The following is a 56,158-nucleotide window of genomic DNA, read 5'->3' on the forward strand; positions in this document are numbered from 1 at the left end:
CGGTGTCGACCGACACCAGCATCATGAACGGCATGCTGGAGACGGTGATCGAGCGCCTGCCCGCCGATCTCGACATCCGTATCCTGCCTGTGCAGGCGGTCGGCAAATCCAACGAACATGTGCATGCGCCGGGAACGCTTACTCTGCCGCCGGCAACGCTGATCGACGCCTGGACCGAGCTTGGTCTTTCCATCGCGCGCGCTGGGTTGAAGAAGCTCGTCGTCGTCAACTCGCATGGCGGCAATGAGGAGATCATGGGCATCGTCACGCGCGAACTGCGCGTGCGCGAAAAAATGCTTGCCGTGAAGACGAGCTGGCAGCGCTTCGGCCGCCCCGCCGGCATGTATACGGAACTCGAAGATCGCCATGGCATCCATGGCGGCGATGTCGAAACCTCGCTGATGCTGCATTTCCGCCCGGACCTGGTCGCCATGGACAAGGCTGAGAACTTCGTTTCCAACGTCGCCAAGGCAGAGAAGGCGTTTTCACTGCTGCGCCAGACCGGCACCCATGCCTATGCCTGGATCGCGCGAGACTTGAACCCCCACGGCGTGGTGGGCGATGCTTCGATTGCCACCGCCGAAAAGGGCCGGCTCACGGCCGAGCACCAGGCTGATGGGTTCATCACGCTGCTGAAGGATGTCCGTAAAGCGAAGTTAAGCGATTGGGTGCTGTGAGGCAGAGCGCTGCCTTCTCGTCCTGGCGAGAGTGGAAGGCGCCACTCACTCGATCTCAAGCTCGAACGGCACGCCCTCGTAAGCATCGGCACCGCGGCCGATCGAGGCGATGGCTGTGATCATGCGGCCATTGCGGCCGAGGATGTGATCGGCCACCGCAACAAGCCGTGGATTGGGTGTGGCTGACGGCGAAAGCCAGCGCAATGTCTTCGCCAATTCCATCTCGTCGCGCTTGGGAGCGAGAGCAGCCGCGATGATGTAGGCCGAGGCCGTCGAACGGCTTATCCCGGCGTAACAGTTGACCACCAGTGGACGCGACCGATCCCAACTCTGGGCGAAGCCAAGCAACGCACGCACATGCTCTTCGCCGGGCAAGGTCATGCCCTCCTGCGCCTCGGCGATGTCATGCATGACCAGATGCAAGTGGTTTTCCGGCCGGATTACCGCCGGGCGCATCATATCCGTGCCCGCCGCCAGCAGAGACAACAGACGTTCTGCGCCTGCACGGTTGACAGTGGCTTCGACCTTGGAGAGCGGACAGACGATGATCATGCGCGGATCCTGTTTTGGGAACCATCATCCTTCGCGGCCCAGCCTGCAAGAGCGGCGTCCAGCCGTTGCCACTCCTCTTCCGAACCCGGCAAACCGGAACGCAGCGTGCCCGGACGTTCCGCGAAATGGCGCAGCAGGATACCCTCCCGCCCCAGCGCATTGAACAGGCCTGACGCGTTGCCGAAGTCCAGATAGCGGAACAATGAAGTACCGCCAGCCACCGGCACGCCTCGACCTGCAAACAATGCATCGAGCCGGGCGGCGTCCTTCGTCAATTGCTGCCGCATCGCCTCTTGCCACGCGATGTCGCCAAGCGCGCGGATGCCGTACTCCAGTGTCGGCCCCGCCACGGCCCAGGGGCCAAGCTGGCTGTTGAGCTGTGCGGCCGTCGCGCGCTCCGTCAGCGTGAAGCCGAGCCGCACGCCGGCAAGCCCGAAGAACTTGCCGAAGGAACGCAGGACCACCAACCCGCCATGCCCGGCGTCGGCAGCGAGACTCGCCTCGCGCGGGCCGACATCCATGAAGGCTTCGTCGACCACGAGCAGACCACCCTTTGCCTTCATGCGATCTGCAAGGTTAAGCAGCCGCTCGCGCGAAACGACGCGCCCGTCCGGATTGTTGGGATTGACCACGATGGCGAGGTCCGCCTCGGCCAGCGCGTCGAAATCCGTCGTTTCGGAAACGACGTGGCCGGCAATGGCGGCTGCCCGGGCGTGTTCGGCATAGGTTGGCGACAGCACCAGCGCGCGGCCTGCCCTCACCAGCGAGGCGACCCGCGGCAGCAGGATCTGGGTGCCCGGCGCCGCGACCACGTTCCCGGCCGACTGCGCGCCATAGGCAGCCGCAGCAACCGCCAGCAATTCGGAAAGCCGTGCTGCTTCCGGCAGCCGGGTGAAGGCGGTGGCGGGCGGATCGAAAAGTGGATAGGAGTGCGGATTGATCCCGGTCGAGAGATCGACGAACGGTTCCGGTGCGTCAGGAAACAGTGCCCGCGCCCGGCCAAGACTTCCGCCGTGATCAACTGCCGCAATTGCCTCGCCTGGAAGCCGCATGTCCGCCCTGACCGCCTTTCTATCGCTGCTGATCGAAGCTCGGCTCGGCTATCCGGACCGGCTGTTTCGCGCCATCGGCCATCCGGTGACGTGGATCGGCGCCCTGATATCCTGTCTCGATCGCGGGCTCAACCGCGCCGCCGACAGCGACGCGGCGCGTCGCATGGCCGGCCTGTTTGCGCTGCTGGTCATCGTTGTCGTGCCCGCAACGATCGCTCGGCTCGCCGAATCGGCCCTGCTTGCCCTGCCGCTCGGCATTGTTGCCGTCGCACTGCTCGGAAGCTCGCTTCTGTCGCAGAAGAGCCTCGCCAGCCATGTCGAAGCAGTGGCTGACGCCCTCGACAGCGGCGGTCTCGTTGCCGGGCGTAAGGCGGTCTCGATGATCGTCGGCCGCGACCCGGAAAAACTCGATGAAGCCGCTGTCGGGCGTGCCGCCATCGAGAGCCTGGCCGAGAATTTCTCGGACGGCATCGTCGCCCCCGCCTTCTGGCTTGGCGTCGGCGGATTGGCCGGTGGTGCCGCCTACAAGGCCGCCAACACCGCCGATTCCATGATCGGCCACCGCACCGAGCGCCACGAGGCTTTCGGCTGGGCAGCGGCGCGCTTCGACGACCTCATCAATCTGCCCGCCTCGCGCCTGACCGGCCTGCTGATCGTCGCCGCCGCGTTTTTCGTCAAGGGCGCTGATCCGGCCGAGTCCTGGCGCGCCATGCGGCGCGACGCCCGTTTTCATCGCTCGCCCAATGCCGGCTGGCCGGAGGCCGCGATGGCCGGCGCTCTGGGCCTAGCGCTTGCCGGCCCACGTTCCTACGGCGGTGTCCTGGTGGAAGGCCGCTACATGGGAGAAGGCGGCCGCGCCGGCGTCACCAGCGCCGATATCCGCCAGGCGCTGAGGCTTTACTGGACCGCTGACATGCTGCTCATCGTACTGCTCGGCGCGATCGCGCTAATGATCTGGTAGCCTTTAGAGCGCCGCGCGTCCGTTCGGACGCGCAAAGGACGCTCTAACACTTTTAAGCTGCACATCGTGCTTTCCGAAAACCGATTCCGATTTTCGGGCCGATGCGCTAAAATTCTATTCCCTGCTGCGCTTTCACGCCGGCGGAAAAATGATGCTTGGTCGCTCCCATCTCGGTGACGAGATCGGCAACTTCGGTGAGCGCCGGCTTGGCATTGCGACCGGTAACGACGACATGCAGGTCCTCGCGACGCCCCTTCAGGGCATCCACGACGCGATCGATATCCAGATAATCATAGCGCAGCGCGATGTTGAGTTCGTCCAGCACCAGCAGGCTGATTGAAGGGTCTGCCATCAGCTCTTCCACCTTGACCCAGGCAGCTTCGGCAGCGGCGATGTCTCGCTTCAGGTCCTGTGTTTCCCAGGTGAAGCCTTCGCCCATTGAATACCACACCAGTTGATCGCCGAAGGCCTTGAAAGCGTCCTTCTCGCCGGTATGCCACTTGCCCTTTATGAACTGCACGACACCGACACGCCGGCCGTAGCCCAGCATGCGCAGCGCCAGTCCGAAGGCCGCCGTGGTCTTACCCTTGCCAGGCCCGGTATTGACGATGAGCAGCCCTTTCTCGATCGTCTTTTGCGCCACCTCGGCATCCTGCACCGCCTTGCGCTTGGCCATCTTGGCACGATGGCGCTCGGCTTCGCTCTCATTGATTCCGGTCATGTCATTTCACCTTGAGCGGCAGGCCGGCAACGGTCAGCACCACACTGTCGGCGACCGCTGCGACCTGCTGGTTGAGACGCCCGGCGGCGTCACGGAAGCGGCGTGCCAGCGCATTATCCGGCACGATGCCAAGGCCGACCTCATTGGACACCACGAACCACGGGCCGCGTGGTTTCGACAGTGCGGCCTTCAGCTTCGCGCATTCGGCCTCCACGTCATGCTCGGCCAGCATGTGATTGGTGAGCCAGAGCGTGAGGCAATCGACCAGCACCGGACGCCCTTTGCGCAAGCGCTCCAGCGCCCCGACGAGGTCGAGTGGCGCATCCACCGTTTCCCAACCTTCGCCACGCCGAGCACGATGATGCGCGATGCGTTCGCGCATCTCATCGTCATAAGCTTGGGCGGTCGCGATATAGGTCCACGGCGCCGGCAGCGCCGTAACCAGCTTTTCGGCATGCGCGCTCTTGCCCGAGCGCGCGCCGCCGATAACCAAGGTCAGGCGATCAGGCAAAGCTGTCGCGAAGGCTCGCCGACTGCCCGGTGAAACGACCGCGCACGACGCCGACGACAACGCCCAGCACAACCCAGAACACCAGGTTGGTCAGCGTGACCGCCACGACGAACTGGTGATGCAGTCCTTCCGGGATCGGCGTGTCATAGCTCTCCGGCTGCGGCGCGCCCACGACATGCGGCGCGACAATCAGCACGATGGCGAGCACCGTCAGCGGCAACGAGCGTCGGAAGGCGATCAACGCCAGACCGATGGCCGTGGCAGCGACGGTGGAAATCCACCAGACCTGCCGGGGCAGCAGTTCGGCAGCCGGCATCGCCGGCAGCTCCGGGGGCAGGCCGAGACCCGGTGCCAGCGTAAAGACTGCAAAGCCGGCAAGCCCCCAGAACACACCCTGGCGCCAATTGCCGATGCCGCCGGCGAATTCCGAGAACGCAACAAGGATCAACGCGAAACCGATGCCGGTGACGACGTTGGAGAGCACGTTGAAGGAGAAGCGTTCGACGCCGTCAGCAGGCGCCCAGCCTTCCTCTTCCTCGGCCGGAGCGGCGGCTGCTGCTGGAGCCGGCGCCGCCGAGCTCATCGCATTGCTGCCGGCATCGGCTGCGGGTGCCGCAGGCGCGGCCGCATGTTCGTGGCCGCCCGCGGCCTGCTCATAGACTTCCGCTTTCAGGATCAGCGGAACGGTTGCGTAGGCCTGCAGGCAAGCGAGAACGATGCCGGCCAATAGACCCGCGATCGCCGCGACGAACACGACGTTGCGAAAAACAGACATGGCGGGTTCCCCCTGGTTAGTGGCAGGGGAACGCCATCGAGTGGCGCGCGTCGTGGGCAGCGTTGTGCACCGCTTCGATATGCGAGAAGCCAGTGAAGCCGATGACGAAAATGCCGAGCAGGCCGGCAAGTGCCAATTGCAGGAAACGCGACTGCGAGGAGGCCGAGGCGCCGATAGAAACGGAAGCGGTATTCATGGTCTGTCCTTTCGCCCTCCACCCGAGGGCATTACCGTCATTGCTGTCGCCGGCAGGTCTCCTGGCTTGCGGATCAGCGCCCTTCCCCACCTTCCCGAGGCAAACCTCAGTGGCATTGGAGAGGACTACCGCTCACAGTTGCGGGGGCAGCCACGGCTTCGGATGGATTTCCCCTTCCCCACCGTATTCCCTCTTGGTCCCGAAGGGACCGACGACAGGCGGACTATAGAAAGAATCGCAGCGTCCGGCAAACCAAATTCCGCCATCTACGGATGCGGAAGCGTCATTGCGGCAGGCGGTCGTTACATCGACTTTGGCAGATATCGCCAGGTGACAAGCGCACAGACGGCAGCAAGGCAGCCCAGTGTGGCGAAAACGGATCCCAACCCGAAGAACGTCAGCACCACGGAATAGACCAGCGGCGGCGTCAGTTCCGAGAAGTCGAGATAGGTGCGATAGACCGCAGCCATCTGCGACCGCTCATAGGCACGCACCGATCGCATGAAGGCGGTGGAGCCGATGGCGTCGAGCGCGATGGTGAACAGGGCACCGACCAGCAGCAGCCCGGCGGTGGCGAGCGGAATGAGTTCGCCAATAGCGCCAGCAAGCCAGAGCGATATTGCCATCCCGATGAAGGCAAGCGTCATCACGTTACGCGCGCCATAACGCTTGCCTGCCCTGCCCCAGTAAATCGCTGCGAACAGAAGAGCGTTGCCGGCCGAGACCAGCAAGCCGCCGGCGAGTTCGCCCTGGCCGGTAATGACCATGAACAGCGGGCCGTAGACGAAGAAGGTGGTCCAGTAGCAGGACCGGCCGAAGGCGATGAGCCAGGCGAGCCTCAACCTTGGCTGGCTGACGAAGCGCCCGATATTGGCGAACGGATTGATGGGTCGGCTTTTGCCGGGCACGATCATCGGATTGTCGCCCAGCCGGTAATACCAGAACAGGGCGAGCAGACAGAGCGCGAAGATGGCAACCGCTCCGTGCGCGGCATAGATGCCGTAGCGCGTATAGAGGAAGATGCCGAGCGTGGGACCGCTCGTCCAGGCGATCATCGACCACGCCATGCGCAAGGATTCGGCCTGCATCAGGTCGGTCTTGCGGATATGGTCCATGATGTAGAGGTTGAGCGTGATCGACAGCGCGCTCGCCCCCATCACCCGGCAGAGCATGCCGATGATCTGGCCTGGCAGCGAATGGGTGACGAAGAACAGCGAGCCGATGGCAAGCAGCAGCGCGCCAGCGGTGTAAACCCATCTACGCGCGAAGCGATGGATCAACATTGGCATGAACAGCGTGACCGACAGGCCCAGCAGCGACACTATCGTATAGAGGATCGAGACCGTCTGCTCGTTCTTCAGGATCTCATAGGCCTGGATCGGGATGACCGAGGCGACCGTGGCGCGCGCGCAGGATTCGATGGCATAAAGCGAGGCAAAGGTGCGCGCATCCGCCGGCGGTACAGCCGGTAGCCAGATCGGATGGCGGACATGCGTGGACATGAATTCCCAGACTAGCGACTCGCAACGGAAATCTGCGTCGCTGACGGCCGAATCGGTAGCAGGAAACCGACGCACTCATGCCGGAATGCGAAGCCGGCCAACGGGTTTTGAGGGCTGGTACAACGGCGCCAGCGATTTTCTTCTTTTTTGAAAGAAGATGCAGTGCATCTCCCGCCCACTCTCGCTTCGCCCGCATCCATGCTAGGCATGGCACGGTTGCAATTTCGAATCCTGCCGCATGAGCCTTGAACAGCAGATTTCCTCCTCCCGACGCATTGCGCTGATCGACGTCTTGCGTGGCATCGCGCTTCTGGCGATGGCCAGCTACCACTTCACCTGGGACCTCGGATTCTTCGGTTACACGAGCCTGGGACTGACCGCGCACGGCCCCTGGAAGCTCTATGCACGCTGTATCGCCTCGAGCTTCCTCTTCCTGGTCGGTGTCTCGCTTGTGCTCGCGCATGGCGAGCGCATCCGCTGGCGGGGCTTCTGGATCCGCTTCGCCATGGTGGCGGTGGCGGCGGCTGCGATCTCTGTGGCGACCTATTTCGCCACACCCGAAAGCTTCATCTTCTTCGGCATCCTGCATCAGATCGCGCTGGCCAGCGTGCTCGGGCTTCTGTTCCTGCGCCTGCCTGCGCTGCTGACGCTGGTCGTCGCCGCGCTGGTGGTCGCGGCTCCTTTCTATCTGCGCTCGCCCTTTTTCGATCATCCTGCACTTTTATGGGTCGGCCTCTCCTCGGCCGACCCGCGCTCGAACGACTACGTCCCGCTGTTTCCCTGGTTCGGTGCGGTAATGATCGGCATCGGCGTGGCCAAACTGGCCAAGGCGGCCGGCTTGTTCGAACGACTGGCGACCATTTCACTCAGCCAGACATTTCAGCGTCCCCTCACCTTCATCGGCCGCCACAGCCTGGCCTTCTACCTGATCCACCAGCCCGTGTTGATCGGTTGCGTATGGCTGTTTGCGCAAGCGTGGCCCGCCCCGGCACAAGATCAGAAGCTCGGCTTCACCAATACCTGCCAGGCATCGTGCCAGGACAGCCGCGACGCCGCCTTCTGCGTGCGCTATTGTGGATGCATGCTCACCGCGGTCGAAAAGGACGGGCTGCTGACCGGCATCATGAGGGGCGACCAGTCGGCTTCGGCCAGGACCCGCCTCAGCGATCTCATCAGCACCTGCACGGTTCAGACCGAGGACGCCATGAGCCCGGGGGAACCACAATGACCGACACCGCTCGCCTTCCGTTTCCACTGCCGCCGATCATCTTCCTGATCGCGTTGATTGCAGGGGTTGTCCTCGGCATCCTCTATCCTTTGCCCTGGTTCGGCGACGTCCTGGGCGACATCCTGTTCGGCTTCGGCTGGCTGGCTGCGTTGGGCGCGGTGGCGTTGTGGTTCGCGGCCATCCGCATGATGTTCAGGGCCAGGACGCCACTGAACCCAGTGGCCACGCCGACGCATCTTTTGACCGGCGGTCCATTCGGCATCAGCCGCAACCCGATCTATCTGTCGCTGGCAACGCTGGTTGTCGGTATCGGGCTGATCACCGGCAACATCTGGCTCATCCTGCTTGCCTTCGTCGCGGGGCTGTTAACCAGCAAGCTGGTGATCCAGCGAGAGGAAAAGACGCTCGCTGGCAAATTCGGCAAGAAATATCACGACTACGCCAAGCGCGTACGCCGCTGGATCTGAGGCAATTCCCGGCCACGCACCGTCAGATAATTGCTGACGTGCGTTTGTTAGCCGGCCCGCTCGATGCGGATCACTTGCGCCTTGTCGGTCAGGTGACCGTCCTTGGTGATGGCCTCCACCGCCTTGCGCACCGCCGCTTCCGTCGTTTCGTGCGTGACGAGAATGACGGTCTTCTTGTCGACGACCTCCGGCCCGACAGCGTGCTGAACGATCGATTCCAGCGAAATATCGTTGTCGGCCATACGCTTGGCCACGGAAGCGAATACGCCGACACGGTCGTGCACGGTGAGGCGAATGAAGTAGCCGCCGGCATGGCTGCGCATCTGCGCTTTCTTGTAAGGTTTCAGTTCCCTGGCCGGACGACCGAACACCGGTCCGTGCTGGAAGCCGGGCTGGCTCTTGGCGATGTCGGCGATATCGCCGACCACCGCCGAGGCCGTGGCATTGCCGCCGGCGCCAGGGCCGGACAGCAACAATTCGCCCAGGATGTCGGTCTCGATAGCCACCGCGTTGGTAACGCCGTGCACCTGTGCGATCACGGAGGCGGTCGGCACCATGGTCGGGTGCACGCGCTGTTCGATACCGCTTTCGGTGCGTTGGGCAACGCCGAGCAGCTTGATGCGATAGCCGAGTTCGGCGGCGGCACGAATGTCGGCCTGGGTGATGTTGGAAATGCCTTCCAGATAGATGTCGTCGGCAGCGATCTTATGCCCGAAAGCCAGGCTGGTGAGGATGGCGAGCTTGTGGGCGGTGTCGTTGCCTTCGATGTCGAAGGTCGGATCAGCCTCGGCATAGCCGAGACGCTGCGCATCCTTCAGGCACGCTTCGAAGGATAGGCCCTCGGCCTCCATGCGGGTCAGGATATAATTGCAGGTGCCGTTCAGGATGCCAAAGACGCGGTTGACCGAATTGCCGGCCATCGCCTCGCGCATCGTCTTGATGACCGGAATACCGCCGGCCACCGCCGCCTCATAGTTGAGCAGCACGCCTTTCTTCTCGGCGATCTCGGCCAGCGCCACGCCATGCTTGGCAAGCAGTGCCTTGTTGGCCGTCACCACATGTCGGCCGGCTTCGAGCGCAGCTTTCACGCTTTCGCGCGCGGGGCCTTCGTCGCCGCCTATCAGCTCGATGAAGACATCGATTTCGTTCGAACGGGCGAGATCGATCGGATTGTCGAACCACGAGACATTGGAAAGATCGACACCGCGATCCTTGCCACGGCTGCGCGCAGAGACGGCGGTCACGGTGATGGTGCGGCCACACTGGCGGGTTAGTTCGGCCGCCTTTTCCGTGAGCACACGCACCACCGAAGCCCCGACGGTGCCGAGGCCGGCAATTCCAACACGCAAGGATTCAGCCATGATGGACGGCCCCTCTTTCTCGGTCTTTCAGGATTGTCTGCGGCAGTTCAGCGATGTGCTGCCAGTGGCACCACATTGTTGGGCTGCTTGGCGGTGGTCGCCAGGAATTTCTTGATGTTGCGGGCCGCCTGCCGGATGCGGTGCTCGTTCTCGACCAGAGCCAGGCGCACGTAATCGTCGCCGTGCTCACCGAAGCCGATACCAGGCGCTACAGCCACATCGGCGTGCTCGATCAGCAGCTTGGAGAATTCGAGCGAACCGAGATGCTTGAACGGCTCGGGGATCGGTGCCCAGGCGAACATCGTGGCGGCGGGCGCCGGGATGTCCCAGCCCGCGCGGCCGAAGGCATCGACCATCACGTCGCGGCGCTTGTGGTAGATATCGCGCACTTCCTCGATGTCGGAACCATCACCGTTGAGCGCCGCGGTGGCCGCGACCTGGATCGGCGTGAAGGCGCCGTAGTCGAGATAGGACTTGACGCGCGTCAGCGCCGCGATCAGCCGCTCGTTGCCGACGGCGAAACCCATGCGCCAGCCGGGCATGGAGAAGGTCTTCGACATCGAAGTGAACTCGACGGTGACGTCGATCGCGCCCGGCACCTGCAGCACCGAAGGGGGCGGGTTGCCGTCGAAATAGATCTCCGAATAGGCGAGATCCGACAGGATGATGATGTCGTTCTTCTTCGCGAAGGCCACCACGTCCTTGTAGAAGTCGAGTGTGGCGACATAGGCCGTCGGGTTGGACGGATAGTTGAGGATCAGTGCCAGCGGCTTCGGGATGGAATGGCGCACACCGCGCTCCAGCGCCGGAATGAAGCCGTCATTCGGCTCGGCCTGCAGCGAGCGGATGACACCGCCCGACATGATGAAGCCGAAGGCGTGGATCGGATAGGTCGGATCCGGGCACAAGACCACATCGCCCGGCGCGGTGATGGCCTGCGCCATATTGGCGAAGCCTTCCTTGGAGCCCAGGGTCGCCACGACCTGGGTGTCGGGATTGAGCTTCACACCGAAACGGCGGGCGTAATAATTGGCTTGGGCGCGGCGCAGGCCAGGAATGCCGCGCGAAGACGAGTAGCGATGCGTGCGCGGATCGCGTACCACTTCACACAGCTTGTCGACGATGGCCTTCGGGGTCGGAAGATCGGGATTGCCCATGCCCAGGTCGATGATGTCGGCGCCGCGTGACCGGGCACTGGCCTTCAGGCGATTGACCTGTTCGAAGACGTAGGGTGGAAGACGGCGGACTTTGTGAAACTCTTCCATGTTCGTTCCGATCGAGGGGCGCTTGGCGGCGCGCTATAACGTTATTTGCAATTCGGGTCGAGGGCGGGGTCGCACTTGGCCCCAATCTGCTTCAGGGCGTCCTTGGCGTGGCTGGCCTTGAGCTTGTCGAGCTCGGCGGCATCGGCCGCGGCAGCCGGATCACCCGGATGCGCCTGCACGTTGGACTTGGCGGCCGACAATTGCGCCAGCTTGGCGTTCTTCTCGTCTTCGGTGAACTGCGTTGCCGCATTCTGCGGCTTGATGTTCAGATTGGGGAATGTGCCGGTATCCTTCGGCCCGGTCACCGAGCCACCTGACTGTACGGCCGTTGAAGGTCCACTGCTCGAACTGGCGCAGCCAGTCATGGCAAGACCGCCGGCAAGAACGAGCGCCAGCGACAACCGCCCTGTGACGGCAATCAGAAGCTGACCAACACGATCCGTCATACTATTTCCCGCAATGGCCATTAAAGCTCACTTTCCCATCATGGGAGAGCAAAAGCATATTGGCTCCTATTCGACCTTGCATGATACTATGTCAAGAAATGGCTAGGGAGGAACCGCGCGAACCATGGCCGACAGACCTGATGCAGGCAAGACGGACGCCCATGAACATCCATCCGTCGAGCAGTATCTGGTAAAGGACCCAGAGCGTTTCGCGCTCAATCTGGCGCGCGTCATCGAACAGGCCGGCAAGGCCGCTTCCGCCTGGGCCGAACCGCGTGAACGCGGCGAGGTGCGCGACAGCGTTGCCGAGCCCATGGCCGACATGGTCAAGACCTTCTCCAAGCTCACCGAATATTGGCTGGCCGACCCCCAACGCGCCCTGGAGGCGCAGACCAGGCTGTTCGCGGGCTATATGAATGTCTGGGCCAGCGCCATCCATCGCATCGGCGGCGTCGAGGACGAGGCCACAGGTGTCAAACCGGAACGCGGCGACAAACGCTTCCAGGACCCGGAATGGGGCAAGAATGCCTTCTTCGATTTTCTGAAACAGGCCTATCTGGTCACCTCACGATGGGCGGCCGACCTTGTCGAACATGCCGAGGGCCTGGACGAGCACACGCGACACAAGGCCGGCTTCTATGTGAAGCAGGTGTCGAACGCGATCTCGCCATCCAACTTCATCCTCACCAACCCTGAACTGTTCCGCGAAACCGTATCCTCGCACGGCGAGAACCTGGTGCGCGGCATGAAGATGTTCGCCGAGGATATCGCCGCCGGCAAGGGCGACCTGAAGCTGCGCCAAGCCGACTATTCGAAATTCGAGATCGGCCGCAACATAGCCGTTACCCCTGGCAAGGTGGTCGGCCGCTCCGACGTCGCGGAGATCATCCAGTACAGCCCGGCAACCGAGACCGTACTGAAGCGCCCTTTGCTGATCTGCCCACCATGGATCAACAAGTTCTACATCCTCGATCTCAACCCGGAGAAGTCCTTCATTCGCTGGGCAGTGGAACAAGGCCATACCGTCTTCGTCATTTCCTGGATCAATCCTGACGAACGCCACGGCACCAAAAACTGGGAAGCCTATATCCGCGAGGGGCTGCAATACGGCCTCGACGTCATCGAACAGGCAACCGGGGAACGCGGCGTCAACGCAATCGGCTATTGCGTCGGCGGCACGCTGCTGGCCGCAGCACTCGCTCTCCTGGCGCAGGAAGGCGATGACCGCGTCAAATCAGTCACCTTCTTCACCACCCAGGTCGACTTCACCTATGCCGGGGACCTCAAGGTCTTCGTCGACGAGGAACAGATCGCCGCACTCGAAATCGCGATGCGTGGTAAAGGCTTCCTCGACGGCACCAAGATGGCGACCGCCTTCAACATGCTTCGCTCGGGCGATCTGATCTGGCCCTATGTCGTCAACAATTACATGCGCGGTAAGGAGCCTCTTCCCTTCGACCTGCTCTACTGGAACGCCGACTCCACCCGCATGGCGGCTGCCAACCATTCGTTCTACCTGCGCAATTGTTACCTGGAGAACAACCTTTCGCGTGGCCAGATGGAGCTTGCCGGGCGCACGGTTTCGCTCTCCGACATCACAATTCCTGTCTACAACCTGGCTTCCAAGGAAGATCACATCGCACCGGCGCGCTCGGTCTTCCTCGGCTGCCAGTATTTCGGCGGCGAGGTCGACTATGTGATGGCGGGTTCCGGCCATATCGCCGGCGTCGTCAATCCACCTGCACTTGGCAAATACCAGCACTGGACCGGCGGCAAACCGGTTGGACGATTCGAAGACTGGATCGCCGCCGCCACCGAGAACCCAGGCTCGTGGTGGCCACACTGGCAACGCTGGATCGAGGCGAAGGACGACAAGCGCGTGCCGGCCCGGATTCCGGGCAAGACCATGGAAACGCTGGGCGACGCTCCCGGCGACTATGTAAAAGTCAGAGTGTAACAATCTGTAATATGCGGTGAGTTGACCTCTTCGCCAAAGCGGGCGAAATGGTCACGTCAATCATCAATTTGACGCAAATCACGCAAGCTCGGACGATTTCATAAGAAAGCTTGCGAATTTGTCACAGGTCTCGTTTCCGATTGCGGAAACTCGATCATTCGGCGGCGTCCTGGCGCCTGAGATGACGGTTCGGATCGGCTAGCGAGGGGGAATTTGGATTTGAGGGCAAGCAGCTCGCGCTTCGCGAAAGGAGAACGCCGCGCCGTCGTGGCGGCGTTGTGTGCGTTGCTGCTGGCTTCCTGCACCTCGACGGGTGCGCCAGACCTCGGCGTCGCCAATCCGAACTATGCAGCCTCCGACGCCGGAACAAATCCAGCCGCGACAACACCGGGAACTCCGAACACCACGGATCCGGCCCAAGCCGCCGCGGCGACCCCGCAGACGCTGATGACCGCAGAGGGCGACACCGCCCTGCCCGAACAGATTGCCTATCTTCCGTCCGCCAAACCAGGTACCGCTACTTTTCCGCTGACCGCTCCGATCGATGCACAGGCTCTTGTCGGCAACACGCCGCAACAGCTGGTCGCGCCTGAACAAACCGCCCAGCAAACGGCCGCTGCGGCCCAACAGGTCGCGGCTGGCACTACCGCCGTCCTGCCGCAACAAGGCGTTGCAACCAGCCAGCGAGCTGCCGAGCCAGCCGCGGTGGCACCGCAGACAGCCAGCGCTGCAACCCCGGAAATGAACCATCCGGTTTATGTGACGGCTGGCGAAATGCCGGCGGCGCCTGCCAAGCCGGAAAAGAAGGGCTTCTTGGCCTCGTTGTTCGGCTCGTCACCAGCCAAGGCAGCGCCGGTCGCGGAGAAACCAAAACCGATCGTGCCCGCGGAACAAGCCGGAACCAAACAAGCGATCATCCCCGAAGACAAGCCCGCCAAGCCGATCATCACGCTGGCTTCCGCCGAGGTCGGCCAAAAGCAGGCGACGCTGGCTTCCGCGGACAGTTCATCTGCATTCAACAGTCTGCCCGGCGTGCGCAAGACCGCGCTGTTCGAGATCACCCGCCGTTCCGGCACCTACGATGACAGCGATGTCGACCTCAATGAGGACGACGAGGGTGGCTCCTATCAGGTGGCTTCAGCCGCCGGCCTGGCGCGCCTCGCGCCCAACGGCCTGCTGAAACAGACCGAAAGCGTGGATGTTGCTTGCCTGAAACCGTCGCTGGTGCGTGTCCTGAAGCAGATCGAAGGGCATTACCGCAAGAAGATGATCGTAACCTCCGGCTATCGCGACCAGGCCCGCAATGTGCGTGCGCGCGGCGCCAAGAACTCGCTCCATATGTATTGCGCCGCCGCCGACATCCAGATTCCGGGCGTCAGCAAGTGGGATTTGGCCACTTATGTCCGTTCACTGCCCGGGCGCGGTGGTGTCGGCACCTATTGCCACACCGAATCCGTGCATGTTGACGTCGGCCCCGAGCGCGACTGGAACTGGCGCTGCCGCCGCCGCGGTTAGGCCACCAAATACCCGCACCGTCTAGAAAAAACCTTTCAGGAACGCCGCCGCGCCGTCGGTAATGCCGACGATCTTGTTTGTCGCCTGCCGGTAGAACTTGAAATTGAGCTCGGTTCCGGGCCTGCCATCCTGCCAATCGGTCAGATGCTTGAGTTCGCTGCGGCCAAGTGGCCGCCTGGCAAGCGCTGTGCGCCTGACCGATATGCTGACACGCGGCGTCTGCCGTTCAATGTCCGCTTGCTTCGCCACCGCTTCCGCGGATAGCACGATGCCACGCGCGACGAGGCCATGCCCGCCTTCGTTCTCGCTTGCGAACAGGAAGATCGTATCGCCCGCGGCGATGTTCTTGCCGCCATACATCGTCTTCTGCGCAGTGAACGCAAAATGCTCCGCTTGCGGATCGGCAATCTCAGCCTTGATCGCGAACGCCATGTCTTTCTCCCCGGTCGGCGAGAATAACACGTCCATAGCGTGTCGTTCAGACCGTGCTGTCGGGAGAAACGTACTGCGATTTGCCGAAAAGCGTCAGGCCGCAGGCCTTGGCGAGCGCCGTGGAGGCAAGATTGTCGGTCTGGCAACGATACTGCGGCTCATAACCCTGGCCGAAGGCATAGCGGCTCAACGCACGTACCGCTTTGCGCGCATGTCCCCTGCCCCGGAACGGCACAAGTGTCAGCACACCGATGTCCGCAAGCTTCGATCCGCTCCAGGGATAGGCACTGGCGGCGCTGACCAGACACTCCTCTTCGAACGCCCCAAAAACCGCCCAGTGGTTAAGCTCCACATAGGCGTCATCGAGGTCCTGCTCGGTGGCGGCCGCCTGGAAAGCGGCAAAGACGGCTTCGTCCCGTTGCGACAATTGCCGAGCGGCATCGATGCTTTCTTGCGCAAGCGCAGCCCGCTCCGATTCGCGAAAGTAGAAAAGATAGTCGGCCCCGTGCAGCCTGATTCCCGCTTCATCCAGCTTCCCGCGGAAAATCACCTCAGAGAGTTCCTGTTGACGGCTCAGGTTCGCCCTGGCGGCCATTTCAGGCGTCAGCGCAACCAGGACCTTGCCATGGACCGTTTCCAGCACGGTCACCCGTTCATCCTCCCCGAGGGCCGGATTGACAGTGAGCAGAAGGGTTTGGTCTTCATAAAGCACTTCGCCATCCGCAAATGGTTTCTTCCAAAAATCGACAATCTCTTGTGAAAACAATGACATGACTTATACTCAGCAAGCAGTTTCGGCGATCACCTTCGCTTATGCAGGCGACGATGGGTCCACGATCCCTTCAAAAGATCGCGAAAAGCTGTTGCGTCGGACAAGTCGGCAACAATGCGGCATCAACCATGCCAGCGTCCGGACCTTTGCTGCACCAGGTGCTGTGGCTATCCTTTCAGGCCAGGTACCGAACCCCAAGGAATCCAACGCTATCGGGTCTTCTTCGCAAGGGTTGGAAAAAAATGCAGAAAACCCGATTTTGACGGGTTGCCCGCCGCGCGCAACGCCACTATAAGCCGCCTTGGCTGCGCCCATCGTCTAGCGGTCAGGACACCGCCCTTTCACGGCGGTAACAGGGGTTCGATTCCCCTTGGGCGTACCAGTTTTCCACACACCGGAGTTGTCGGACCCTGCTGTTCCACAATGCAGCGTGGAAGAGTCTCATGGCTTCAGTGCAGTTAGCCGACGCTTCCGAGATTTCCCGTCAACACGATGAGATCCGCCTGACGGCTGGCACCTGTCTTGGCAAAGATCGAGCGCAGATGCGCACGCGCCGTTTCGTAAGAAATTGACTTCCGCTCGGCAATCTGCCTCAACCGCATACCCTGACAAAGCAGTACGGAGATCTCGGCTTCCGTCCGCGTCAATCCGAAGGCCTGGCGCAGAAGCTGCGGCTCGGCCGCGTTGCGCCGCTCCGGATTCTCCAGCAGGCAAACGCCGACGGACGGCGAGAAAAAGTCAGGCAGGCTGCCACCCAGCCTCTGGATGCGCATGGCCAGCGGGCGCCTGCCCTCGCGCGCGATGAGGAGCGGACCATCCGCGCCGGCGGGGCGAAGCCACGATTCGCTGAGAACGGAACGCACGCGCTCCCTGATGCGCGTCGTCTCTTCGGAGCGGCGAGAGCGCAGTTCCCCGTTGCTGACCTGGAGCTCGCTTCCAAGCAACCGGGCTGCTGCGTCGTTTGCACGCGTCACCTTGCCGAAGCGATTGAAGAAGATCGCCGCCACATCCGCCAGCTCGAACGCTTCCATCATGCCGGCGACACGATGCTGCATGGCGTTGCGCATCAGCGTCGACGCCATCGTGAGACGATCGCGCATCGCGCGCAGGACCGAGACCTCTTCCTCGCTGAAGAAATCATCGACCAGCTTGCGGTGCAACGTCATGACCAGCATGTCCTCCGGCGTCGAAAAGGCGACCATGCACGAGCGTCCGATGCCGTGCTTGGCGTGGAAGCGGTAGTAGGGATGGTGTTCGAATTCGTCGCGCGACGTGTATTGCGGCTCGCAGGCGGTGCCCTGCTTCAAAAGGTGCGGCACGCCGCGCAAACGCCAGTCGTTCTCATGCCAGCCATCGTTGAAATAATCCTCAAGCGCGCCGCCAAGGCTCTCGGTGGCAATGATCAGTTGAGGCGAACGTTTGGCCACAGGGATGATATTGACGCCAAATGAGCCAGTCGCTTGCGCGACGCTTTCGACGATGTCCTGCCACAGCGATGGACTGAACGCCGCTTCCACTACCTTGTCGAGGGCAAGGTCGAGCCCTTTGAGATCCATGTTCACCGTCGAGCCCCCCAGCTCGCATAGTGCTCAGATCATTGCAGAGACGGTGATGGGAGTACAACGGAAAAGCACGGCGGCGACCCGACGGCTACCAAAGGATGAGATGCGGCAGCGTCCTCAGGCTCAGGTGCTGACACCCAGTTCGACCAGCCGTTCCACACAGGATTCCTCAGCCTGGTCGAGTTCAGCCAGCGTCTCTTCGAGGTCGCGACGCTTCTGGCGCAGAGAATCCCGTTTCTCCTCGATGCGCTTGATCATGAGCTTGAGCTGCCCGACCTCGCCGGGCGGCTCCTTGTACATCTGGATGATCTCGCGGATCTCGGCGATAGCGAAGCCCAGCCGCTTGCCACGCAGGATCTGGCGGATGAGGTGGCGGTCGGAGGGGCGGAACAGGCGCGTACGCCCACGCCGCACCGGAGCGACCAGCCCCTCGTCCTCATAAAAACGCAGCGTGCGCGTCGAGATATCGAATTCGCGCGTCAATTCGGTGATCGTGTAGTATTCCCGCATTGTCGCTCCGGGCGCAGATGGCTTTAAAATATGCCGTTGTCCGTCGTGCCACCTCGCACATGGATGATGCGAGAATCGAACAGCATGCGGGTTCCTCGGAAGCTTCGCACGGCATTTACGTAAAAGTCAATTGCAGGCAAAAATCCTCAATCGTTTCCGCAATCCAACTGCCTATGGCGCCAGAATCGTTCAAATCTGCACCAGTCGCCCTCGCCTGAACTCCCAGCTTTTCGGCGCAATGAGTTTTCACCGCTCGAAGCTCGATGAGCCAAGGCAATTGGCGACTGGTCCGCTCTGCGGCCCCTCAGCCCAGATGCAACCACCAACTGGCAAAGCTCAGGAAGGCCAGGAAGCCGATGACGTCGGTGATCATGGTGGTGAAGATCGACGATGAGATCGCAGGATCGGCGCCGAACTTGTCGAGGAAAAGCGGGATCAGGATGCCGCCAAGCGACGCCGCCAGCATATTGACGATCATCGCGGCCGCAATGACGAGGCCTAGATCCACATTCTGGAACCATGTGCCGGCGACCAGTCCGAGCAGGGTCGCGATGATAGCGCCGTTGAGCAGCCCAACCAGCACTTCGCGGCGAATGACGCGGCCGGCATTGTAGATGTCGAGATCACGGGTCGCGAGCGCCCGCACAGTCACCGTCATGGTCTGCGTACCGGCATTGCCGCCGAGTGAGGCAACGATCGGCATGAGCGCGGCCAGCGCCACCATTTCCTCGATGGTGGCACCGAACATGCTGATCACCGAGGCGGAGAGGAAAGCCGTGCAGAGATTGACCAGCAGCCATGGCACGCGCGAGCGCGATGTGGCGGCCACCGTATCGGACAGCTCCTCGTCGCCGACACCGCCCATGCGCAAAAGGTCTTCCTCCGCCTCCTGCTGGATGACGTCGACCACATCGTCGATGGTGAGCACGCCGACCAGCCGTTCATTCTCGTCGACGACGGCGGCGGACAGAAGGTCGTATTGCTCGAATTCCCGCGCCGCCTCTTCCTGATCCATCGTCGCCGGAATGGCGTGGCGGGTCTCATGCATGATCTCTTCGACCTTCACCGCGCGCTTGGCGCGCAGCACCTGGTCGAGCCCGACGGCGCCGAGCAGTTTGAAGGTCGCGTCGATGACGAAGATTTCGGAAAAACGGTCCGGCAGATCCTTGTCTTCGCGCATGTAGTCGATGGTCTGCCCGACCGTCCAGAACGGCGGCACGGCGACGAATTCGGTCTGCATGCGCCGGCCGGCGCTTTCTTCCGGATAGTCGAGCGCGCGGCGCAGCCTGATGCGCTCGGTGAACGGGAGCTGCGACAGGATCTCGTCCTGGTCCTCCTGGTCGAGGTCCTCCAGGATGTAGACGGCATCGTCCGAATCGAGCTCCTGCACCGCCTGTGCGATCTGCGCGTTGGGCAGGTTGTCGACGATATCGAGGCGGATCGCCTCGTCGACCTCGGTCAGGGCCGAGAAGTCGAAATCGGAACCCAGAAGTTCAACCAGTGCCCGGCGCTGATCGGGCAGCAGGGCTTCCAGCAGGTCGCCCACTTCTGACTGATGCAGGTCACCCACTTCCCGCTTGAGGGCGAGGATGTCGCGATCGGCGATGGCAGCACCGATGTGGGCAACGAAGGGCGCACGGATGACGCCGTCCTCGCCATAAATGTCGGCGTGGATCGGGTCGGCCTCGTTACGCTCCTCACCTTGCATGTTTTCCCCGCGACCGGTTTGAAGGGAAAGGGTCCGTGCCCGGTGTAGAACAAGACGTTGCCGGATTGAAGCCGTATACAGGCCGGAAAAGTATGCCAATCCAGGGTTCCGCAACCAGCCAAGTCCGCCCCGCGAAAACTCTTTGCCGGAAGGTGCGAATATTGCTGGCGATGGCCTTGTTTCGCCGGAAACGATTTGCTACACGCCGCGAGCCGGTGCACTCCGGCCCTACCACGTGCGGTCGTGGCGGAATTGGTAGACGCGCAGCGTTGAGGTCGCTGTGGGGCAACCCGTGGAAGTTCGAGTCTTCTCGACCGCACCATTCTCACTCCGAGAACCCAGCATTTCTGCGGCTTTCAGCCGAATGTATCCCACGTCAGGATCATGCCTGGGACACATTCACTCGTTTATGGGCTTCAGCAGAGTGTCCCTGGGATAATCGCCGGAACTGGACGTCGGCTCCGATTGGAGCCATATGATGACAAGCCTTTCCGTGAGCGCCATGACCGAACGCAGCCAGATAGCCACGACGTTCCTGCCCTTTGCCGGCTCCGCGCCGGTGGAGTGGTGCATTGAACCGGGTCTTACCGACTATGCGCATGCACTGGCTGTCATGGAGGCACGAGCCGAGGCGATTCGAACAGGCACCGCGGGCGAAATGGTCTGGCTGGTCGAACATCCGCCGCTCTACACCGCCGGCACAAGTGCGCAGTCGGGCGATCTGATCGACCCGGACCGCTTTCCCGTGTTCAAGGCCGGCCGCGGCGGCGAATACACCTATCACGGCCCCGGCCAGCGGGTTGCCTATGTGATGCTGGATCTCAAGCGTCGGCGCGAGGACGTCCGCGCCTTCGTGGCTGCGCTTGAGCAATGGATCATCGCAACGCTTGCCGCCTTCAACGTGAAGGGCGAGCGACGCGAGGATCGCGTCGGCGTCTGGGTGGTGCGGCCCGACCGGCCAACATCGCTCGATGGCACCCCTGCGGAAGACAAGATCGCGGCGATCGGCATCCGTCTGCGCAAATGGGTCTCGTTCCATGGCATCGCCATCAATGTCGAGCCGAACCTGTCGCATTTCGGCGGCATCGTGCCCTGCGGCGTCACCGACCACGGCGTCACCTCACTGGTCGATCTCGGCCTGCCGGTGACGATGGCAGATCTCGACATTGCCTTGAAGGCTGGCTTCGAAAGCGTATTCGGCCCTGCCGAGGCACTCAGGGCGGAGTTGCAGCGCAAAGCCGGCTGAGGCCGGCAGCGCTAAAATCACGCCACGTAAGCCCAACCGCTACGACCTCGTAAGCCGCCGGCTCTCCGGTGACCTGGAGATTGCGGCATGCAAATGCATGAGAAGAAGCGGCGCGTTGCAATCATCGCAAGTGTACGAGCGACACGTCGCGCCGAGGCTTCATCGATGCTTTTTCTGAAAGGTTCGTCCTGGTGCCCGTATCGGGCCGGACTATGGTCTGTCTTCACGGCCGACCACACCGTCGGCCTTGTCCATTAGCCACGGCCTCTGCCGCGGCGATTTCATCACATCGCGCCGATCCACATCGCCATCGAGACGAGGAAAGCGCTCATGCAGACAAGAGAGGCGACGTCCTGGATCAGATCGGTCATGGCTGGCTCCTGTTGTTAATATGTACGCAATTTGTTCTAATTTTGTTCTAAAGTCAACGGAACAAAGCAGCACCATCGGACGATTCCGGGTGGCGCCTGAAGCCAGGGTTAAGGAAAGGTTGATGAGAGCGGAGGGGTGCCGGGTTATGCCGGGAATTCACAGGGCATGCCCTGCCCTGGCCTGATCAGGAGGATCACAGGTCGATACCCGGCAACAAAGCGAGAGACGTCGAACTGGCGTCAGCTCACTTCAGACGCTCGCTGATGAGGATAGATAGGCCGCTCCCCTGGTGACACGATGCTGCCTTCGACCAGTGCCGCTCGACTTTTCAGCTCACCACCTCGGCCATCATTCATACCTCAGCGCCTCGACGGGATCGAGCCGCGCCGCCCGCCAGGCTGGAAGCAGCGTTGCCAAGAATGAAAGCACTAGCGCCATGGCAACGACGGAGAGCGTCTCGCCCGCCTCCATCTTGGCCGGCAGCTCACTGAGGAAATAGAGCTCTGGATTGAACAGCACCGTACCCGACAGCCACGAGAAGAACTCGCGTATGCGCTCGACGTTGAGGCAGATGAGAACGCCGAGCAGCACGCCGGCAGCGGTACCGGCAACGCCGATCGCGGCACCGGTCATCAGGAAGATGCGCAGGACAGCGCCACGCGTCGCGCCCATGGTGCGCAGGATGGCGATATCCTGCCCCTTGTCCTGCACCAGCATGATCAGGCCAGAGATGATGTTGAGCGCCGCCACCAGCACGATCATCGTCACGATCATGAACATGACGTTGCGCTGGACCTGCAGCGCCGAGAAGAAGGTCTGGTTACGCTGGCGCCAGTCGGTCAGGTAGACCTGCCGCTGCGCCGCCTCCTCCACCTTGGGTTTGATCGCTTCGACATCATCGGGACTGTCGAGATAGACCTCGAGACTCTGCGCCTTGCCTTCCGAGTTGAAGTACATCTGCGCTTCGGAGAACGGCATGTAGACGATCGAGGCATCATATTGTGACATGCCGACCTCGAAGATCGCCGTCACCGGATAGCCTTTCACACGTGGCGTGGTGCCGAGCGGGCTGATATCGCCGTCGGGCGAGATCAGCGTGATGATGTCACCCAATGCCAAGCCGAGATTCTCGGCCATGCGGCGGCCGATGGCGACACCGCCGGCGGTGTCGAAACCGACGATCGAGCCCTGCTTGATGTTGTTGGCCACCAGCGTGACCTTGTCGAGATCCTCGCCACGGATACCGCGCACGAGTGCTCCGCCGCCTGACCCGACATTGCCCTTCGCCAGCACCTGGCCCTCGACCAGCGGGACGGCATATTTGACGCCGCTTACGCCGTTGATGCGCTTGGCAAGCTCGGCATAGTCTTCGAACGGCAGGTCTACCGGCGATACGATGAGATGGCCGTTGGTGCCGAGGATACGCGACAGCAGTTCCGCTCGGAACCCGTTCATCACCGCCATCACGACGATGAGCGTCGCCACGCCCAACATGATGCCGACGAAAGAGATCGAGGCGATGACCGAGATCACCGTCTCCTTGCGGCGGGAGCGCAGATAGCGCCAGGCCACCATGCGTTCGAAACCCGAGAAAGGCCCGGCGCCCGCCGGCTTGGCTGCCGCCGTCTGGCTCATCCGGCAACGCCCAGGCGCTGGACGACGATCAGGCGGGTCGGGCCGAAACCATAGGAGCCCATGGAAACGCGGTGTCCCTTCTTTACAGCGGCACGACCTTGCCTTCGGCCAGCGTCACACGGCGGTCCATGCGAGCGGCGAGCTCATGGTTGTGCGTGGCGATCAGCGCGGCCAGGCCTGACTGCCTCACCAGGGCCTCCAGCGCATCGAAGACATAGGACGCCGTCACCGGGTCGAGATTGCCGGTCGGCTCATCCGCCAAAAGCACCAGCGGGGCATTGGCCACAGCGCGCGCGATCGCCACGCGCTGCTGCTCGCCTCCAGACAGTTCCGCCGGCCGATGCTGGGCGCGTTTGCCGATCTGCATGTAGTCCAGCAACTGCGCCGCGCGCTTAGCGGCCTCGGGCTTCGGCAGACCGCGGATCAGTTGCGGCATCATGATGTTTTCGAGCGCCGAGAATTCCGGCAGCAAATGATGGAACTGATAGACGAAGCCGATGTCATTGCGGCGGATCGCGGTGCGCTCCTCGTCCGACAGTCGCCCACAGGCCCTGCCGGACAGGATGACATCGCCACCGTCAGGCTTTTCCAGCAAGCCCGCGGTGTGGAGAAGCGTCGACTTGCCAGTACCCGACGGCGCAACCATCGCCACCATCTCGCCACGCCGTAGCGAAAAGTCGGCGCCATTCAGGATGGTGAGCTTACGCGGTCCTTGAACATAGTGCCGCTCGACACTCTTCAGCTCCAGCACCAGCTCAGTCATCACTCGTACCTCAGCGCTTCGACCGGATCGAGCCGAGCCGCCCGCCAGGCCGGAAACAGCGTCGCGATGAAGGACAGCACGAGCGCCATGATGATGACCGAGAAGGTTTCGCTGGCGTCCATCTTGGCCGGCAGCTGGCTGAGGAAATAGAGCTCGGGGTTGAACAGCACCGTGCCCGACAACCACGAGAAGAACTCGCGGATACGTTCGACGTTGAGGCAGATGAGAACGCCGAGCAGCACGCCCGCAATGGTGCCGACCACGCCGATCGCGGCACCGGTCATCAGGAAGATGCGGAGCACGGCACCACGCGTCGCCCCCATGGTGCGCAGGATGGCGATGTCGTGCCCCTTGTCCTTCACCAGCATGACAAGACCGGAAATGATGTTGAGCGCCGCCACAAGCACGATCAGCGTCAGGATCATGAACATGACATTGCGCTCGACCTGTAGCGCCGAGAAGAAGGTTTGGTTGCGCTGGCGCCAGTCGGTCAGGTAGATTTGGCGCTGCGCCGCCTCCTCCACCTTGGGCTTGATTGCTTCGACATTGTCGGGATTGTCGAGATAGACTTCGAGACTCTGCGCCTTGCCTTCCGAATTGAAATACATCTGCGCTTCGGAAAAAGGCATGTAGACGATCGAGGTGTCGTACTCCGACATGCCGACCTCGAAGATCGCCGTCACAGGATAGCCTTTCAAGCGCGGCGTGGTGCCGAGCGGGCTGACATCGCCGTCCGGTGAGATCAGCGTAATGGTGTCGCCAAGCACGAGGCCGAGATTTTCAGCCATGCGGCGGCCGATGGCAACGCCGCCGGCCGTATCGAAACCGACGATCGAACCCTGCTTGATGTTGTTCGCGACCAGCGTGATCTTGCCGAGATCCTCGCCGCGGATGCCACGCACCAGCGCACCACCACCGGAGCCGACATTACCTTGCGCCAGCACCTGCCCCTCGACCAATGGAATGGCGTATTTGACGCCTGGCACGCCGTTGATGCGCGTGGCAAGCTCGGCATAGTCTTCCAGCGGCATGTCCACCGGCGTGACGATGAGATGGCCGTTGATGCCAAGGATGCGCGACAGAAGCTCGGCCCTGAAACCGTTCATCACCGCCATCACGACGATCAGCGTCGCAACGCCCAGCATGATGCCGAGGAAGGAAATCGAGGCAATGACCGAGATCACCGTTTCCTTGCGGCGCGAGCGCAGATAGCGCCAGGCCACCATGCGCTCGAAACCCGAGAAAGGCCCGGCGCCCGCCGGCTTGGCTGCCGCCGTCTGGCTCATGCGGCGGCACCCAGGCGCTTGAGAGCGGCGCCGAGTGATACCGTTTCGCGCTCGCCGCTCCTGCGGTTCTTGATCTCGACCTCGCCGGCGGCGACCCCACGCGGCCCGACGATGACCTGCCAGGGCAGGCCGATCAGATCGGCGGTGGCGAACTTGCCGCCGGGGCGCTGGTCGGTATCGTCGTAAAGCACGTCCTTGCCGGCGGCAGTCAGCGTCGCATAGAGTTCGTCGCAGGTGCGATCGCAATCGGCATCACCCGCCTTCATGTTGATGAGGGCTATGTCGAAAGGCGCGACGCTCTCCGGCCAGATGATGCCGGCTTCGTCATGGCTCGCTTCGATGATGGCGGCGATCAGACGGGTCGGGCCGATGCCATAGGAACCCATCGAAACATTGTGCTCCTTGCCGTCGGGCCCCTGTACCTTGGCACCCATCGGCTTGGAGTACTTATCGCCGAAATGGAAGATATGGCCGACCTCGATGCCGCGCGCGGAGAGACGCTCGCCATCGGAGATCTTGTCCCAGGCGGCTTCATCATGCATCTCGTCGGTCGCGGCGTAGGGCGTCGTCCATTCTTGAACGATGCCGGCGATCTCGCCGTCGTCGTCGTAGTTGACGTTTTCGCCCGGTACCGGCAGCGACAGGAAATCCTTGTGGCAGAACACCTGGCTTTCGCCAGTCTCGGCCAGAATGATGAATTCGTGGGAAAGGTCGCCACCGATCGGGCCGGTGTCGGCACGCATGGGGATCGCTTTCAGGCCCATGCGGGTGAAGGTGCGCAGATACGACACGAACATACGGTAGTAGGCCGCCTTGGCACCCTCGTAGTTGAGGTCGAACGTATAGGCGTCCTTCATCAGGAATTCGCGACCACGCATGACCCCAAAGCGCGGGCGCACCTCGTCGCGGAACTTCCACTGGATGTGGTAGAGGTTGAGAGGCAGGTCCTTGTAGGACTTGACGTAGGAGCGGAAGACCTCTGTCACCATCTCCTCGTTGGTCGGGCCGTAGAGCAATTCGCGGTCCTGCCGGTCCTTGATGCGCAGCATCTCCTTGCCGTAGGCGTCGTAGCGGCCGCTTTCGCGCCACAGCTCCGCCGACTGGATGGTCGGCATCAGGATTTCCAGAGCGCCGGCGCGGTTCTGTTCCTCCCGGATGATCGCGCAGACCTTGTCGAGCACACGCTTGCCCAGTGGGAGCATCGTGAAGGAGCCCTGCCCCTGCTGGCGGATCATGCCGGCACGCAGCATCAGGCGATGCGAGACGATCTCGGCCTCGCGGGGGTTCTCTTTCAGGATGGGCAGGAAATAGCGCGACAAACGCATGGGCGGGTCCGTAAGTGAGGAAGGCCGCGCCGGAATCGGCGCATAGCGGGCTTCAGTGCAAGGGCTTCATAGCCATTTCATGGCGGAATGGAAACCCGCGCGTCCACGGCAAGTGCGCGCTGGTAAAGGCTGTTCTTTCCTTAAGCAAGCCAAGCCGTTTTATTGTGCAATGCAGCACAGGAAAGTACGTTTAGTCGTAAAATTTAACGTGACATTTTCATGCGCGCTGTTCTACTGTGACAACATAACCGAGAGGATGGGGTAAAGACCTATTCTCCTGCGCGGTCAAAGTCTTGGGAGGATGCGATCTAGGCGCGGTAACTCGCAGCCGCCGGAAACGGAAAGCAGATCGGACGCGTTTAAATTGCAAGGCTTCGTGCCTTGCATTTTTTTTGAGCAATCAGTGAATTGCTGTTCTCTATTGAAGTGAACGATAAAGCCGGCTCACGAACTGAATTCAATTTTGCCGGCGGAAAAACCCGAGTTTTCCTTCCAATTTTTCTCAGCTTTTTTCATCGATTTAGACGACATTGCCGTTCGTATGCCGGGCAGCTCTCCCGACGGCAACGACGTCACGCAACCGTCACAACATTGTCATTCCGACTGCCTGGGTCTCTGCCCACGCGACCGCGACGACCGTCAAAAAATTATTGGCGGAGATTCCATATTGCACTGCAACAAGAAGAAAACCCTCACGGCACCTGAAGACAGTGACGCGGCTTCAGTCGAATTTCGGAAGGATCTGCGGAATGTCATCCACGGTCCAGCCAAGCCCTTGGGTGACGCCATAGTAGACGCCGAGCACGATGAAGGCCCAGATCGAGGTCCAGATGATGATGTAGAGGAAGCGCGGCTTTTTCGGCGCGCTGGCATTGGTGCCCAGCAACACCTCGCTCTGTTCGTCTTGCCTGCGGAAGCTGAACGGCAGGATCGCGAACAGTGTGATCCACCAGACCACGAAGTAGACCGCGAGCATGGAGATCCAGTCCCAGGGGGTGATGGTTCCTCCGGTCATGCCTGCTCAAGCTCCACCAGCGTGCCGGCAAAGTCCTTCGGGTGCAGGAACAGCACCGGCTTGCCATGCGCGCCGATCTTCGGGTTGCCGTCGCCCAGCACGCGCGCGCCACCCGCCTTCAGCCGATCGCGGGCGGCGAGAATATCGTCCACTTCGTAGCAGACATGGTGCATGCCGCCGGACGGACTCTTTTCCAGGAAGGCAGCGATCGGCGAATTCTCGCCCAGCGGCTCCAGCAACTCGACTTTGGTGTTGCCGAGATCGATGAACACCACGGTCACGCCGTGCTCCGGCAGTGCCTGCGGCATGGTTACCCTCGCACCCAGCGTATCGCGATAGACGGCGCTGGCTGCGGCCAGATCCGGTACGGCAATCGCGACATGGTTCAATCGTCCGAGCATGAAAACTCCAGTCGGCAGTCGGCAGTCGGCAGTCGGCAGTCGGCAGTCGGCAGTCGGCAGTCGGCAGTCGGCAGTGAATGCAATTTCCCGGCTCAGCAAGCAACCCTCAGGATCGATTGCCTATTGCCTATTGCCTATTGCCTATTGCCTATTGCCTATTGCCTATTGCCTATTGCCTATTGCCTACTCCCTTTTCACCTCGTCACAAACACCGTCACCAGCGGCTTCTTGCCCCAGGTCTCGTTGGCGGCGGCGCGTACGGCGCGGCGAACGGATTCCTGGACCAGATCGAGGTCTTTCCGGCGCTGGCGGGGAATGGAGTCTACCGCACCAACGGCCGCGTCGAGCATGATGTCTTCCAGAAGCTCGCCCGCGGCGTCGGCCTCGGCCACGCCAATGGCGACGAGGTCGGGGTCGCCGGCGAGTTCATACTTGTCGTCCAGCACGACATTGACCGCGACATGGCCGGCAAAAGACAGCTTGCGCCGCTCGCGGATGCCCATCGCCTCGTCGGTGCCGACCAGCTTGCCGTCCTTGTAGACGCGGCCATACGGCACCTGGTCGACGACTTCGGCAGCGCCTGGGTAAAGTCTCAGCATATCGCCGTCGCGCACCTGCGCGACCTGGCGGATGCCCGACATCGACATCAGCGATCCCTGCGCCACCAGGTGCGCGGCCTCGCCATGCACCGGCACGCCGATCTCAGGCCGCACCCATTCATACATGCGCTTCAATTCACTGCGGCGCGGATGGCCCGATACATGCACCAGCGCATCACCGTCCTCGATGATCTTCATGCCGAGATCGATCAAGCGGTTCTTGATCTCCAGGATCGCTTTCTCGTTGCCGGGAATGGTGCGGGACGAGAAGATCACGGTGTCACCGGCTGTCAGTGCGACCGATTTCATCTCGTCGCGCGCCAGCTTGGCGAGAGCCGCCAGCGGCTCGCCCTGGCTGCCGGTGCAGATGATGACGAGGTTCTCGCGCGGGATAAAGCCGTAATCCTCCTCCGCGATGAACTCCGGCAGCCCGTCCATGTAACCGAGTTCACCGGACACATCGATGACGCGCTTCAGCGACCGGCCGAGTACCAGCACCTGGCGGCCAGCATCACGCGCGGCCCGCGCAATCGCCACCACACGTCCGACATTGGACGAGAAGGTCGAGATGGCGACACGGCCTTTCGCGTCCTCGATCAGCTTTTTCAGGCTTTCGCCCACCTCCTGCTCGGAAGGCGAATCCCCTTCCCTAAGCGCATTGGTGGAATCGCACACCAGCGCCAGCACACCCTTGTCGCCGTAGGCGCGGAAACGCGCTTCGTCGGTCTTCGGACCGATCGACGGCGCCGGATCGATCTTCCAATCACCTGTATGGATCACCGTGCCGACCGGCGTCGTGATCGCCAGCGACATCGGCTCGGGGATGGAATGCGCAACCGGGATCGCCTCGATCTCGAACGGACCCACAGTGAATTTCTCGCCGGCACGGTAGATCGTCACCGGAATCTTCGGTGCATTCGCCTCGCCCTGACGCTTGGCTTCGAGAAGACCGGCACCGAACGGCGTCATCCAGACCGGCGCCTTCAGCTTCGGCCAGATGTCATGCAGCGCGCCATAGTGATCCTCATGCGCATGGGTGATGACGATGCCACGCAGGTTGGCGAGCTTGTCTTCAATGAAACGCGTGTCGGGAAGGATCAGGTCGACGCCCGGATGAGCGGGATCCGGAAAAGTCACGCCGACATCGATCACGATCCATTCGCGGTTGTTCGCTGGACCATAGCCATAGAGGGCGAAGTTCATGCCGATTTCGCCGACGCCGCCCAGCGGCACGAACACGAGTTCGGCGTTATCCGCTTTCGCCATCCAGTCTCTCCTTTTATTCCACGATGGGCGCGAATGGCGCCGTGGAAACCTAGAGCATGCCCCCGAAAAGTTGCAGACTTTTCGGAAAAGGATCATGCGGTAAAACAAATAGATAGAGCGAATTGCCGATCAAGGCAGTCCGCTCTATTGCGCTCCGGCCGAAGCCACCGCGCCGAAATGCACGTCGCCGGCGGCAACCGTTATTAGGCGTCCTCCGCTTTCGCGGATCACAAAACGACAGTCTTCGTCAATGGTCTCGAAGATGCCACGCACGACATCGCCATCGATCCTGACCGCAACCTCGCCGCCAAGCCCTGCCGCCCGCTCAAGCCAACGCTGGCGGATGGCATTCAGCCCCCGCCCGTCGGCCCACAACCGCGCGTTTTCACTCCAGGCGTCAGACAGTGCCAGGAACAGCGTCTCGGCGTCGCAGGTTGCGCCAAGCGCCTTCAGCGACGTCGCAGGATAAGGCAGGTCCTGCGGATGCGCCACGACATTGACGCCGATGCCCACGGCCACGGCAAACCGATTGCCGTCGAGCAGTGTCGATTCCAGCAGGATGCCGGAAAGCTTGGCGCCCGAAGCCAGCACGTCGTTCGGCCATTTCAACTCGAAACGGTTGCGGCCCGCGGCAGCTCCGTCAAGCGCGACCGCGATACGCCCCCTAGGAACCACCGCGTCAAGCGCATCGGCCAAGGCCAGCCCTGCAACGAAGCCGAGCGTTGCGGCCATGCGCAGGTCGCCTTCCGTGACCACGAGCAGTGTGGCTGCGAGATTGCCTTCCGGCGTCGCCCAGACGCGCCCGCGTCGCCCGCGTCCGCTCTCCTGCTTCTTGGATACGACCCAGAGCTTGCCGGGATCGCCGGCGCGGGCATGCTCCAGCGCCAGCGCGTTGGTAGAGCCGACACTGTCATGCGCTTCGAGACGAAAGCCTTGAGAAGCGGCAGTCGGCGCCAGCGTGAAGCCCATCAAAAGAACGTCTTCGCAGCAGCTTGTGCGTAGGTGCTGATAGGGCCGCCGATCAATACGTAGAACAACACGAAGGCACCGGAAATGCCAAGCACCAGGCGCAGCTCGCCGGCCATGGGCTGGAAGCCGCCGACAGACTCATCGAACCACATGAGCTTGATGATGCGCAGGTAATAGAACGCGCCCACCACCGAAGCCAGAACGCCGATGATCGCCAGCGCATAGAGGTTGGCATTGATGGCCGCGAGGAACACGTACCACTTCCCCCAGAAGCCTGCGAGCGGCGGAATGCCGGCCAGCGAGAACATCAGGATGGTGAGGATGGTGGCCATCACCGGATTAGTGGAGGAGAGCCCGGCCAGATCGCTGATCTTTTCGACATTCTCGTTGTTGCGGCGCATGGCGAGGATGAAGGCGAAGGTGCCGAGCGTCATCACCAGGTAGATCAGCATGTAGATGACGACGCCGCGCACGCCGGCCTCGGAATTGGCGGCGAGGCCGACCAGCGCGTATCCCATGTGACCGATCGAGGAATAGGCCATCAGGCGCTTGATGTTGGTCTGGCCGATGGCAGCGAAGGCACCAAGCGCCATCGACGCGATCGAGATGAAGACGATGATCTGCTGCCAATCCTTGGCGATCGGCTCGAAGGCCCCCATCGTCACACGCACGATGAGCGCCATCGCCGCCATCTTCGGCGCAGCGGCCAGGAAGGCCGTGATCGGGGTCGGAGCGCCTTCATAGACGTCGGGCGTCCACATGTGGAACGGCACCGCGGAGATCTTGAAGGCAAGACCGGCCAGCACGAAGACCAGGCCGAACACGAGGCCGAGCTGGCGCTCGCCCTGTCCCAATGCCGAAGCGATCGCTTCGAAAGAGACATTGCCGGTGTAGCCGTAGACCAGGCTGATGCCGTAAAGAAGCATGCCTGACGACAGCGCGCCGAGCACGAAGTATTTCAGCCCGGCTTCCGTGGAGCGGACATTGTCGCGATTGATGGCAGCCAGCACATAGATCGCCAGCGACTGCAGCTCGAGGCCGAGATAGAGCGCGATCATGCCGTGCGCCGAGATCATCAGCATCATGCCGAGCGTGCAAAGCAGGATGAGCACCGGATATTCGAACTTGTCGAAACGTTCGGCCTTGGCGAACCGCACCGACATGATCAGCGTGACCGCTGAACCGATCAGCGACAGAAGCTTCATGAATCGGGCGAAGGCATCCTGCACGAAGGCACCGCCAAAGGCATTGCCCTCGCCTGAGACGAACAGCATCCAGCCGCCGGCGACGATCAGGATCGCAACCGCAAGCCCGGTGATTGCCCCGCTCGAAGCTTCGCGCGAATAGGCGCCAACCATCAGCAGGACCAGCGCGCCGATGGCGATGATCAGCTCCGGCGTCGTGAGCGAAAGGCTGGAGATAAGATCCGTGGTCATGATGCTCTACTCAGTGCGCCGCCGCGGTCTGCGCGGAGCCGATGGATGCGGTGACGTTGGTGACGAGGGACTTTACGGAGGCTGCCGTGGCGTCGAACACCGGCGCCGGATAGACGCCGAAGAAGATGACCAGAACCACCAGCGGGTAGATCACCACCTTCTCGCGTGGCGACAGGTCCAGCATCCCCTTCAGGCTGTCCTTGGTCAGCGCCCCGAAGATGACGCGGCGATAGAGCCACAGCGCATAGGCCGCCGACAGGATGACGCCGGTGGCGGCGAAGAACGCCACCCAGGTGTTGACCTTGAAGGCGCCGAGCATGGTCAGGAACTCGCCGACGAAGCCGCTGGTGCCCGGCAGGCCGACATTGGCCATGGTGAAGATCAGGAACACAGTAGCGTATTTCGGCATGTTGTTGACGAGGCCGCCATAGGCCGCGATCTCGCGGGTGTGCAGGCGGTCGTAGATGACGCCGACACAGAGGAACAGCGCACCCGACACCAGGCCGTGGCTGAGCATCTGGAAGATCGCGCCCTGCACGCCTTCTTGGTTGATCGTGAAGATGCCCATGGTGACGAAGCCCATATGGGCGACCGACGAATAAGCGATCAGCTTCTTGATGTCCTCCTGCATCAGCGCCACCAGCGAGGTGTAGATGATGGCCACCACCGAAAGCGTGAACACCATCGGCGCGAAGAATTCGGACGCCAGCGGGAACATCGGCAGCGAGAAGCGCAGGAAACCGTAACCGCCCATCTTCAGAAGGATGCCGGCCAGAATGACCGAACCGGCCGTCGGCGCCTCGACGTGCGCGTCCGGCAACCAGGTGTGCACCGGCCACATCGGCATCTTCACCGCGAAGGACGCAAAGAAGGCCAGCCATAGCCATGTCTGCATGTTCGCCGGGAAATTGTGCGTCAGCAGCGTCGGAATATCGGTGGTGCCGGCCTGCCAGAACATCGCCATGATGGCCAGCAGCATCAGCACGGAACCGAGCAGCGTATAGAGGAAGAACTTGAACGAGGCGTAGACGCGCCGCTTGCCGCCCCACACGCCGATGATGATGAACATCGGGATCAGGCCGGCCTCGAAGAAGACGTAGAACAGCACGATGTCGAGCGCGCAGAACACGCCGATCATCAGCGTTTCCAGGATCAGGAACGCGATCATGTATTCCTTGACGCGCTTCTCCACCGAGCTCCACGATGCCAGGATGCAGAGCGGCATCAGGAAGGTCGTCAGGATGACGAACAGCATCGAGATACCGTCGACGCCCATGTGGTAGGAGATGCCGCTGTCCAGCCAGGAGGTCTTCTCCACGAACTGGAAACCGGCGCTGGAATTGTCGAAGTAGATCCAGATCGGCAGCGACACCAGGAAAGTGATGATGGTCGTCCACAGCGCGATCGCGCGCACGTTACGGCGTCCCGCATCGCTGTCGTCGCGAATGAACAGGATCAGCAGCGCGCCGACGAGCGGCAGGAATGTGACCGTGGAGAGAATTGGCCAGTCGGTCATCAGAGCATCATCCAGGTGACGAGTGCCGCCACGCCGATCAGCATGGCGAAGGCATAGTGATAGAGATAGCCGGTCTGCAGCTTGACCACGCGGTTGGTGACATCGACCACCCGGGCCGAGACGCCATCAGGCCCCAGGCCGTCGATGACCGCGCCATCGCCCTTCTTCCACAGGAAGTAGCCGAGGCGCTTGGCCGGCCGCACGAACAGGAAGTCGTACAGTTCGTCGAAGTACCACTTGTTGAGCAGGAAGGCGTAGAGGCCGCGATGGCGCTGGGCCAGCGTCACCGGCATCTGCGGCGAGGAGATGTAGAACTTCCACGAAACCAGGAAGCCAACCACCATGGCGACGAACGGCGACAGTTTCACCCACATCGGCACGCCGTGCATGTCGTGCAGGATGTGATTGTCCGGCAGCGTGAACAGCGAACCTTTCCAGAATTCGGCATAGGCCTCGCCGATGAAATAGTCGTGGAACAGGAAGCCAGCGGCAATCGCGCCGGCCGCCAGGATGAACAGCGGTACCAGCATCACCGGCGGCGATTCATGCACATGGTGCATCACGTCGTGGCTGGCCCGCGGCTTGCCGTGGAAGGTCATGAAGATGAGGCGCCAGGAATAGAACGAGGTGAAGCAGGCGGCGATGACCAGCAGCGTGAAGGCGAAGATCGCAACCGCATTGTGGCCAACGAAGGCGCTTTCGATGATGGCATCCTTCGAGAAGAAGCCGGCCGTGCCGATGACGGTCGCCGGGATACCGACGCCCGTCAGCGCCAGCGTGCCGATCACCATCATCCAGTAGGTGGTGGGGATCAGCTTGCGGATGCCACCCATGTTGCGCATGTCCTGCTCGTCCGACATCGCGTGGATGACCGAGCCGGAGCCCAGGAACAGAAGCGCCTTGAAGAAGGCGTGCGTGAACAGGTGGAAGATCGCCGCGCCATAGGCGCCGACGCCGAGCGCCACGAACATGTAGCCGAGCTGCGAACAGGTCGAGTAGGCGATCACGCGCTTGATGTCGTTCTGCACCAGGCCGACCGTGGCGGCGAAGAAGGCGGTGATGGCGCCGATGAAGGTCACTACCGTGAGCGCCGTATGGGACAGTTCGAACAGCGGCGACAGGCGGGCCAGCATGAACACGCCTGCGGTGACCATGGTCGCGGCATGGATCAGCGCCGAAACCGGTGTCGGGCCTTCCATGGCGTCCGGCAGCCAGGTGTGCAGCGGCACCTGCGCCGACTTGCCCATGGCACCCATGAACAGCAGCAGACAGACGACGGTGAGAGCCGCACCCTTGTCCAGCGCATAGCCCAGGAAGGTCAGTACCGTCTCGCCATGCGCGGTCGCGGCGGCGGCAGCATCATGGCCGGCCGGCGCGAACGAAGCGGCATTGGCGAAGATCGTCGACAGGTTGACCGAGCCGAACAGCATGTAGACGCCGAAGATGCCCAGCGCGAAACCGAAGTCGCCCACGCGGTTGACGACGAACGCCTTGATGGCGGCAGCGTTGGCGGAAGGTTTCTTGTACCAGAAACCGATCAGCAGATAGGACGCCAGGCCGACACCTTCCCAGCCGAAGAACATCTGGATCAGGTTGTCCGACGTCACCAGCATCAGCATGGCGAAGGTGAACAGAGACAGATACGCAAAGAAGCGTGGCCGGTTCGGATCGTGGTGCATGTAGCCGATCGAGTAGATATGCACCAAGGCCGAGACGGTGTTGACCACCACCAGCATGACGACGGTCAGCGTGTCGATACGCAACGCCCATGCGGCGTCGACCGCACCCGACTGGATCCAGCGCAATACTGGCACGGTGAAGGCTTCGCCGGAACCCAGCGCGACCGTGAAGAAGGCCACCCAGGACAGTGCCGCAGCGATCACCAGGAAACCCGAGGTGATGTATTCCGATGCCTTGGCGCCCAGCGAATTGCCGAACAGCCCGACGATCAGGAAGCCGATGAGAGGAAGAAAGACGATTGCCTGATACATGATAGCTTCGCTCAACCCTTCATCATGTTCACGTCTTCGACCGCGATCGAACCGCGGTTGCGGAAGAAGACGACCAGGATGGCAAGACCGATCGCCGCTTCAGCCGCCGCCACCGTCAACACGAACAGCGCGAAGACCTGGCCGACGAGATCACCCAGCGCCGCCGAGAAGGCGACGAAATTGATGTTCACCGCAAGCAGGATCAGTTCCACCGACATCAGGATGACGATGACGTTCTTGCGGTTCAAAAAGATGCCGAACACGCCGAGCGTGAACAGGATCGCCGAGAGCGTGAGGTAATGTGCGATGCCGACGGTCATCTCAGATGCCCTTCCCCGTCTCGACTTTCTTGATTTCGATGGCTGTCGCCGGCGTGCGGCCGACCTGCTCGGCGATCGACTGTCGCTTAACGCCCGGCTTGTGGCGCAGCGTCAGCACGATCGCGCCGATCATGGCGACCAGAAGCACCAGGCCGGCGATCTGGAAGTAATAAAGGTAGTCCGTATAGAGGATGTCGCCGAGCGCCGCCGTATTGGTGCGGGTCGCGATGTCGGGCGTCTTCTGCGCCACCGTCGAGGCGAGCTGCGGCGCGAAGGTGTAGCCTCCCAGCACAATGATCAGCTCGGCCGCCAGGATCAGCCCCACCAGCGCGCCGATCGGTGCATATTGCAAGGCGCCGCTCTTCAGTTCCGCGAAGTCGACATCCAGCATCATGACCACGAACAGGAACAGGACCATGACCGCGCCGACGTAGACGACAAGCAGGATCATCGCCAGGAACTCGGCACCGGTGAGCAGGAACAGACCAGCCGCGTTAAAGAAGGTCAGGATCAGGTACAGCACCGAATGCACGGGGTTGCGCGACGAGATGACCATGAAGGCCGACGCCACCGCGATAAAGGCGAAGAGGTAGAAGAAGGCCGCCTCTAGTCCGTTCAGCATAGGGGTTCCCCTAGGTTCCTGTTGGGCCTGGCTGGCGCCCTGCCCCACTCTCGGCCTCGCCCCGCCTCCGGTTGCGAAACCGCGTTGTCCTTAGACGAGCCGTTGCGGCGCGTCCACTTTTCAAAACTCACCGATACGGCGCATCCAAAGCGATGTTGCGCGCGAGCTCGCGCTCCCACCGGTCGCCGTTGGCCAGCAACTTGTCCTTGTCGTAAAAGAGCTCTTCGCGCGTTTCCGTCGCGAATTCGAAATTCGGCCCCTCCACGATGGCGTCCACCGGGCAGGCTTCCTGGCAGAAGCCGCAATAGATGCACTTCACCATGTCGATGTCGTAGCGCACGGTGCGGCGGGTGCCGTCGTTGCGACGTGGACCGGCCTCGATGGTAATGGCCTGCGCGGGGCAGATCGCCTCGCACAGCTTGCAGGCGATGCAGCGTTCCTCGCCGTTGGGATAACGGCGCAACGCGTGTTCGCCACGGAAGCGAGGGCTGATCGGCCCCTTCTCGTGCGGATAGTTGATCGTTTCCTTCGGCGCCACGAACTGCCGCATCGACAGGAAGAAAGCGCCGACGAAGTCCTTCAGCAGCAACGCCTTGGCGGCTTGAGTGAGAGCACCCATCATGCCCATCCCGTAATCTTGAGGAATGCCGCGGTCGCGACCACCATGAACAGCGAGATCGGCAGGAATACCTTCCAGCCCAGCCGCATCAGTTGGTCGTAGCGGTAGCGCGGCACGAATGCCTTCACCATGGAGATGAAGAAGAACACCAGGCAGACCTTGAGCACGAACCAGATCACACCCGGCACCCAGGTGAAGGGCGCGAAGTCGAAGGGCGGCAGCCATCCGCCGAGGAACAGGATGGTGCAGAGCGCGCACATCAGCACGATCGCCACATATTCCCCGAGGAAGAACAGCAGGAACGGCGTCGACGAATACTCGACCATGTGGCCGGCGACGAGTTCGGACTCGGCTTCGACCAGGTCGAAGGGCGGTCTGTTCGTCTCGGCCAGTGCCGAGATGAAGAAGATGATGAACATCGGGAACAAGCCGAGCCAGTGCCAATCAAGGAAGGTGTTGGGCAGGCCGAGCTTGGTTCCCAGACCGTCCTGCTGCGACAGCACGATATCGGAAAGGTTCAACGAGCCGACGCAAAGCAGCACGGTGACGATGACGAAGCCGATCGAGACTTCGTAGGACACCATCTGTGCTGCCGAACGCAGCGCCCCGAGGAAGGGATACTTCGAGTTCGACGCCCAGCCGCCCATGATCACGCCGTAGACCTCCAGCGAGGAGATGGCGAAGACGTAGAGGATACCGACATTGATGTTGGCGATCGCCCAGCCGTCACTGACCGGGATGACCGCCCAGGCAGCGATGGCCAGAACCGCCGAAACCAGTGGCGCCAGCAGGAACACGCCCTTGTTGGCGCCAGCCGGAATGACCGGTTCCTTGAACACGAATTTGAACAGGTCGGCGAAGGCCTGCAGCGTGCCCCAGGGGCCGACGACATTCGGACCGCGGCGCAACTGCACCGCCGCCCAGATCTTGCGGTCGGCATAAAGGATATACGCCACGAAGATCAGCAGAACGACGATCAGCACGACCGACTTCAACAGGATCAGCAGCGCTGGCAGCACGTAGAAGGAGAAGAAGCTGTCCATGGTTTATTCCGCTGCCTGCCTGAAGCCGTTCTTCGCGAGCGCCGAGCATTCGGCCATCACCGCCGAAGCGCGTGCAATCGGGTTCGTCAAATAGAAATCCGCCACCGCCGAAGTGAAGGCTGCCTTGGTAAGGCGCCCGCCAAGCTTTGCCGCCTTAGCGACGTCGCCAGCCTCGGTGGCCGCGATCTGGTCGATGCGGGCAAGATGCGGATGCTCGCCGTAAAGCTTCTGCCTCAGTTGCGCCAGCGAATCGAAGGGCAGCTTCTTGCCCAGCACATCCGACAGCGCACGCAGGATCGCCCAATCCTCGCGAGCGTCGCCAGGGGCGAAGCCTGCGCGGTTGGTCTGCTGTACGCGGCCCTCGGTGTTGACGTAGGTGCCCGACTTCTCGGTGTAGGCCGCGGCAGGCAGGATGACGTCGGCGCGGTGTGCACCGGCATCGCCATGCGTACCGATATAGACGACGAAACCCGAAGCCTTGGCCATATCGAGTTCATCGGCACCGAGCAGGAACAGTACCTCGCTGTCGCTCAGGATGCCCGCGGTGTCCTTGCCGCCCTCGCCCGGCACGAAGCCGATGTCGAGACCGCCGACGCGGGCAGCTGCGGTATGCAGCACGGCAAAGCCGTTCCAGCCGTCCTTCACCGCGCCGACTGCCTGAGCAAGCTTGGCGACCTGGCCGAGTACGGCGGCGCCGTCCGAGCGCGACAGCGCGGCCTGGCCGACGATGATGAGCGGATGTTCGGCCTTCTTCAGCGTCTGGAAGAACTTGCCGTTGCCTTCGGCGATGTCCTTCAGTGTGTCGGGGCCGGCACCGAGCGCCTCATAGTCGTAGCGGGTGTCGCCGACTTCGCCGATGACGGCAACCGGCAGGTTGCCGGCACGCCAGCGCTTGCGGATACGAGCATTGAGCACCGAAGCCTCGAAGCGGGGATTGGCGCCGACAATGAGCACGGCATCAGCCTGCTCGATGCCTTCGATGGTCGGGTTGAAGATGTAGCTGGCGCGACCAAGAGACGGATCCAGTGCGGCGCCGTCCTGGCGGCAGTCGATGCTGACCGAGCCGAGCGACTGCGCGAGCAGCTTCAGCGCATACATTTCCTCGACGGCAGCAAGGTCGCCGGCGATGGCGCCGATCTTCTCAGGCGTCGCCTTGGCGACGGCGCCCTTCACGGCTTCAAAAGCTTCAGCCCAGGTCGCCGGGGCCAGCTTGCCGTTCTTGCGTACATAAGGCCGGTCGAGGCGCTGCGTGCGCAGGCCGTCCCAGATGTAGCGGGTCTTGTCGGAAATCCACTCCTCGTTCACCGCTTCGTTGACACGCGGCAGGATGCGCATGACTTCGCGACCGCGACTGTCAACGCGGATAGCCGAGCCGACGGCGTCCATGACGTCGATCGATTCGGTCTTGGTCAGTTCCCACGGACGCGCTGTGAAGGCAAAGGGCTTCGAGGTCAGCGCGCCGACCGGGCAGAGGTCGACGACATTGCCCTGCAACTCCGACGTCATCGCCTGTTCGAGATAGGTGGTGATCTCAGCGTCTTCACCACGACCGATCAGGCCCAGTTCGGAAATGCCAGCGACTTCGGTGGTGAAGCGGACGCAGCGCGTGCAATGGATGCAGCGGTTCATCACTGTCTTCACCAACGGGCCGATATACTTGTCCTCGACCGCGCGCTTGTTCTCGTGGAAGCGCGAGGAATCGACGCCGAAGGCCATCGCCTGATCCTGCAGGTCGCATTCGCCGCCCTGGTCGCAGATCGGGCAGTCGAGCGGATGGTTGATCAGCAGGAACTCCATCACGCCTTCGCGCGCCTTCTTCACCATCGGCGAATTGGTCAGCATTTCCGGCGGTTCACCGTTCGGGCCGGGGCGCAAGTCGCGTACGCCCATGGCGCAGGAAGCCTGCGGCTTGGGCGGACCGCCCTTCACCTCGACCAGGCACATGCGGCAGTTGCCGGCAATCGACAAACGCTCATGGAAACAGAAGCGCGGCACTTCCGCGCCCGCCGCTTCCGCCGCCTGCAGCAGCGTGTAGTGGTCGGGTACCTCGATCTCTTTCCCGTCGACCTTGAGCTTTGCCATCAATTGCTCCTGGCGGCCTGGGCCGCTTCGTATGCGTTGCGAACGGCGAGCACATCGTGCGTGTCGTGGACCTGCATCGCCGTCGTCTTTCCTTCGCTCAGTTTTTCGTCTTGGCGGTCAAAGCCGCCGCTTGTTCCAGCCAGCCGTCGCGTTCGACGCGGCCCTTGAAGCCGAGATAGTCGTCCACCCAGGCAACCTCGGCGGGCGTCCAGGCAGCGACCTGCGCATAGGTCCAGATGCCGAGGTCATTGAGAACCTTCTCAAGCTTCGGACCAACACCGGTGATCACCTTGAGATCATCTGGAGCAGCAGGCTTGTCGATGGTAGCCGGCTTGCGGAAGCCTTCCGGCATCAAGGCAGCCACAGTCGCGGCGGGAGCCGGCACTTCGGTCACGACAGCCTCGGTGGACTGAGCCTCTTCGGCCGTCTCGACGACTGGTTCGGCGATCTTCTCGGCCACGGATTGCGCCTCGGCGATGAGCCTCCTGGTGGTGGCGCGCGCCCGCGCTGCCGGGGCCTTTTCAGCCGGTATATCATCGCGACCGGCGAAGCTTTCGGTGGAACCCGGGAAATCGTCCAGGACCGGCTGCATCAGGCGCTGCGAAATTTCGGCGGCACCGGTCAGCGCGCCGACCCAAACGCCGAAGGCATGGCTTGCCAGGCCGAAGCCAAGCGCGGAGAACGCTGCGGCGCCGGCGACCGGGTGCGCGAACAGGTTGACGGCACTGGCCATCTCCTGCGGCATCATCCTGGTCAGATCCTGAGTCATTTTCTCGAATTCGTTCCTGTCAGGCACTGCGTCGGGTATGGGAAACATCGACATTGGCTCACTCCTAAGCCGTTTCGTTCCTGATGCCCTGCTTTCAGCCGTTTCCTTGAAATCCGGGTTTGTCCCGGTTTTCGTTTCTTGCCTCTATTTACTCAGCCGCCACCAGCACCGGCTCAGCGCGGTGCGCATTGCGGGTGAACTCGTCGATGCGGCGCTCGATCTCCGGACGGAAATTGCGGATCAGGCCCTGAATCGGCCAGGCCGCCGCATCGCCCAGCGCGCAGATCGTGTGACCTTCGATCTGCTTCGTGACGTCGAGCAGCATGTCGATCTCGCGCTTCTGCGCCTCGCCCCGCACCAGTCGCTCCATCACGCGCCACATCCAGCCGGTGCCTTCGCGGCACGGCGTGCACTGGCCGCAGCTCTCATGCTTGAAGAAATAGGCAAGCCGGGCGATCGCCTTCACGATATCCGTCGACTTATCCATCACGATGACAGCCGCGGTACCGAAGGACGACTTCAGTTCGCGCATGCCATCGAAATCCATCGGCGCGTCGAGGATATCCGGTCCCTTGATGACCGGGCACGAAGCGCCGCCAGGAATGACGGCGAGCAGATTGTCCCAGCCGCCGCGCACACCGCCGCCATGCTTCTCGACGAGTTCACGGAAGGTGATGCCCATTGCCTCTTCGACCGTGCAGGGCGTGTTGACGTGGCCAACCAGCATGAACAACTTGGTGCCGACATTGTTCGGACGGCCGATCGACGAGAACCAGGCCGCACCGCGGCGCAGAATGGTCGGAGCGACTGCGATCGACTCGACATTGTTGACCGTGGTCGGGCAGCCATAAAGGCCGACATTTGCCGGGAACGGCGGCTTCAGGCGCGGCTGGCCCTTCTTGCCTTCGAGGCTTTCCAGCAGCGCAGTTTCTTCGCCGCAGATATAGGCGCCGGCACCGTGATGGACGTAGACGTCGAAATCGTAGCCGTTCTTGTTGCCCTTGCCGATCAGCTTGGCCTCATAGGCCTCGTCGATGGCCCGCTGCAGGGCTTCGCGTTCGCGGATGAACTCGCCGCGCACGTAGATGTAGGCTGCCACCGCACCCATGGCGAAGCCGGCGAGCAGGCAACCTTCGACCAATGTGTGAGGATCGTGGCGCAGAATATCGCGATCCTTGCAGGTTCCCGGTTCGGATTCGTCGGCATTGACGACGAGATAGCTCGGACGGCCATCGCTCTGCTTGGGCATGAACGACCATTTGAGGCCCGTCGGGAAGCCGGCGCCGCCGCGACCGCGCAGGCCCGACGCCTTCATCTCGTTGATGATCCAGTCGCGGCCCTTGTCGATGATGGCCTTGGTGCCATCCCACTGTCCACGCGCCATGGCGCCTTGCAGCGACTGGTCGAAGCGGCCGTAGATATTGGTGAAGATGCGGTCCTTGTCCTGAAGCATTTTTCGTCCCTCAGACCGGTTTCTTGCCGAACACGCGGATGTATTCCTCGACCCCGCCCTTGGCGAGCGCCTTGGCCTGCTTCACCCAGTCCTCACGCTCGATGCGGCCGTGGAAGGAAAGATAGCCGTCGACCCATTCGCGCTCGGCCTTTTTCCAGGACGCCACCTGGGCATAGGTGAAGATGCCGAGTTCATGCAGCGTCGCCTCAATCTTCGGACCGACTCCGGAGATCAGCTTGAGATCGTCAACGGCAGCCGGCTTCGAGATTCCCTTCGGCCGGTTCTTGTGGTCGAGCGAAGGCTTGGCGGGCGCAGCTTCCCTCTTTGCCGGGGCTTTCTTGGGCGCGGCAGCGGCGGTTTCAGCCTTGGCGGATACCGCGGCCGGCTTGGCTTCGGCCTTGGCCTTCGGCGCCTTGACGCTCGTGGCATTTTCAGCAGCCGGAGCGGCCTTGACCTTCGATGGCGTTTTCACTGCCGGGCTGGTTTCGATGGCGTTGGTCTTCGGCTTGGCGGCGTTGGACGGGGGCACGGCGGCAGCCTTGACCGGCTCGGCAGCGACAAGAGGCGTTTCCTTCGTGGTCCGTGCAGCTGCCTTGGTCGCCTTGTCGCGCGTGGACTTGAGGATCGCCTTCTCATCGGCCAACGCGGTGAAGCCGCTCACCGGCGCCGAGAAATGGCGGCCGTTCTGCGGACCGACTGGCACGGAATGCCCCTTGCCTGCTTCGAAATCATCGATGATCTCGGCCAGCCGCTCCGGCGTCAGATCCTCATAGGTATCCTTGAAGATCATGACCATCGGCGCGTTCACGCAGGCGCCGAGGCACTCGACCTCTTCCCACGACAGCGTACCGGCTTCGTTGGTGTGGAACTGGTCGTGATGGATCTTGGAACGGCAGACATCCATCAGCTCTTCGGAGCCGCGCAGCATGCAGGGCGTGGTGCCGCATACCTGGACGTGGGCGCGGGTGCCGACCGGCTTCAGCTGGTACTGCGTATAGAAGGTGGCGACTTCCAGCCCGCGGATATAGGGCATGCCCAGCATCTCGCAGATCGACTCGATCGCAGCCTTGGTGACCCAGCCTTCCTGCTCCTGCGCCAGCATCAGAAGCGGGATGATGGCCGACTGTTCACGGCCCTTGGGATATTTGGCGATCCACTTCCTGGCCGACGCCGAATTCGCCTTGTTGAAGGCGAAGGAAGCTGGCTGGACGCTGGCATCTGCGAGACGACGGACTGACATGGCCTATTGCTTACCTGTTTCCTGCTCGGACACGCGATAGCACTTGGTGGTGCCGTCGCGGACACAAACATATTCTTCTACGCCACGAACCATTCGCATGAATTTTCCATGACGAGCCGCCACATAGCTTACGTCGCATTCGCGCAGCGGGCCGCCTATCGAAGCCATGAACATCGGCTCGCTCTGTTCCCGACAGAGCGGGTCTCCCATTACAAATATCCCGGTATCCATAGGACGCATTATCTGCCGTTCCATGATGAGATCGCCGGCCGCAATCGGCAAAAACCCTTCGTCCACCAAAGCATCAACGGAATCTGCAACCCCCTCGGCGCTTGCCAGCGATGGCAAGGCGAGCAACGCTGCAACGTTGACTGCCATTAGCGCGCCAAGCCTCACCGATCCACCTCTCCGAACACGATGTCGAGGGATCCGAGGATGGCGGTGACGTCGGCCAGCATGTGGCCGCGGCACAGGAAATCCATGGCCTGCAGATGCGCGAAACCGGGTGCGCGCAGCTTGCAGCGATAAGGCTTGTTGGTGCCGTCGGAGACCATGAAGACGCCGAACTCGCCCTTCGGCGCTTCGACGGCGGCATAGACCTCACCGGCCGGCACGCGATAACCCTCGGTGTAGAGCTTGAAGTGATGGATGAGCGCTTCCATCGAACGCTTCATCTCGCCACGCTTCGGCGGCACCACCTTGCCGTCGATGTTCGACACCGGACCGGCGCTCTCCTTGCCAAGCAGAAGATCGATGCACTGCCGCATGATGCGGGCCGACTGGCGCATCTCTTCCATGCGGATGAGATAGCGATCGTAGCAGTCACCGTTCTTGCCGATGGGAATGTCGAATTCCAGCTCGGAATAGCATTCGTAGGGCTGCGACTTGCGCAAATCCCAGGCCGCACCCGAACCACGCACCATCACACCCGAGAAACCCCAGGCCCAGGCATCAGCCAGCGAGACGACGCCGATATCGGCATTGCGCTGCTTGAAGATGCGGTTGGGCGTGAGCAGTGCATCGAGATCGTCGAGCGACTTCAGGAACGGATCGATCCATCTGCCGATGTCTTCGATGAGCTGCTTCGGCAGGTCCTGGTGCACACCACCTGGACGGAAATAGGCGGCATGCATGCGCGAGCCGGATGCCCGCTCATAGAACACCATCAGCTTTTCGCGCTCGACAAAGCCCCACAGCGGTGGGGTAAGCGCGCCCACGTCCATGGCCTGCGTCGTCACATTGAGAATGTGCGACATGATGCGGCCGATTTCGGAATAGAGAACGCGGATCAACTGGCCGCGCTTCGGCACCTCGATGCCGAGCAGCTTCTCGGCGGCGAGCGCGAAAGCATGCTCCTGGTTCATCGGCGCGCAATAGTCGAGCCGGTCGAGATAAGGCACGGCCTGCAGATAGGTCTTGTGTTCGATCAGCTTCTCGGTGCCGCGGTGCAGCAGGCCGATATGCGGATCGACGCGATCAACCACCTCACCATCCAGCTCCAGCACGAGACGCAGAACGCCGTGCGCGGCCGGATGCTGCGGGCCGAAGTTGATATTGAAGTTGCGAACTGAGGTCTCAGCCATTTGTTTTCACAGACCTTGCTGCCTAGAGCGCCTTCACGAGCCGAGCCACGACATACGCGGTCGCGCCGGCTGGAACCAGCCACAGCACCTTGCGCACCATCGAGCCGCCAGCCGCTTTGTCGCCGGTCATTGCTTCGCCTTTTCATCGCCCGGCAGCACGTAGTCCGTGCCTTCCCAGGGCGAGAGGAAATCAAAACTGCGGAATTCCTGCTTCAGCTCCACCGGCTCGTAGATCACGCGCTTGGCCTCGTCGTCGTAGCGCACTTCGACGAAACCGGTGAGCGGGAAGTCCTTGCGCAGCGGATGACCGTCGAAACCGTAGTCCGTCAGGATGCGGCGCAGATCCGGATGACCGGAGAACAGCACACCATAAAGATCGTAGGTCTCGCGCTCGAACCAGTCGGCACCTGGCCAGACGGCGGTCACGGACGGAACCACCGTTTCCTCATCGGCGTGAGTCTTGAGTCGGATGCGCAGATTCTGCTTCGGCGAGAGCAGGTGGTAGACGACATCGAAGCGCAACGCCCGAGAGGGATAGTCAGCACCGGAGACGTCGATGAACGAAACGAACTGACACTTGGCGTCGTCCCGCAGGAAGGTTGCCGCCTTGACGATATCGGCGGCATTGACCAGCACCGTCAGCTCGCCATAGGCGAGAACGCTGTCGACCACCGTAGCGCCGAGCTTGTCCTTGATGTGAGAGGCAAGGGCGTTGAGGGCTTCACTCATGACAGTTCACCGTTCGATCGTGCCGGTGCGGCGTATCTTCTTCTGCAGAAGAAGCAGGCCGTAGAGCAACGCCTCGGCAGTCGGCGGACAGCCGGGCACATAAATGTCGACTGGCACCACGCGATCGCAGCCGCGCACCACTGAATAGGAATAGTGATAATAACCGCCGCCATTGGCGCAGGAGCCCATCGAGATGACGTAGCGCGGCTCCGGCATCTGGTCGTAGACCTTGCGCAGCGCAGGCGCCATCTTGTTGGTGAGCGTACCGGCGACGATCATCACGTCCGACTGGCGCGGTGATGCGCGTGGCGCGATGCCGAAGCGCTCGCTGTCGTAGCGCGGCATGGCGGTGTGGATCATCTCCACCGCACAGCAGGCCAGACCGAAGGTCATGTACATCAGCGAGCCAGTGCGCGCCCAGGTGATCAGCGCCTCGCTCGAAGTGACGAGGAAGCCCTTGTCGGCGAGCTCGTTGTTGATGTCCAGAAAGAAGGGATCGTCCGAACCGACCGGCTTGCCGGTCTTCGGATCGAGAATGCCTTTCGGCTTTGGTGCGACGAGCGTACCGGAACTGTCGTTCAATCCCATTCCAGCGCTCCTTTTTTCCATTCATAGGCGAAACCGATGGTCAGCACGCCGAGGAAAACCATCATCGACCAGAAGCCGAGCATGCCGATCTGGCTGAACGAGACCGCCCACGGGAACAGGAAGGCCACTTCCAGATCGAAGATGATGAAAAGGATCGACACCAGATAGAAGCGGATGTCGAATTTCATGCGGGCGTCGTCGAAGGAATTGAAACCGCACTCGTAGGCCGACAGCTTTTCCGGGTCCGGATTGCGGTAGGCGACCAGGAATGGCGCCACGATAAGGGCAAGGCCGACGACCAGCGCCACACCGATGAAGAGGACGATGGGCAGGTACGAACTGAGGAGTGCGTTCATGCTGCGACTTTCCATTGGTGGCTGATCCACCTGATACAGCACAAGACCTTAGGGCGGAAGCATGTGGGTTCAACCGCCGGACCGTTTACGGGCCCATGCTGCAATGCGGCGACGGTTAGCGCAGCGCATTCGGCGAAGCAAGTCAAACCTTGTCCAAAATGCGACTGTGGACGCCTCTTCCAGCAAAACTGGTCCGATCAGCTCCTATTTGATTTCCTTCACTTTTTACTCCACTTTTATCTCCTGACAGGATTGAGGGCCAAACCCTGCTAGCATGAGCGGAATCGCCGCCAGCATCGGCTCGTCCCAACAGTCAAAATGTCGTCAGGATGAAAGACCGGATCTCACTCAAAACAGCTCGCCGCATCGCACTCGCCGCGCAGGGCTTTGCCGACCCGCGACCAGTTGGCACACCCGACCGCCGCCACCTTGGGCGCGTGCTTTCGCGTACCGGGCTCTTGCAGATTGATTCCGTCAGTGCCGTGGTGCGCGCGCATTACATGCCGCTCTATTCGCGCCTCGGTCCCTACCCTATGTCCTTGCTCGACGACGCGATGGCACCGGGCCGCAAGCGCCTGCTGTTCGAATACTGGGCGCATGAGGCATCCCTGCTGCCGGTCGAAACCTATCCTCTCATGCGCTGGCGTATGGAACGCGCCGGGCGCGGCGAGGAAATGTATCTGGGGCTCGCCAAATGGGGCTGCCAGAACACGTCCATGATCGAAGAGATCTACCGCGAGGTCGAAGCGCGCGGGCCGATCGCCGCGTCCGAAATCGAGGGCTACAAGGGCAATGGCGGCTGGTGGGGGTGGAGTGCCGCCAAGCACGCTTTCGAATGGCTATTCTGGGCAGGGCGCATCACCACCCATTCGCGTCGCGGATTCGAGCGGCTCTACGATCTGCCGGAACGTGTGCTGCCACGGGCGGTGCTTGATATGCCTGTCCCCTCGCCCGAGGATGCACACCGTGAATTGCTGCGACTTTCGGCGCGAGCCCACGGCGTGGCGACCTATTCCTGCCTGCGCGACTATTTCCGGCTCGCGCCGCACGATACCAAGGGGCGGCTTGAGGAGCTTGTCGAGGAAGGTGAACTGATCCCGGTCCGTGTCGAAGGCTGGGACAAGCCGGCCTATCTGCACAAGGATGCACGCCAGCCGCGCAAGGTCGAGGCGCGTGCCCTGCTTGCCCCCTTCGATCCGCTGGTGTTCGAGCGCAGCCGCGCCGAGAACCTGTTCGACTTCCGCTACCGTATCGAAATCTACACGCCTGCCGAGAAGCGGCAGTATGGCTATTATGTTTTGCCCTTCCTCTATGACGAGAAGATCGTGGCGCGCATTGACCTGAAGGCCGACCGGCCGGCCGGCGTGCTGCGCGTGCATGCCGCCTATGCCGAGCCGGCGGCACCACAAGAAACGGCGGCCGAGCTGTTCGAGGAACTGAAGCTGATGCAAGGCTGGCTTGGCCTCGAGCGTATCGAGGTAGCACCTGCCGGCGATCTCGGCCCTGCGCTCGCCGATGTTGCCATGACAGCGAAGGCAGCCTGAAAAAGCAAAGGAGGCACCGCAGCGCCTCCTTCTCCCTCGGACTCTCTCCGGTTTACTGGAACATGCCCTTGGGTGTCTCACCCTTCAGGAATGGCTCGGTGAAGGCGAAGAGCAACGCTGGCTGAGTAATGACGGCGGTGTGCGAGGTTGCCGGCATGATCGCAAGGCGCGAGGCGGCAAGCGGCTTGCCCATGTCGCCCATCGCACCACCGCCAAGCAGCCGGAACAGCGCAACCGAATGTTCAAGCGTAGCCACATCCGCATCGCCGCTGATGATCAGCACCGGCATCTTCAGCGCCTTCACGTCGGCCTCCCAGGCCATCGGCTCCTTCTCGAGCTGGATCAGCTTGGCGACAAGGGCGGGGAAACCGTCCGGATTGGCGGCGAGCTTCTTGTAATCGGCGGCGAAAGGCATGTTGACGAACATCTCGACGTTCATCTGCGGGATGAAGGCGGTGAATTCAGGTTGCCAGCCCTTGGCGTCATAAGCCGCGGAGGCAGCAACGAGCTTGTTGACCTTTTCGGGATGACGGATGGCGAGTTGCAGGCCGGCGGCTGCGCCCATCGAATAGCCGAACACGTCCGCCTTCTTCAGCCCTACCTTGTCCATGAAGCCGGCGACATCGTCTGCGAGGTTGGGATAGGTGATCGGCCGGTCGATATCGGTGGTGCGGCCATGTCCCTGGAACTCCAGCGCATAGACCTTATGGGTCTTGGCCAGCGTCGGGATGATCTCGCCCATGGAAGGGATGTTCATGTAGGCGCCATGCAGGACGACCAGCGGCTCACCCTCGCCTGACACCTCGTAGTACATCTTCATGCCATTGACCTCGACGCGATCGCCGACGGCATCGGATCCGGCGAATGCCGGGCCGGCGAGAAAGGTGGCAGCGGCAACTAACAATGCGCGGAACATAAGGTTCTCCGTTGGTTGTCTCATGCGTTTTCGGTAACGCTGACGATAAGACGAAGCTGCGTTTCACATTCCGACATGGTCAGGCAAAATTTTCTTCTGGCAGCTGGCGACCAGCCACGAGCCGATGGCATGTTTGCCGCTTCCTGGAATCCCAGCCCGTTACGCGAAACAGACCGCCAACCGAAAGACCGTCGCATGCCGCATGAGTCCAGTGCCCGATTCCGAGCCGCAACAATCGCCGACGTGGCTCTGGTTCGCGACATCGTCCACGCGGCCTATTCGAAATGGATTCCGGTGATCGGACGCGAGCCGAGCCCGATGAAAGCCGACTACGACGAGGCGCTGCAAAAGCACCAGTTCACGCTGCTTTACCTCGACACCGAGATCGCTGGCCTGATCGAGACGATCCTGGAAAACGATCATCTGTGGATCGAGAATGTCTGTGTAGTGCCGGCTCAACAGGGAAAGGGGCTCGGCAAGATACTGCTCCATCATGCCGAACAGGCGGCCCGGCAGGCCGGCCACAACGAAACCCGCCTGCTGACCAATGCCGCATTCGAGGCCAACATCGCGCTCTACCAACGGCTGGGTTACGTCATCACCGAACAGGAACCGTATATGGGAGGCACCACAGTCTATATGCGCAAACATCTGGCGCTGGATCTCTGAGCCGATCCGCCTCCCGAGCCCCCACATGAAACGCGTCTTGATCACCGGCATGTCCGGAACCGGCAAGTCGGCCACGGTCAGGGAACTGGCAGCGCGTGGTTATGCGGCTTACGATCTCGATACGCCGGAATGGTCTCACTGGATCGACGCCGCTCCCGACGACACTCTGACACCCGAGGACGGCAAGGACTGGGTGTGGCAGGTCGATAAGGTGCGGATGCTGCTTTCCCAGCCGCGCGAAGCCATGCTCTTCGTCAGCGGCTGTGCCGAGAACATGGGGGAGCTTTTTCCGCTGATCGACACCGTGATCCTGCTCACGGCGTCGATCGATACGATCATGCGACGGGTGTCGGCTCGGACGTCAGGCGGTTATGGCCATGCCGAGAGCGAGCGTGCCAAGATTGCCGAACTGGTCGAAATGATCGAGCCCCTGCTTCGCGAGTCCGCCGATCATGAGATCGATTCGAGCGGTCCGGTCGAAGCAACCGTCAATCAGATTCTGCAGTTGGCCTAGTTGCCGCTTTTATACCCGCTACACGGAGCGTGTCACACCACCATCGACGCGGATGTTCTGGCCCGTGATGTAGCCGGCGGCGTCGGAAGCGAGGAAGGCGATCGTGGCGGCGATCTCCTCGCTGGTTCCGTAGCGCTTCAAGGGTACGCTGTCGCGTCGCTCCTCGGTGGCCGGCAAACTGTCGATCCAGCCCGGCAGCACATTGTTCATGCGGACGTTGTCGCCGGAATAGGCCTCGACGAAAATCTTGGTGAAGGAAGCAAGACCTGCGCGGAACACCGTGGACGTCGGAAACATGGGGCTCGGCTCGAAGGTCCAGGCGGTCGAGATGTTGATGATGGCGCCGGCCTTCTGCTGCTGCATCACCGGCGTCACCAGCCGCGTCGGGCGGATGACATTCATCAGATAGGTGTCGAGGCCCTTGTGCCAGTCCTCGTCGCTGATCTCGAGGATCTGCGCACGCGGGCCGTGGCCGGCGCTGTTGACCAGCACATCGATGCGTCCCCACGTCGAAACAGCAAGATCGACCAGCCGGCGTAAATCCTCGTTGGACTGGTTCGAGCCGGTGACCCCGACGCCGCCGAGTTCCTTGGCCAGCGCCTCGCCCTTGCCGGACGATGACAGGATCGCGACCTTGTATCCGTCCGCCGCCAGCTTGCGCGCCGCGGCAGCACCCATGCCGCTGCCACCTGCGGTCACCATCGCCACCTTTTGAACCGTCATAACCATCTCCTGTCCGATACGACCGGGCCGAGAGGCCCTGCCATGCTTCCATCTGTGATAACATCAGACGGCGATAAGCAAACCCAGGCAAGAGGCAAGTTCGGCAGGGCCAGGTTGGAGAATAAAGGGCGGACAGGATTCACGTACCAACACGCATGCGACGTTATCCGCCGTAAGCGCGCGTTGACAGCGTGGCCCGGCCAAGCCTAAATCCGACAAAGACGGTCTCTTCCCTTCACCGGGAGGAGCGAAGAGGGAATGCGGTGCGAGGCGGCAGCCTCAATTCCGCGGCTGTCCCCGCAACTGTGAGCGGCGAGCCAAGGCCGATAGCCACTGGGATTTCCCGGGAAGGCGGCACCAAGGCACCGACCCGCGAGCCAGGAGACCTGCCGTCTAACCAGAATCCCAACGCCTGGCGGGTGTCCCGGGCAAGGAGCCTGATTTGGATTGCAACGGCAGTTTTTTGGCTGAGACGGAGAGTGTGGCAGCGGACGTGGGGACCGCGCCGGTCACCATTGTCGTGTGCTCGTCCTGTCGTGACGAAAACGGCTCCGACGCTCATCCTCGCGCCGGCGCGCTGTTGGCCGAAGCCACCCGCGCCGCAGCCCGAGACAGCGGGACCATCGAAGTCCGCACCGTCGAGTGCCTGGGCAATTGCAAGCGCCGCCTTTCGGCTGCGCTGCTGCGCGACGGTTGCTGGAGCTATGTCTTTGGTGACCTGACCGCCGAATCAGGCTCAGACCTCGTCACCGGTGCAGAACTCTTCGCCACATCGCAGGACGGCCTCATCCCATGGCGTGGTCGCCCCGATTCTCTCAAGCGCGGCCTCGTCGCGCGCATTCCTCCCCTTGCCATGCTGAAGGAATAGACATGACCGCTTCCGTTTCCCGTGTGCCCTGCACCGTCGTCACCGGCTTCCTCGGCGCCGGTAAGACGACGCTGATCCGCAACATCCTCGAGAACGCGAAAGGCAAGCGGCTGGCCCTCATCGTCAACGAATTCGGCGATGTCGGCGTCGATGGCGAGATTCTGAAAGGCTGCGGCGTCGACTCTTGTCCTGAGGAAAACATCGTTGAACTCGCCAATGGCTGCATCTGCTGCACGGTCGCCGACGACTTCGTGCCGGCGCTCGACCAGATCCTGGCACGCACGCCGAAGGTCGACCACATCCTGATCGAAACCTCCGGTCTCGCATTGCCGAAGCCACTGGTGCAGGCCTTTCAGTGGCCAACGGTGAAGAACCGCGTCACCGTGGACGGCGTCGTCGCCGTGGTTGATGGCCCGGCTCTCGCCGAAGGTCGCGTTGCCTCGGACATGGATGCGCTCGCCGCTCAGCGCGCGGCCGATGGTACGCTCGACCATGACGACCCGGTCGAGGAAGTGTTCGAAGATCAGGTCGCCTGTGCCGACCTGATCATCCTCTCCAAGAACGACCTGCTGGACGAGGCCGGCGCGGCGCGTGCCAACGCCGTGCTGAGCGAGCATGTCGCGCGCGCCGTCAAGGTGGTGCCGACCGCACAGGGCAAGGTCGATCCGTCCATATTGCTTGGGCTCGGCCTCGCCGTCGAGGACGACATCGAGAACCGCAAGAGCCATCATGACGGCATGGGCGACCATGAACACGATGACTTCGATACGTTCGTGGTCGAGATCCCTTCCGTTGCCAATCCGGAAGATCTCGCCCGCCGTGTCGCGGAAGCCGCGGACAAGGAGAATGTGCTGCGCGTGAAGGGTTTCGTCGAAGTGGATGCGAAGCCGATGCGACTTCTCCTGCAGGCGGTTGGACCGCGCGTGAACCACTATTATGATCGCGCCTGGACGGCGGAAGACGAACGTCGCTCGCGGCTGGTGGTGATCGGGCTGAAGGGGCTTGACCGCCCGGCCATCGAGAAGATCCTGGTAGGATAACCTTGCACATCCTGACCACCACCTCCGCTTCGCTCGACGACATCGCCGAGCCGGTCGACCTGCGCCAGCAGCCGGCGGAGATGGTGGCGCTGTCTTTCACGGACAGCGATCTGGCCGGACTGGCATCCGCCTGGCAGACGGACGCCAGCGCCTTGCCGTCGATGCGGCTGGCGGCGCTGCGTGACCTCCGTCATCCCATGTCCGTCGACCTTTGGATCGACAGCGTCGCGCAGCACGCCAAGCTGATCCTGGTGCGCATCCTGGGCGGCTACGACTGGTGGCGCTACGGCTGCGACCAGCTCGCGGCGATGGCCCGGGCCAGGGGTATCAAGCTGGCGCTGCTGCCCGGCGAATCCCATGACGAAGATCCACGCCTCACGGAAGCCTCCACCCTGTCTGCGGACGATCTCAGGGCTTTGCTTGCCTATTTCCGCCAGGGTGGACCGGCCAACATGTCCGCGCTGGTCAGCCGGCTGGCCGGACTTTGCGGCCACGATCGGGCTGTTCTCCCGCCGGTCGAACTGCCCAAAGCAGGGTTTTATCGGCCAGGCGTCGGTGTCGTGGACGATCCAGCTGCCTTCTCCCCGTTAACGGGGAGAAGGTCCCGGCAGGGGGATGAGGGGCAAGAGTCCCCCTCTGCCATGGGGATACCGCCCCTCATCCGCCCCTTTGGGGCACCTTCTCCCCGTGAATGGGGAGAAGGCAACACACCCATCGTCCCGATCCTCTTCTATCGCTCCATGCTGCTGGCAACTGACGCCGCCCCCATCGATGCTCTCGTCGAAGCGCTTGAGGCCCGCGACATCACCGCAGTGCCGATTTTTGTTCCCAGCTTGAAGGACAAAGCCGCTCTCGATTTCGTCGAAAACGCGCTCGCAACGTTGAGCCCCGCCGCCATCATCACCGCCACCGCCTTTGCTTCCGGCGCGGAACCGGGAGCCGAAACCTTGTTCGACCGTGCCGGCGTGCCGGTGTTCCAGGTCATCGTTGCCACCACGCGCCGCGACGCCTGGGAGACCAACCAGCGCGGCCTGGCTCCTGCGGATCTTGCCATGCATGTCGTGCTGCCGGAACTGGATGGCCGTATTCTTGCCGGCGCCGTTTCCTTCAAGGCTGAACAGGAAGCGGATGCCGCGCTGGCTTTCCGCGCTTTCGCCAACAGGCCGGAGCCCGATCGTGTCGAGCGTGTGGCCGACCGTATCGCAGCGCATATCCGGCTTCAGCGGGCACCACCTGCCGAGCGGCGCCTTGTCATCCTCATCCCCGACTATCCAAGCGCACCGGGCCGCACCGGCTACGCGGTCGGTCTCGACGTGCCCTTTTCCGTGCTCGCCATGCTGCACGACCTTAAGGAAGACGGTTATACGGTTGAGAAGATTCCTGAATCTCCGCGGGAATTGCTCGACCTTTTGGAGCGGAGTGGCGAACATCTTGCCGCCAACGAGTATGCTGAGCTCTTCGGTCACCTGCCAGCTGATGCGCGCCAGACGGTGCTCGAAGCCTGGGGCGAAGCTGACGTACCCCATTTTCCTTTCCGCGCCGCCACCTTCGGTAACGTTACGGTAGCTCTGGCGCCGGACCGAGGCCGCTCTGCCGACCGCCGCGCCGACTATCATGATCCGACATTGCCACCGCGCCACGAACTGGTCGCCTTCGGCCTCTGGCTGCAGAAATCACTCGGCGTGCATGCGATCGTCCACGTCGGCGCGCATGGCACGCTGGAGTGGCTTCCCGGCAAGACAGTGGCACTCGGCCAGAACTGTTTCCCCGAAATCGTCACCGGTGCGCTGCCGGTGATTTATCCTTTCATCGTCTCCAATCCCGGCGAAGCGGCACAAGCCAAACGCCGCATTGCTGCGGTCACGCTCGGTCATCTGCCGCCGCCATTGACCGGCGCCGGATTGGACGAAGACCAGCAGGAACTTGAGCGACTGGTTGATGAATACGCCCAGGCCGACGGGCTCGACCGCCGCCGGCGCGACCGGCTGGCGAAGCTGATCGTCGAAACGGCCGCGAAAACCGGACTTGCCTCGGAAGCCGGCGTGGCCAAGACCGATGCGCCCGACGAGGCACTGCGCCGCATCGACGCATGGCTGTGCGATCTCAAGGATTTCGCGGTCAAGGACGGCCTGCACGTCTATGGGCGCGCTCCGGAAGGCGAAGTCGACCCGCTGCGCCTGCAAAGCGCGGCCAACGAGAAAGCGTCGCTGCTCGCGGCCCTCGGCGGACATCATATCAGTGCCGGCCCGGCAGGTGCGCCCGCCCGCGGCCGCACCGACGTCCTGCCAACCGGCCGCAACCTGTTCACCGCCGATCCACGCACCATGCCGACGCCGACCGCCTTCGACCTCGGCAAGGCGGCCGCCGACGAAATCGTGGTCAGCTACATGCAAAGCCACGGCGACTGGCCGCGGGCACTGGTCATCGATCTCTGGGGTTCGGCGTCCTTGCGCACCGGCGGCGAGGAGATCGCGCAGGGTCTGGCCCTTA

General features: G+C 62.2%; 55 protein-coding genes, 2 tRNA genes and 2 riboswitches (2 of these 59 only partly in view). Of the genes, 16 read left to right on the top strand and 41 right to left on the bottom strand.

Translation table 11 applies throughout. The features are described 5' to 3' along the window. Positions 1-677, top strand: the 3' portion of a protein-coding gene (locus AO692_RS00510) for a creatininase family protein (protein WP_054308068.1). 124 nt of this gene lie to the left of the window's left edge; only the last 677 of its 801 coding nucleotides appear in the window; its start codon lies off the left edge, out of view; the stop codon is at positions 675-677. Positions 678-722: 45 nt separating this feature from the next. On the opposite strand, the gene AO692_RS00515 is transcribed toward AO692_RS00510, so the two are convergent. Continuing rightward, positions 723-1,229, bottom strand: coding sequence for a tyrosine phosphatase family protein (locus AO692_RS00515; protein WP_054308069.1), 507 nt, complete (start codon positions 1,227-1,229; stop codon positions 723-725). Next, the gene (gene cobD / locus AO692_RS00520; RefSeq protein ID WP_054308070.1) at positions 1,226-2,281 is read right to left on the bottom strand and encodes a threonine-phosphate decarboxylase CobD; all 1,056 of its coding nucleotides are present in this window, start codon (positions 2,279-2,281) and stop codon (positions 1,226-1,228) included. Before cobD ends, AO692_RS00515 begins: the two co-directional genes overlap by 4 nt. Here cobD and cbiB point away from each other — a divergent pair. Beyond that, a complete protein-coding gene (gene cbiB / locus AO692_RS00525; RefSeq protein ID WP_054308071.1) occupies positions 2,280-3,242 on the top strand; it encodes an adenosylcobinamide-phosphate synthase CbiB in 963 nt (320 codons plus the stop codon). The genes cobD and cbiB overlap by 2 nt on opposite strands. A 106-nt stretch (positions 3,243-3,348) precedes the next feature. Here cbiB and cobO read toward each other — a convergent pair whose 3' ends face one another. The 5 genes from cobO to AO692_RS00550 all read right to left on the bottom strand — a co-directional run bounded on the left by cobO (position 3,349) and on the right by AO692_RS00550 (position 6,947). After that, complete coding sequence (gene cobO, locus AO692_RS00530) at positions 3,349-3,963, bottom strand: cob(I)yrinic acid a,c-diamide adenosyltransferase (protein ID WP_054308072.1); 615 nt, start codon at positions 3,961-3,963, stop codon at positions 3,349-3,351. Between the two features lies 1 nt (position 3,964). After that, complete coding sequence (gene cobU, locus AO692_RS00535; protein ID WP_054308073.1) at positions 3,965-4,474, bottom strand: bifunctional adenosylcobinamide kinase/adenosylcobinamide-phosphate guanylyltransferase; 510 nt, start codon at positions 4,472-4,474, stop codon at positions 3,965-3,967. Beyond that, the gene (locus tag AO692_RS00540; protein WP_054308074.1) at positions 4,467-5,249 is read right to left on the bottom strand and encodes a CbtA family protein; all 783 of its coding nucleotides are present in this window, start codon (positions 5,247-5,249) and stop codon (positions 4,467-4,469) included. The genes cobU and AO692_RS00540 overlap by 8 nt, the downstream gene beginning before the upstream one ends. A 16-nt stretch (positions 5,250-5,265) precedes the next feature. Continuing rightward, on the bottom strand, positions 5,266-5,445 hold the full coding sequence (locus AO692_RS00545) for a CbtB-domain containing protein (protein WP_054308075.1): 180 nt from the start codon (positions 5,443-5,445) through the stop codon (positions 5,266-5,268). Between the two features lie 33 nt (positions 5,446-5,478). Beyond that, a riboswitch (cobalamin riboswitch) is annotated at positions 5,479-5,673 on the bottom strand. 74 nt (positions 5,674-5,747) lie between these two features. After that, on the bottom strand, positions 5,748-6,947 hold the full coding sequence (locus AO692_RS00550) for an MFS transporter (protein WP_054308076.1): 1,200 nt from the start codon (positions 6,945-6,947) through the stop codon (positions 5,748-5,750). A 238-nt stretch (positions 6,948-7,185) separates the two neighbouring features. On the opposite strand from AO692_RS00550, the gene AO692_RS00555 reads away from it, so the two are divergent. Then, positions 7,186-8,175, top strand: coding sequence for a DUF1624 domain-containing protein (locus AO692_RS00555; RefSeq protein ID WP_054308077.1), 990 nt, complete (start codon positions 7,186-7,188; stop codon positions 8,173-8,175). Beyond that, positions 8,172-8,642 (top strand): isoprenylcysteine carboxylmethyltransferase family protein, encoded by a 471-nt coding sequence (locus tag AO692_RS00560; RefSeq protein WP_054308078.1) that lies wholly within the window; start codon positions 8,172-8,174, stop codon positions 8,640-8,642. The genes AO692_RS00555 and AO692_RS00560 overlap by 4 nt, the downstream gene beginning before the upstream one ends. Positions 8,643-8,689: 47 nt before the next feature. Here the strand turns inward: AO692_RS00560 and AO692_RS00565 are convergent, their stop codons facing one another. Genes AO692_RS00565 through AO692_RS00575 form a run of 3 tightly spaced genes read right to left on the bottom strand, consistent with a single transcriptional unit; the run spans position 8,690 to position 11,714 of the window. Next, positions 8,690-10,003, bottom strand: a complete 1,314-nt coding sequence (locus tag AO692_RS00565; protein WP_054308079.1) for a homoserine dehydrogenase — start codon at positions 10,001-10,003, stop codon at positions 8,690-8,692. Positions 10,004-10,050: 47 nt separating this feature from the next. Further along, a complete protein-coding gene (locus AO692_RS00570) occupies positions 10,051-11,268 on the bottom strand; it encodes an LL-diaminopimelate aminotransferase (RefSeq protein ID WP_054308080.1) in 1,218 nt (405 codons plus the stop codon). A 41-nt stretch (positions 11,269-11,309) separates the two neighbouring features. After that, positions 11,310-11,714, bottom strand: coding sequence for a hypothetical protein (locus tag AO692_RS00575; RefSeq protein WP_054308081.1), 405 nt, complete (start codon positions 11,712-11,714; stop codon positions 11,310-11,312). 124 nt (positions 11,715-11,838) lie between these two features. On the opposite strand from AO692_RS00575, the gene phaC reads away from it, so the two are divergent. Beyond that, on the top strand, positions 11,839-13,671 hold the full coding sequence (gene phaC, locus AO692_RS00580; protein ID WP_054308082.1) for a class I poly(R)-hydroxyalkanoic acid synthase: 1,833 nt from the start codon (positions 11,839-11,841) through the stop codon (positions 13,669-13,671). Between the two features lie 213 nt (positions 13,672-13,884). Continuing rightward, the gene (locus tag AO692_RS00585; RefSeq protein ID WP_054308083.1) at positions 13,885-15,186 is read left to right on the top strand and encodes a YcbK family protein; all 1,302 of its coding nucleotides are present in this window, start codon (positions 13,885-13,887) and stop codon (positions 15,184-15,186) included. Between the two features lie 21 nt (positions 15,187-15,207). Here AO692_RS00585 and AO692_RS00590 read toward each other — a convergent pair whose 3' ends face one another. Both AO692_RS00590 and AO692_RS00595 read right to left on the bottom strand, forming a co-directional pair. After that, a complete protein-coding gene (locus AO692_RS00590) occupies positions 15,208-15,618 on the bottom strand; it encodes a hypothetical protein (RefSeq protein ID WP_054308084.1) in 411 nt (136 codons plus the stop codon). A 46-nt stretch (positions 15,619-15,664) separates the two neighbouring features. Further along, a complete protein-coding gene (locus tag AO692_RS00595; RefSeq protein ID WP_054308085.1) occupies positions 15,665-16,390 on the bottom strand; it encodes a GNAT family N-acetyltransferase in 726 nt (241 codons plus the stop codon). Between AO692_RS00595 and AO692_RS32605 the strand changes: the two genes are divergently transcribed. Both AO692_RS32605 and AO692_RS00600 read left to right on the top strand, forming a co-directional pair. Further along, a complete protein-coding gene (locus tag AO692_RS32605; protein WP_152979662.1) occupies positions 16,389-16,685 on the top strand; it encodes a hypothetical protein in 297 nt (98 codons plus the stop codon). The genes AO692_RS00595 and AO692_RS32605 overlap by 2 nt on opposite strands. Positions 16,686-16,697: 12 nt before the next feature. Then, positions 16,698-16,772: transfer RNA gene (locus AO692_RS00600), tRNA-Glu, on the top strand. A 76-nt stretch (positions 16,773-16,848) separates the two neighbouring features. Here the strand turns inward: AO692_RS00600 and AO692_RS00605 are convergent. The 3 genes from AO692_RS00605 to mgtE all read right to left on the bottom strand — a co-directional run bounded on the left by AO692_RS00605 (position 16,849) and on the right by mgtE (position 20,170). Continuing rightward, entirely contained in the window at positions 16,849-17,946 is a 1,098-nt protein-coding gene (locus AO692_RS00605) for a helix-turn-helix transcriptional regulator (RefSeq protein WP_054308086.1), read from the bottom strand. A gap of 129 nt (positions 17,947-18,075) precedes the next feature. Continuing rightward, on the bottom strand, positions 18,076-18,462 hold the full coding sequence (locus AO692_RS00610) for a MerR family DNA-binding transcriptional regulator (protein WP_054308087.1): 387 nt from the start codon (positions 18,460-18,462) through the stop codon (positions 18,076-18,078). A gap of 304 nt (positions 18,463-18,766) precedes the next feature. Continuing rightward, on the bottom strand, positions 18,767-20,170 hold the full coding sequence (gene mgtE / locus AO692_RS00615; RefSeq protein WP_054308088.1) for a magnesium transporter: 1,404 nt from the start codon (positions 20,168-20,170) through the stop codon (positions 18,767-18,769). A 237-nt stretch (positions 20,171-20,407) separates the two neighbouring features. Between mgtE and AO692_RS00620 the strand changes: the two genes are divergently transcribed. Both AO692_RS00620 and lipB read left to right on the top strand, forming a co-directional pair. Next, positions 20,408-20,492, top strand: a tRNA-Leu gene (locus AO692_RS00620). Positions 20,493-20,672: 180 nt separating this feature from the next. After that, positions 20,673-21,416, top strand: a complete 744-nt coding sequence (lipB, locus tag AO692_RS00625) for a lipoyl(octanoyl) transferase LipB (protein WP_054308433.1) — start codon at positions 20,673-20,675, stop codon at positions 21,414-21,416. A 720-nt stretch (positions 21,417-22,136) separates the two neighbouring features. Here the strand turns inward: lipB and AO692_RS00630 are convergent. From AO692_RS00630 to AO692_RS00745, 24 genes are all read right to left on the bottom strand, one after another. After that, positions 22,137-23,423, bottom strand: a complete 1,287-nt coding sequence (locus AO692_RS00630) for a lipoprotein-releasing ABC transporter permease subunit (protein ID WP_054308089.1) — start codon at positions 23,421-23,423, stop codon at positions 22,137-22,139. A gap of 82 nt (positions 23,424-23,505) precedes the next feature. Beyond that, positions 23,506-24,189 (bottom strand): ABC transporter ATP-binding protein, encoded by a 684-nt coding sequence (locus AO692_RS00635; RefSeq protein WP_200911688.1) that lies wholly within the window; start codon positions 24,187-24,189, stop codon positions 23,506-23,508. Next, on the bottom strand, positions 24,186-25,472 hold the full coding sequence (locus tag AO692_RS00640; RefSeq protein WP_054308091.1) for a lipoprotein-releasing ABC transporter permease subunit: 1,287 nt from the start codon (positions 25,470-25,472) through the stop codon (positions 24,186-24,188). Before AO692_RS00640 ends, AO692_RS00635 begins: the two co-directional genes overlap by 4 nt. Next, positions 25,469-26,797 carry a proline--tRNA ligase gene (gene proS / locus AO692_RS00645; protein ID WP_054308092.1) on the bottom strand — a complete coding sequence of 443 codons (1,329 nt, stop codon included), beginning with the start codon at positions 26,795-26,797 and terminating at the stop codon, positions 25,469-25,471. Before proS ends, AO692_RS00640 begins: the two co-directional genes overlap by 4 nt. A gap of 721 nt (positions 26,798-27,518) precedes the next feature. Then, entirely contained in the window at positions 27,519-27,812 is a 294-nt protein-coding gene (locus AO692_RS00650; protein ID WP_054308093.1) for a DUF1467 family protein, read from the bottom strand. Continuing rightward, positions 27,809-28,213, bottom strand: coding sequence for a methylmalonyl-CoA epimerase (gene mce, locus AO692_RS00655; protein ID WP_054308094.1), 405 nt, complete (start codon positions 28,211-28,213; stop codon positions 27,809-27,811). Before mce ends, AO692_RS00650 begins: the two co-directional genes overlap by 4 nt. 194 nt (positions 28,214-28,407) lie before the next feature. Continuing rightward, a complete protein-coding gene (locus AO692_RS00660) occupies positions 28,408-30,078 on the bottom strand; it encodes a ribonuclease J (RefSeq protein ID WP_054308095.1) in 1,671 nt (556 codons plus the stop codon). Positions 30,079-30,222: 144 nt separating this feature from the next. After that, positions 30,223-31,047, bottom strand: coding sequence for a biotin--[acetyl-CoA-carboxylase] ligase (locus AO692_RS00665; RefSeq protein WP_054308096.1), 825 nt, complete (start codon positions 31,045-31,047; stop codon positions 30,223-30,225). Next, a complete protein-coding gene (nuoN, locus tag AO692_RS00670) occupies positions 31,047-32,483 on the bottom strand; it encodes an NADH-quinone oxidoreductase subunit NuoN (protein ID WP_054308097.1) in 1,437 nt (478 codons plus the stop codon). The genes AO692_RS00665 and nuoN overlap by 1 nt, the downstream gene beginning before the upstream one ends. Positions 32,484-32,493: 10 nt before the next feature. Further along, positions 32,494-33,999 carry an NADH-quinone oxidoreductase subunit M gene (locus AO692_RS00675; protein ID WP_054308098.1) on the bottom strand — a complete coding sequence of 502 codons (1,506 nt, stop codon included), beginning with the start codon at positions 33,997-33,999 and terminating at the stop codon, positions 32,494-32,496. Beyond that, the gene (gene nuoL / locus AO692_RS00680; RefSeq protein WP_054308099.1) at positions 33,999-35,990 is read right to left on the bottom strand and encodes an NADH-quinone oxidoreductase subunit L; all 1,992 of its coding nucleotides are present in this window, start codon (positions 35,988-35,990) and stop codon (positions 33,999-34,001) included. Before nuoL ends, AO692_RS00675 begins: the two co-directional genes overlap by 1 nt. 11 nt (positions 35,991-36,001) lie before the next feature. After that, a complete protein-coding gene (gene nuoK / locus AO692_RS00685) occupies positions 36,002-36,310 on the bottom strand; it encodes an NADH-quinone oxidoreductase subunit NuoK (RefSeq protein WP_054308100.1) in 309 nt (102 codons plus the stop codon). A gap of 1 nt (position 36,311) precedes the next feature. Continuing rightward, positions 36,312-36,932 (bottom strand): NADH-quinone oxidoreductase subunit J, encoded by a 621-nt coding sequence (locus AO692_RS00690; RefSeq protein ID WP_054308101.1) that lies wholly within the window; start codon positions 36,930-36,932, stop codon positions 36,312-36,314. 127 nt (positions 36,933-37,059) lie between these two features. Beyond that, positions 37,060-37,551 (bottom strand): NADH-quinone oxidoreductase subunit NuoI, encoded by a 492-nt coding sequence (nuoI, locus tag AO692_RS00695; RefSeq protein WP_054308102.1) that lies wholly within the window; start codon positions 37,549-37,551, stop codon positions 37,060-37,062. After that, on the bottom strand, positions 37,551-38,594 hold the full coding sequence (nuoH, locus tag AO692_RS00700; protein WP_054308103.1) for an NADH-quinone oxidoreductase subunit NuoH: 1,044 nt from the start codon (positions 38,592-38,594) through the stop codon (positions 37,551-37,553). Before nuoH ends, nuoI begins: the two co-directional genes overlap by 1 nt. Before the next feature lie 3 nt (positions 38,595-38,597). Then, on the bottom strand, positions 38,598-40,676 hold the full coding sequence (gene nuoG / locus AO692_RS00705) for an NADH-quinone oxidoreductase subunit NuoG (RefSeq protein ID WP_054308104.1): 2,079 nt from the start codon (positions 40,674-40,676) through the stop codon (positions 38,598-38,600). Positions 40,677-40,773: 97 nt separating this feature from the next. Continuing rightward, positions 40,774-41,499 carry an NADH-ubiquinone dehydrogenase gene (locus AO692_RS00710; RefSeq protein ID WP_054308105.1) on the bottom strand — a complete coding sequence of 242 codons (726 nt, stop codon included), beginning with the start codon at positions 41,497-41,499 and terminating at the stop codon, positions 40,774-40,776. 94 nt (positions 41,500-41,593) lie between these two features. Further along, complete coding sequence (gene nuoF / locus AO692_RS00715) at positions 41,594-42,898, bottom strand: NADH-quinone oxidoreductase subunit NuoF (RefSeq protein WP_054308106.1); 1,305 nt, start codon at positions 42,896-42,898, stop codon at positions 41,594-41,596. Positions 42,899-42,908: 10 nt separating this feature from the next. Further along, positions 42,909-44,138, bottom strand: a complete 1,230-nt coding sequence (locus tag AO692_RS00720) for an NADH-quinone oxidoreductase subunit E (protein WP_054308107.1) — start codon at positions 44,136-44,138, stop codon at positions 42,909-42,911. A 3-nt stretch (positions 44,139-44,141) separates the two neighbouring features. Beyond that, on the bottom strand, positions 44,142-44,516 hold the full coding sequence (locus tag AO692_RS00725) for a hypothetical protein (protein WP_152979664.1): 375 nt from the start codon (positions 44,514-44,516) through the stop codon (positions 44,142-44,144). 14 nt (positions 44,517-44,530) lie between these two features. Beyond that, positions 44,531-45,721: an NADH-quinone oxidoreductase subunit D gene (locus AO692_RS00730; RefSeq protein WP_054308109.1), complete on the bottom strand. Its 1,191-nt coding sequence runs from the start codon at positions 45,719-45,721 to the stop codon at positions 44,531-44,533. 126 nt (positions 45,722-45,847) lie between these two features. Then, complete coding sequence (locus tag AO692_RS00735) at positions 45,848-46,450, bottom strand: NADH-quinone oxidoreductase subunit C (protein WP_054308110.1); 603 nt, start codon at positions 46,448-46,450, stop codon at positions 45,848-45,850. A 6-nt stretch (positions 46,451-46,456) separates the two neighbouring features. Further along, positions 46,457-47,038 carry an NADH-quinone oxidoreductase subunit B gene (locus tag AO692_RS00740; protein WP_054308111.1) on the bottom strand — a complete coding sequence of 194 codons (582 nt, stop codon included), beginning with the start codon at positions 47,036-47,038 and terminating at the stop codon, positions 46,457-46,459. Further along, entirely contained in the window at positions 47,029-47,394 is a 366-nt protein-coding gene (locus AO692_RS00745; RefSeq protein ID WP_054308112.1) for an NADH-quinone oxidoreductase subunit A, read from the bottom strand. The genes AO692_RS00740 and AO692_RS00745 overlap by 10 nt, the downstream gene beginning before the upstream one ends. 329 nt (positions 47,395-47,723) lie before the next feature. On the opposite strand from AO692_RS00745, the gene AO692_RS00750 reads away from it, so the two are divergent. Further along, positions 47,724-48,938: a winged helix-turn-helix domain-containing protein gene (locus AO692_RS00750; RefSeq protein ID WP_054308113.1), complete on the top strand. Its 1,215-nt coding sequence runs from the start codon at positions 47,724-47,726 to the stop codon at positions 48,936-48,938. Between the two features lie 52 nt (positions 48,939-48,990). Here the strand turns inward: AO692_RS00750 and AO692_RS00755 are convergent, their stop codons facing one another. Then, positions 48,991-49,854, bottom strand: a complete 864-nt coding sequence (locus AO692_RS00755; RefSeq protein ID WP_054308114.1) for an alpha/beta hydrolase — start codon at positions 49,852-49,854, stop codon at positions 48,991-48,993. Between the two features lie 195 nt (positions 49,855-50,049). Between AO692_RS00755 and AO692_RS00760 the strand changes: the two genes are divergently transcribed. Both AO692_RS00760 and AO692_RS00765 read left to right on the top strand, forming a co-directional pair. Then, positions 50,050-50,523, top strand: a complete 474-nt coding sequence (locus AO692_RS00760; protein WP_054308434.1) for a GNAT family N-acetyltransferase — start codon at positions 50,050-50,052, stop codon at positions 50,521-50,523. A 25-nt stretch (positions 50,524-50,548) separates the two neighbouring features. Beyond that, entirely contained in the window at positions 50,549-51,037 is a 489-nt protein-coding gene (locus AO692_RS00765; protein WP_054308115.1) for an AAA family ATPase, read from the top strand. An 18-nt stretch (positions 51,038-51,055) separates the two neighbouring features. Here AO692_RS00765 and AO692_RS00770 read toward each other — a convergent pair whose 3' ends face one another. Then, complete coding sequence (locus AO692_RS00770) at positions 51,056-51,760, bottom strand: SDR family oxidoreductase (RefSeq protein ID WP_054308116.1); 705 nt, start codon at positions 51,758-51,760, stop codon at positions 51,056-51,058. Positions 51,761-51,965: 205 nt separating this feature from the next. Next, positions 51,966-52,169, top strand: a riboswitch (cobalamin riboswitch). Positions 52,170-52,202: 33 nt separating this feature from the next. Here AO692_RS00770 and AO692_RS00775 point away from each other — a divergent pair. The 3 genes in view from AO692_RS00775 to cobN are tightly spaced (at most 2 nt apart) and all read left to right on the top strand, a layout consistent with a single transcriptional unit that may run on beyond the window. Continuing rightward, positions 52,203-52,628, top strand: coding sequence for a DUF1636 family protein (locus AO692_RS00775; RefSeq protein ID WP_054308117.1), 426 nt, complete (start codon positions 52,203-52,205; stop codon positions 52,626-52,628). A gap of 2 nt (positions 52,629-52,630) precedes the next feature. After that, complete coding sequence (gene cobW / locus AO692_RS00780) at positions 52,631-53,668, top strand: cobalamin biosynthesis protein CobW (protein WP_054308118.1); 1,038 nt, start codon at positions 52,631-52,633, stop codon at positions 53,666-53,668. A 2-nt stretch (positions 53,669-53,670) separates the two neighbouring features. Continuing rightward, positions 53,671-56,158 carry the 5' portion of a cobaltochelatase subunit CobN gene (gene cobN, locus AO692_RS00785; RefSeq protein ID WP_054308119.1) on the top strand. 977 nt of this gene lie beyond the right edge of the window, so 2,488 of the gene's 3,465 nt are visible here — the first part of the coding sequence; it begins with the start codon at positions 53,671-53,673; its stop codon lies off the right edge, out of view.

It is taken from the genome of Mesorhizobium sp. 1M-11 (assembly GCF_001303895.1).
Classification (GTDB): domain Bacteria; phylum Pseudomonadota; class Alphaproteobacteria; order Rhizobiales; family Rhizobiaceae; genus Mesorhizobium.

What these genes read in the sequence shown, in the direction of transcription:
- AO692_RS00755 (WP_054308114.1), bottom strand. Translation starts at nt 49,854, where the DNA reads ATGTTCCGCGCATTGTTAGTTGCCGCTGCCACCTTTCTCGCCGGCCCG.
- AO692_RS00750 (WP_054308113.1), top strand. Translation starts at nt 47,724, where the DNA reads ATGAAAGACCGGATCTCACTCAAAACAGCTCGCCGCATCGCACTCGCC.
- AO692_RS00690 (WP_054308101.1), bottom strand. Translation starts at nt 36,932, where the DNA reads ATGCTGAACGGACTAGAGGCGGCCTTCTTCTACCTCTTCGCCTTTATC.
- AO692_RS00540 (WP_054308074.1), bottom strand. Translation starts at nt 5,249, where the DNA reads ATGTCTGTTTTTCGCAACGTCGTGTTCGTCGCGGCGATCGCGGGTCTA.
- cobW (WP_054308118.1), top strand. Translation starts at nt 52,631, where the DNA reads ATGACCGCTTCCGTTTCCCGTGTGCCCTGCACCGTCGTCACCGGCTTC.
- nuoK (WP_054308100.1), bottom strand. Translation starts at nt 36,310, where the DNA reads ATGACCGTCGGCATCGCACATTACCTCACGCTCTCGGCGATCCTGTTC.
- AO692_RS00735 (WP_054308110.1), bottom strand. Translation starts at nt 46,450, where the DNA reads ATGAGTGAAGCCCTCAACGCCCTTGCCTCTCACATCAAGGACAAGCTC.
- AO692_RS00610 (WP_054308087.1), bottom strand. Translation starts at nt 18,462, where the DNA reads ATGCGGGAATACTACACGATCACCGAATTGACGCGCGAATTCGATATC.
- AO692_RS32605 (WP_152979662.1), top strand. Translation starts at nt 16,389, where the DNA reads ATGACTTATACTCAGCAAGCAGTTTCGGCGATCACCTTCGCTTATGCA.
- AO692_RS00595 (WP_054308085.1), bottom strand. Translation starts at nt 16,390, where the DNA reads ATGTCATTGTTTTCACAAGAGATTGTCGATTTTTGGAAGAAACCATTT.
- AO692_RS00640 (WP_054308091.1), bottom strand. Translation starts at nt 25,472, where the DNA reads ATGAGCCAGACGGCGGCAGCCAAGCCGGCGGGCGCCGGGCCTTTCTCG.
- AO692_RS00590 (WP_054308084.1), bottom strand. Translation starts at nt 15,618, where the DNA reads ATGGCGTTCGCGATCAAGGCTGAGATTGCCGATCCGCAAGCGGAGCAT.
- AO692_RS00650 (WP_054308093.1), bottom strand. Translation starts at nt 27,812, where the DNA reads ATGACCGGAGGAACCATCACCCCCTGGGACTGGATCTCCATGCTCGCG.
- AO692_RS00605 (WP_054308086.1), bottom strand. Translation starts at nt 17,946, where the DNA reads ATGGATCTCAAAGGGCTCGACCTTGCCCTCGACAAGGTAGTGGAAGCG.
- lipB (WP_054308433.1), top strand. Translation starts at nt 20,673, where the DNA reads ATGACCGAACGCAGCCAGATAGCCACGACGTTCCTGCCCTTTGCCGGC.
- mce (WP_054308094.1), bottom strand. Translation starts at nt 28,213, where the DNA reads ATGCTCGGACGATTGAACCATGTCGCGATTGCCGTACCGGATCTGGCC.
- AO692_RS00740 (WP_054308111.1), bottom strand. Translation starts at nt 47,038, where the DNA reads ATGGGATTGAACGACAGTTCCGGTACGCTCGTCGCACCAAAGCCGAAA.
- AO692_RS00720 (WP_054308107.1), bottom strand. Translation starts at nt 44,138, where the DNA reads ATGTCAGTCCGTCGTCTCGCAGATGCCAGCGTCCAGCCAGCTTCCTTC.
- AO692_RS00515 (WP_054308069.1), bottom strand. Translation starts at nt 1,229, where the DNA reads ATGATCATCGTCTGTCCGCTCTCCAAGGTCGAAGCCACTGTCAACCGT.
- cbiB (WP_054308071.1), top strand. Translation starts at nt 2,280, where the DNA reads ATGTCCGCCCTGACCGCCTTTCTATCGCTGCTGATCGAAGCTCGGCTC.
- AO692_RS00725 (WP_152979664.1), bottom strand. Translation starts at nt 44,516, where the DNA reads ATGGCAGTCAACGTTGCAGCGTTGCTCGCCTTGCCATCGCTGGCAAGC.
- AO692_RS00555 (WP_054308077.1), top strand. Translation starts at nt 7,186, where the DNA reads ATGAGCCTTGAACAGCAGATTTCCTCCTCCCGACGCATTGCGCTGATC.
- nuoH (WP_054308103.1), bottom strand. Translation starts at nt 38,594, where the DNA reads ATGGACAGCTTCTTCTCCTTCTACGTGCTGCCAGCGCTGCTGATCCTG.
- AO692_RS00545 (WP_054308075.1), bottom strand. Translation starts at nt 5,445, where the DNA reads ATGAATACCGCTTCCGTTTCTATCGGCGCCTCGGCCTCCTCGCAGTCG.
- AO692_RS00665 (WP_054308096.1), bottom strand. Translation starts at nt 31,047, where the DNA reads ATGGGCTTCACGCTGGCGCCGACTGCCGCTTCTCAAGGCTTTCGTCTC.
- AO692_RS00575 (WP_054308081.1), bottom strand. Translation starts at nt 11,714, where the DNA reads ATGACGGATCGTGTTGGTCAGCTTCTGATTGCCGTCACAGGGCGGTTG.
- nuoL (WP_054308099.1), bottom strand. Translation starts at nt 35,990, where the DNA reads ATGTATCAGGCAATCGTCTTTCTTCCTCTCATCGGCTTCCTGATCGTC.
- AO692_RS00560 (WP_054308078.1), top strand. Translation starts at nt 8,172, where the DNA reads ATGACCGACACCGCTCGCCTTCCGTTTCCACTGCCGCCGATCATCTTC.
- phaC (WP_054308082.1), top strand. Translation starts at nt 11,839, where the DNA reads ATGGCCGACAGACCTGATGCAGGCAAGACGGACGCCCATGAACATCCA.
- AO692_RS00630 (WP_054308089.1), bottom strand. Translation starts at nt 23,423, where the DNA reads ATGAGCCAGACGGCGGCAGCCAAGCCGGCGGGCGCCGGGCCTTTCTCG.
- AO692_RS00550 (WP_054308076.1), bottom strand. Translation starts at nt 6,947, where the DNA reads ATGTCCACGCATGTCCGCCATCCGATCTGGCTACCGGCTGTACCGCCG.
- AO692_RS00760 (WP_054308434.1), top strand. Translation starts at nt 50,050, where the DNA reads ATGCCGCATGAGTCCAGTGCCCGATTCCGAGCCGCAACAATCGCCGAC.
- AO692_RS00765 (WP_054308115.1), top strand. Translation starts at nt 50,549, where the DNA reads ATGAAACGCGTCTTGATCACCGGCATGTCCGGAACCGGCAAGTCGGCC.
- nuoF (WP_054308106.1), bottom strand. Translation starts at nt 42,898, where the DNA reads ATGCTTCAGGACAAGGACCGCATCTTCACCAATATCTACGGCCGCTTC.
- AO692_RS00660 (WP_054308095.1), bottom strand. Translation starts at nt 30,078, where the DNA reads ATGGCGAAAGCGGATAACGCCGAACTCGTGTTCGTGCCGCTGGGCGGC.
- cobO (WP_054308072.1), bottom strand. Translation starts at nt 3,963, where the DNA reads ATGACCGGAATCAATGAGAGCGAAGCCGAGCGCCATCGTGCCAAGATG.
- AO692_RS00770 (WP_054308116.1), bottom strand. Translation starts at nt 51,760, where the DNA reads ATGACGGTTCAAAAGGTGGCGATGGTGACCGCAGGTGGCAGCGGCATG.
- AO692_RS00710 (WP_054308105.1), bottom strand. Translation starts at nt 41,499, where the DNA reads ATGTCGATGTTTCCCATACCCGACGCAGTGCCTGACAGGAACGAATTC.
- nuoI (WP_054308102.1), bottom strand. Translation starts at nt 37,551, where the DNA reads ATGGGTGCTCTCACTCAAGCCGCCAAGGCGTTGCTGCTGAAGGACTTC.
- AO692_RS00570 (WP_054308080.1), bottom strand. Translation starts at nt 11,268, where the DNA reads ATGGAAGAGTTTCACAAAGTCCGCCGTCTTCCACCCTACGTCTTCGAA.
- proS (WP_054308092.1), bottom strand. Translation starts at nt 26,797, where the DNA reads ATGCGTTTGTCGCGCTATTTCCTGCCCATCCTGAAAGAGAACCCCCGC.
- nuoN (WP_054308097.1), bottom strand. Translation starts at nt 32,483, where the DNA reads ATGACCACGGATCTTATCTCCAGCCTTTCGCTCACGACGCCGGAGCTG.
- mgtE (WP_054308088.1), bottom strand. Translation starts at nt 20,170, where the DNA reads ATGCAAGGTGAGGAGCGTAACGAGGCCGACCCGATCCACGCCGACATT.
- AO692_RS00565 (WP_054308079.1), bottom strand. Translation starts at nt 10,003, where the DNA reads ATGGCTGAATCCTTGCGTGTTGGAATTGCCGGCCTCGGCACCGTCGGG.
- nuoG (WP_054308104.1), bottom strand. Translation starts at nt 40,676, where the DNA reads ATGGCAAAGCTCAAGGTCGACGGGAAAGAGATCGAGGTACCCGACCAC.
- cobD (WP_054308070.1), bottom strand. Translation starts at nt 2,281, where the DNA reads ATGCGGCTTCCAGGCGAGGCAATTGCGGCAGTTGATCACGGCGGAAGT.
- AO692_RS00745 (WP_054308112.1), bottom strand. Translation starts at nt 47,394, where the DNA reads ATGAACGCACTCCTCAGTTCGTACCTGCCCATCGTCCTCTTCATCGGT.
- AO692_RS00675 (WP_054308098.1), bottom strand. Translation starts at nt 33,999, where the DNA reads ATGACCGACTGGCCAATTCTCTCCACGGTCACATTCCTGCCGCTCGTC.
- AO692_RS00730 (WP_054308109.1), bottom strand. Translation starts at nt 45,721, where the DNA reads ATGGCTGAGACCTCAGTTCGCAACTTCAATATCAACTTCGGCCCGCAG.